Annotated in this window: 56 protein-coding genes and 1 tRNA gene (2 of these 57 only partly in view); 34 read left to right on the forward strand and 23 right to left on the reverse strand. The window is 60.8% G+C overall.

What is annotated here, in order from left to right; all coding sequences use genetic code 11:
• Positions 1 to 317, forward strand: the 3' portion of a protein-coding gene (locus ELH03_RS21200) for a DUF1993 domain-containing protein (protein ID WP_026230978.1). 181 nt of this gene lie to the left of the window's left edge; the window shows 317 of its 498 coding nt (coding positions 182–498); its start codon lies beyond the left edge, outside the window; its stop codon occupies positions 315 to 317.
• Positions 318 to 449: 132 nt separating this feature from the next.
• On the opposite strand, the gene ELH03_RS21205 is transcribed toward ELH03_RS21200, so the two are convergent.
• Positions 450 to 2009: an alkaline phosphatase family protein gene (locus ELH03_RS21205; protein ID WP_128410392.1), complete on the reverse strand. Its 1560-nt coding sequence runs from the start codon at positions 2007 to 2009 to the stop codon at positions 450 to 452.
• Positions 1987 to 2970 (reverse strand): UDP-glucose 4-epimerase GalE, encoded by a 984-nt coding sequence (gene galE / locus ELH03_RS21210; protein WP_018448352.1) that lies wholly within the window; start codon positions 2968 to 2970, stop codon positions 1987 to 1989. The genes ELH03_RS21205 and galE overlap by 23 nt, the downstream gene beginning before the upstream one ends.
• 264 nt (positions 2971 to 3234) lie before the next feature.
• Here galE and ELH03_RS21215 point away from each other — a divergent pair, with 264 nt between their 5' ends.
• Positions 3235 to 3879 carry a ThuA domain-containing protein gene (locus tag ELH03_RS21215; protein WP_018448353.1) on the forward strand — a complete coding sequence of 215 codons (645 nt, stop codon included), beginning with the start codon at positions 3235 to 3237 and terminating at the stop codon, positions 3877 to 3879.
• 161 nt (positions 3880 to 4040) lie between these two features.
• Entirely contained in the window at positions 4041 to 4610 is a 570-nt protein-coding gene (locus ELH03_RS21220) for a GNAT family N-acetyltransferase (RefSeq protein WP_018448354.1), read from the forward strand.
• Between the two features lie 33 nt (positions 4611 to 4643).
• Here ELH03_RS21220 and ELH03_RS21225 read toward each other — a convergent pair whose 3' ends face one another.
• Positions 4644 to 4898, reverse strand: a complete 255-nt coding sequence (locus ELH03_RS21225) for a DUF2934 domain-containing protein (protein ID WP_018448355.1) — start codon at positions 4896 to 4898, stop codon at positions 4644 to 4646.
• Between the two features lie 199 nt (positions 4899 to 5097).
• Between ELH03_RS21225 and ELH03_RS21230 the strand changes: the two genes are divergently transcribed.
• The 3 genes from ELH03_RS21230 to ELH03_RS21240 all read left to right on the forward strand — a co-directional run bounded on the left by ELH03_RS21230 (position 5098) and on the right by ELH03_RS21240 (position 8038).
• Positions 5098 to 6534 carry a DUF6880 family protein gene (locus ELH03_RS21230; RefSeq protein WP_018448356.1) on the forward strand — a complete coding sequence of 479 codons (1437 nt, stop codon included), beginning with the start codon at positions 5098 to 5100 and terminating at the stop codon, positions 6532 to 6534.
• Between the two features lie 34 nt (positions 6535 to 6568).
• Positions 6569 to 7129, forward strand: coding sequence for a DsbA family protein (locus ELH03_RS21235; protein WP_018448357.1), 561 nt, complete (start codon positions 6569 to 6571; stop codon positions 7127 to 7129).
• A 156-nt stretch (positions 7130 to 7285) separates the two neighbouring features.
• The gene (locus ELH03_RS21240) at positions 7286 to 8038 is read left to right on the forward strand and encodes an NYN domain-containing protein (protein ID WP_018448358.1); all 753 of its coding nucleotides are present in this window, start codon (positions 7286 to 7288) and stop codon (positions 8036 to 8038) included.
• 33 nt (positions 8039 to 8071) lie between these two features.
• Here the strand turns inward: ELH03_RS21240 and ELH03_RS21245 are convergent.
• A tRNA-Ser gene (locus tag ELH03_RS21245) sits at positions 8072 to 8161 on the reverse strand.
• 304 nt (positions 8162 to 8465) lie between these two features.
• On the opposite strand from ELH03_RS21245, the gene rplU reads away from it, so the two are divergent.
• From rplU to ELH03_RS21265, 4 genes are all read left to right on the forward strand, one after another.
• Positions 8466 to 8783 carry a 50S ribosomal protein L21 gene (gene rplU / locus ELH03_RS21250; RefSeq protein ID WP_003543907.1) on the forward strand — a complete coding sequence of 106 codons (318 nt, stop codon included), beginning with the start codon at positions 8466 to 8468 and terminating at the stop codon, positions 8781 to 8783.
• A 34-nt stretch (positions 8784 to 8817) separates the two neighbouring features.
• Complete coding sequence (gene rpmA / locus ELH03_RS21255) at positions 8818 to 9087, forward strand: 50S ribosomal protein L27 (protein WP_003543909.1); 270 nt, start codon at positions 8818 to 8820, stop codon at positions 9085 to 9087.
• Positions 9088 to 9213: 126 nt separating this feature from the next.
• Positions 9214 to 9870, forward strand: coding sequence for a GNAT family N-acetyltransferase (locus tag ELH03_RS21260; protein WP_026230979.1), 657 nt, complete (start codon positions 9214 to 9216; stop codon positions 9868 to 9870).
• On the forward strand, positions 9867 to 10454 hold the full coding sequence (locus tag ELH03_RS21265) for a GNAT family N-acetyltransferase (RefSeq protein WP_018448360.1): 588 nt from the start codon (positions 9867 to 9869) through the stop codon (positions 10452 to 10454). The genes ELH03_RS21260 and ELH03_RS21265 overlap by 4 nt, the downstream gene beginning before the upstream one ends.
• Before the next feature lie 37 nt (positions 10455 to 10491).
• Here ELH03_RS21265 and ELH03_RS21270 read toward each other — a convergent pair whose 3' ends face one another.
• Complete coding sequence (locus ELH03_RS21270; RefSeq protein ID WP_130766607.1) at positions 10492 to 11358, reverse strand: endonuclease/exonuclease/phosphatase family protein; 867 nt, start codon at positions 11356 to 11358, stop codon at positions 10492 to 10494.
• Positions 11359 to 11442: 84 nt separating this feature from the next.
• Between ELH03_RS21270 and obgE the strand changes: the two genes are divergently transcribed.
• From obgE to modC, 7 genes are all read left to right on the forward strand, one after another.
• On the forward strand, positions 11443 to 12525 hold the full coding sequence (gene obgE / locus ELH03_RS21275) for a GTPase ObgE (RefSeq protein ID WP_018448362.1): 1083 nt from the start codon (positions 11443 to 11445) through the stop codon (positions 12523 to 12525).
• The gene (proB, locus tag ELH03_RS21280; protein WP_018448363.1) at positions 12512 to 13681 is read left to right on the forward strand and encodes a glutamate 5-kinase; all 1170 of its coding nucleotides are present in this window, start codon (positions 12512 to 12514) and stop codon (positions 13679 to 13681) included. The genes obgE and proB overlap by 14 nt, the downstream gene beginning before the upstream one ends.
• Complete coding sequence (locus ELH03_RS21285; RefSeq protein ID WP_128400642.1) at positions 13674 to 14957, forward strand: glutamate-5-semialdehyde dehydrogenase; 1284 nt, start codon at positions 13674 to 13676, stop codon at positions 14955 to 14957. The genes proB and ELH03_RS21285 overlap by 8 nt, the downstream gene beginning before the upstream one ends.
• Positions 14958 to 14994: 37 nt before the next feature.
• The gene (locus ELH03_RS21290; RefSeq protein ID WP_233942491.1) at positions 14995 to 15594 is read left to right on the forward strand and encodes a nicotinate-nucleotide adenylyltransferase; all 600 of its coding nucleotides are present in this window, start codon (positions 14995 to 14997) and stop codon (positions 15592 to 15594) included.
• Positions 15595 to 16121: 527 nt separating this feature from the next.
• On the forward strand, positions 16122 to 16913 hold the full coding sequence (gene modA / locus ELH03_RS21295; RefSeq protein WP_130766608.1) for a molybdate ABC transporter substrate-binding protein: 792 nt from the start codon (positions 16122 to 16124) through the stop codon (positions 16911 to 16913).
• 126 nt (positions 16914 to 17039) lie between these two features.
• A complete protein-coding gene (gene modB, locus ELH03_RS21300; RefSeq protein WP_130766609.1) occupies positions 17040 to 17741 on the forward strand; it encodes a molybdate ABC transporter permease subunit in 702 nt (233 codons plus the stop codon).
• Positions 17738 to 18805: a molybdenum ABC transporter ATP-binding protein gene (gene modC / locus ELH03_RS21305; protein WP_128400637.1), complete on the forward strand. Its 1068-nt coding sequence runs from the start codon at positions 17738 to 17740 to the stop codon at positions 18803 to 18805. Before modB ends, modC begins: the two co-directional genes overlap by 4 nt.
• Here modC and ELH03_RS21310 read toward each other — a convergent pair whose 3' ends face one another.
• Positions 18806 to 19183, reverse strand: a complete 378-nt coding sequence (locus ELH03_RS21310) for a winged helix-turn-helix domain-containing protein (RefSeq protein WP_130766610.1) — start codon at positions 19181 to 19183, stop codon at positions 18806 to 18808.
• 210 nt (positions 19184 to 19393) lie between these two features.
• Between ELH03_RS21310 and rsfS the strand changes: the two genes are divergently transcribed.
• The 6 genes from rsfS to ELH03_RS21340 all read left to right on the forward strand — a co-directional run bounded on the left by rsfS (position 19394) and on the right by ELH03_RS21340 (position 25187).
• Positions 19394 to 19837 (forward strand): ribosome silencing factor, encoded by a 444-nt coding sequence (gene rsfS / locus ELH03_RS21315; RefSeq protein WP_032984631.1) that lies wholly within the window; start codon positions 19394 to 19396, stop codon positions 19835 to 19837.
• 118 nt (positions 19838 to 19955) lie between these two features.
• Positions 19956 to 20438 (forward strand): 23S rRNA (pseudouridine(1915)-N(3))-methyltransferase RlmH, encoded by a 483-nt coding sequence (gene rlmH / locus ELH03_RS21320; RefSeq protein ID WP_128400635.1) that lies wholly within the window; start codon positions 19956 to 19958, stop codon positions 20436 to 20438.
• Between the two features lie 187 nt (positions 20439 to 20625).
• Positions 20626 to 22029, forward strand: a complete 1404-nt coding sequence (locus tag ELH03_RS21325) for a murein hydrolase activator EnvC family protein (RefSeq protein ID WP_128400634.1) — start codon at positions 20626 to 20628, stop codon at positions 22027 to 22029.
• Positions 22019 to 23341: a S41 family peptidase gene (locus ELH03_RS21330; RefSeq protein ID WP_017995549.1), complete on the forward strand. Its 1323-nt coding sequence runs from the start codon at positions 22019 to 22021 to the stop codon at positions 23339 to 23341. The genes ELH03_RS21325 and ELH03_RS21330 overlap by 11 nt, the downstream gene beginning before the upstream one ends.
• Before the next feature lie 77 nt (positions 23342 to 23418).
• Complete coding sequence (locus tag ELH03_RS21335; RefSeq protein ID WP_130766611.1) at positions 23419 to 24615, forward strand: divergent polysaccharide deacetylase family protein; 1197 nt, start codon at positions 23419 to 23421, stop codon at positions 24613 to 24615.
• A gap of 38 nt (positions 24616 to 24653) precedes the next feature.
• Positions 24654 to 25187, forward strand: coding sequence for an RNA pyrophosphohydrolase (locus ELH03_RS21340; protein WP_128400632.1), 534 nt, complete (start codon positions 24654 to 24656; stop codon positions 25185 to 25187).
• An 86-nt stretch (positions 25188 to 25273) separates the two neighbouring features.
• On the opposite strand, the gene bfr is transcribed toward ELH03_RS21340, so the two are convergent.
• From bfr to ELH03_RS38005, 5 genes are all read right to left on the reverse strand, one after another.
• A complete protein-coding gene (bfr, locus tag ELH03_RS21345; RefSeq protein ID WP_017966050.1) occupies positions 25274 to 25759 on the reverse strand; it encodes a bacterioferritin in 486 nt (161 codons plus the stop codon).
• Positions 25725 to 26123 carry a (2Fe-2S)-binding protein gene (locus tag ELH03_RS38000; RefSeq protein WP_128400631.1) on the reverse strand — a complete coding sequence of 133 codons (399 nt, stop codon included), beginning with the start codon at positions 26121 to 26123 and terminating at the stop codon, positions 25725 to 25727. The genes bfr and ELH03_RS38000 overlap by 35 nt, the downstream gene beginning before the upstream one ends.
• Before the next feature lie 121 nt (positions 26124 to 26244).
• The gene (locus tag ELH03_RS21355) at positions 26245 to 29709 is read right to left on the reverse strand and encodes an error-prone DNA polymerase (protein ID WP_128400630.1); all 3465 of its coding nucleotides are present in this window, start codon (positions 29707 to 29709) and stop codon (positions 26245 to 26247) included.
• Positions 29706 to 31121 carry a Y-family DNA polymerase gene (locus tag ELH03_RS21360; RefSeq protein ID WP_233942493.1) on the reverse strand — a complete coding sequence of 472 codons (1416 nt, stop codon included), beginning with the start codon at positions 31119 to 31121 and terminating at the stop codon, positions 29706 to 29708. Before ELH03_RS21360 ends, ELH03_RS21355 begins: the two co-directional genes overlap by 4 nt.
• 40 nt (positions 31122 to 31161) lie before the next feature.
• Positions 31162 to 32106, reverse strand: a complete 945-nt coding sequence (locus tag ELH03_RS38005; RefSeq protein WP_233941720.1) for an ImuA family protein — start codon at positions 32104 to 32106, stop codon at positions 31162 to 31164.
• A 161-nt stretch (positions 32107 to 32267) separates the two neighbouring features.
• Between ELH03_RS38005 and ELH03_RS21365 the strand changes: the two genes are divergently transcribed.
• The gene (locus ELH03_RS21365; protein WP_003589582.1) at positions 32268 to 32705 is read left to right on the forward strand and encodes a metallopeptidase family protein; all 438 of its coding nucleotides are present in this window, start codon (positions 32268 to 32270) and stop codon (positions 32703 to 32705) included.
• An 82-nt stretch (positions 32706 to 32787) separates the two neighbouring features.
• Here ELH03_RS21365 and ELH03_RS21370 read toward each other — a convergent pair whose 3' ends face one another.
• Together ELH03_RS21370 and ELH03_RS21375 are read right to left on the reverse strand one after the other, a co-directional pair.
• Positions 32788 to 32994: a DUF1737 domain-containing protein gene (locus ELH03_RS21370; RefSeq protein ID WP_130766726.1), complete on the reverse strand. Its 207-nt coding sequence runs from the start codon at positions 32992 to 32994 to the stop codon at positions 32788 to 32790.
• A complete protein-coding gene (locus tag ELH03_RS21375) occupies positions 32994 to 33914 on the reverse strand; it encodes an HpcH/HpaI aldolase/citrate lyase family protein (RefSeq protein ID WP_130766613.1) in 921 nt (306 codons plus the stop codon). Before ELH03_RS21375 ends, ELH03_RS21370 begins: the two co-directional genes overlap by 1 nt.
• A gap of 138 nt (positions 33915 to 34052) precedes the next feature.
• On the opposite strand from ELH03_RS21375, the gene ELH03_RS21380 reads away from it, so the two are divergent.
• The 3 genes from ELH03_RS21380 to leuD all read left to right on the forward strand — a co-directional run bounded on the left by ELH03_RS21380 (position 34053) and on the right by leuD (position 35563).
• Complete coding sequence (locus ELH03_RS21380; protein ID WP_128405004.1) at positions 34053 to 34286, forward strand: hypothetical protein; 234 nt, start codon at positions 34053 to 34055, stop codon at positions 34284 to 34286.
• A 112-nt stretch (positions 34287 to 34398) separates the two neighbouring features.
• Positions 34399 to 34821, forward strand: coding sequence for a VOC family protein (locus ELH03_RS21385; RefSeq protein WP_128405003.1), 423 nt, complete (start codon positions 34399 to 34401; stop codon positions 34819 to 34821).
• Positions 34822 to 34954: 133 nt separating this feature from the next.
• Positions 34955 to 35563, forward strand: a complete 609-nt coding sequence (gene leuD / locus ELH03_RS21390; protein WP_003543984.1) for a 3-isopropylmalate dehydratase small subunit — start codon at positions 34955 to 34957, stop codon at positions 35561 to 35563.
• Positions 35564 to 35625: 62 nt separating this feature from the next.
• Here leuD and ELH03_RS21395 read toward each other — a convergent pair whose 3' ends face one another.
• Positions 35626 to 36558: a pyridoxal-phosphate dependent enzyme gene (locus tag ELH03_RS21395; protein ID WP_128405002.1), complete on the reverse strand. Its 933-nt coding sequence runs from the start codon at positions 36556 to 36558 to the stop codon at positions 35626 to 35628.
• A 170-nt stretch (positions 36559 to 36728) separates the two neighbouring features.
• On the opposite strand from ELH03_RS21395, the gene leuB reads away from it, so the two are divergent.
• The gene (leuB, locus tag ELH03_RS21400) at positions 36729 to 37841 is read left to right on the forward strand and encodes a 3-isopropylmalate dehydrogenase (RefSeq protein WP_128405001.1); all 1113 of its coding nucleotides are present in this window, start codon (positions 36729 to 36731) and stop codon (positions 37839 to 37841) included.
• Positions 37842 to 38153: 312 nt separating this feature from the next.
• Here leuB and ELH03_RS38520 read toward each other — a convergent pair whose 3' ends face one another.
• Positions 38154 to 38285, reverse strand: a complete 132-nt coding sequence (locus tag ELH03_RS38520) for a hypothetical protein (RefSeq protein WP_261319430.1) — start codon at positions 38283 to 38285, stop codon at positions 38154 to 38156.
• On the opposite strand from ELH03_RS38520, the gene lpxE reads away from it, so the two are divergent.
• The gene (gene lpxE / locus ELH03_RS21410) at positions 38230 to 38964 is read left to right on the forward strand and encodes a lipid A 1-phosphatase LpxE (protein WP_128405000.1); all 735 of its coding nucleotides are present in this window, start codon (positions 38230 to 38232) and stop codon (positions 38962 to 38964) included. The genes ELH03_RS38520 and lpxE overlap by 56 nt on opposite strands.
• A gap of 166 nt (positions 38965 to 39130) precedes the next feature.
• Here lpxE and ELH03_RS21415 read toward each other — a convergent pair whose 3' ends face one another.
• From ELH03_RS21415 to ELH03_RS21435, 5 genes are all read right to left on the reverse strand, one after another.
• Positions 39131 to 41017 (reverse strand): MFS transporter, encoded by a 1887-nt coding sequence (locus tag ELH03_RS21415; protein WP_128410384.1) that lies wholly within the window; start codon positions 41015 to 41017, stop codon positions 39131 to 39133.
• 240 nt (positions 41018 to 41257) lie between these two features.
• On the reverse strand, positions 41258 to 42565 hold the full coding sequence (locus ELH03_RS21420; RefSeq protein ID WP_128404998.1) for an ABC transporter permease: 1308 nt from the start codon (positions 42563 to 42565) through the stop codon (positions 41258 to 41260).
• Complete coding sequence (locus tag ELH03_RS21425) at positions 42562 to 43254, reverse strand: ABC transporter ATP-binding protein (RefSeq protein WP_128404997.1); 693 nt, start codon at positions 43252 to 43254, stop codon at positions 42562 to 42564. Before ELH03_RS21425 ends, ELH03_RS21420 begins: the two co-directional genes overlap by 4 nt.
• Positions 43255 to 43260: 6 nt before the next feature.
• Positions 43261 to 43728, reverse strand: coding sequence for a hypothetical protein (locus tag ELH03_RS21430; protein WP_130766614.1), 468 nt, complete (start codon positions 43726 to 43728; stop codon positions 43261 to 43263).
• A gap of 199 nt (positions 43729 to 43927) precedes the next feature.
• Positions 43928 to 45682 carry an alkaline phosphatase gene (locus ELH03_RS21435; RefSeq protein WP_128410382.1) on the reverse strand — a complete coding sequence of 585 codons (1755 nt, stop codon included), beginning with the start codon at positions 45680 to 45682 and terminating at the stop codon, positions 43928 to 43930.
• 87 nt (positions 45683 to 45769) lie between these two features.
• Between ELH03_RS21435 and ELH03_RS38670 the strand changes: the two genes are divergently transcribed.
• From ELH03_RS38670 to ELH03_RS21450, 3 genes are all read left to right on the forward strand, one after another.
• Positions 45770 to 45982, forward strand: a complete 213-nt coding sequence (locus ELH03_RS38670) for a hypothetical protein (RefSeq protein WP_128404995.1) — start codon at positions 45770 to 45772, stop codon at positions 45980 to 45982.
• A gap of 111 nt (positions 45983 to 46093) precedes the next feature.
• Positions 46094 to 47128: an aspartate-semialdehyde dehydrogenase gene (locus tag ELH03_RS21445; RefSeq protein ID WP_012759513.1), complete on the forward strand. Its 1035-nt coding sequence runs from the start codon at positions 46094 to 46096 to the stop codon at positions 47126 to 47128.
• Between the two features lie 272 nt (positions 47129 to 47400).
• A complete protein-coding gene (locus tag ELH03_RS21450) occupies positions 47401 to 48222 on the forward strand; it encodes a lytic murein transglycosylase (protein WP_128405005.1) in 822 nt (273 codons plus the stop codon).
• A gap of 51 nt (positions 48223 to 48273) precedes the next feature.
• On the opposite strand, the gene ELH03_RS21455 is transcribed toward ELH03_RS21450, so the two are convergent.
• From ELH03_RS21455 to pdxY, 3 genes are all read right to left on the reverse strand, one after another.
• Positions 48274 to 49893 carry a GGDEF domain-containing protein gene (locus ELH03_RS21455; RefSeq protein ID WP_130766615.1) on the reverse strand — a complete coding sequence of 540 codons (1620 nt, stop codon included), beginning with the start codon at positions 49891 to 49893 and terminating at the stop codon, positions 48274 to 48276.
• Positions 49894 to 49989: 96 nt separating this feature from the next.
• The gene (locus ELH03_RS21460) at positions 49990 to 50631 is read right to left on the reverse strand and encodes a carbonic anhydrase (protein ID WP_018244137.1); all 642 of its coding nucleotides are present in this window, start codon (positions 50629 to 50631) and stop codon (positions 49990 to 49992) included.
• A 71-nt stretch (positions 50632 to 50702) separates the two neighbouring features.
• Positions 50703 to 51578: a pyridoxal kinase PdxY gene (pdxY, locus tag ELH03_RS21465; RefSeq protein WP_128404993.1), complete on the reverse strand. Its 876-nt coding sequence runs from the start codon at positions 51576 to 51578 to the stop codon at positions 50703 to 50705.
• On the opposite strand from pdxY, the gene ELH03_RS21470 reads away from it, so the two are divergent.
• Together ELH03_RS21470 and ELH03_RS21475 are read left to right on the forward strand one after the other, a co-directional pair.
• Positions 51550 to 51792 (forward strand): hypothetical protein, encoded by a 243-nt coding sequence (locus tag ELH03_RS21470; protein WP_233941726.1) that lies wholly within the window; start codon positions 51550 to 51552, stop codon positions 51790 to 51792. The genes pdxY and ELH03_RS21470 overlap by 29 nt on opposite strands.
• A 61-nt stretch (positions 51793 to 51853) precedes the next feature.
• A protein-coding gene (locus ELH03_RS21475) for an NAD-glutamate dehydrogenase (protein WP_130766616.1) crosses the window boundary here: on the forward strand, positions 51854 to 55831 show its 5' portion. The gene runs 798 nt beyond the window's last position; 3978 of the gene's 4776 nt are visible here — the first part of the coding sequence; its start codon is at positions 51854 to 51856; the stop codon falls past the right edge of the window.

Consider the following 55831-nt stretch of genomic DNA (forward strand, 5'->3'; position numbering starts at 1 on the left):
GCGACACCGCCAAATTTGCGCTCGCCCGCCTGACGGCGACCGACGCCCCGAAATTCGAGGATAACGAAACGACGTTCGACGACCTGCGTGAGCGCCTGGCAAAGACCGAAGCCTATCTCGCCGGTTTCTCCACGCAAGCACTGGAAGGCACAGAAACCCGCCAGATCACCCTGCCGGGAAAGAGTGGTATCGTGCTGCCGGGTGACGAATATATCGCCACCTTCGCCCTGCCGAACTTCTATTTCCACGTCGCGACGGCCCACGCCATCCTGCGTAGCCAGGGTGCTCCGATCGGCAAGCGCGATTATCTCGGCTGAACCCTAGTTCGGCTCGGCTAGACCACTGCATAATTCCTTAAATCGGAATCGATTTAAGGATAAAATTATGCAGCGATTCAAAGTGTTACAGCGTCCTTTGCGCGTCTGAAAGAGACGCGCGGCGCTGTAATATCAGGGCCGGTGCGTCACCGGCCCTCTTTCCGTCAGTTCGGTATAGGCGAGTGTCTGATCGAGATGCCGTGCTCGGAGCGACAGCAGCTTCTCGGCATAGTCGAGCCGTATCGCCGCATAGGCCGGATCCGCCGCGACATTGTCGAGCTCCATCGGATCATCGGCAAGATTGAAGAGCAGCGGCGGCAATGCGGTAAAATGCACATATTTGAACCGCGCGTCGCGGATCACCGCGAGATTGCATTCGTTGGACCGCAGCCGGAAATGCCGCTCGGCCTCGCCATACGCAATGTCTCGGAAATCGAATTCCCAGAATGCCGCGTCCCGCCAGCCCTGTCCGCTCCCACCCCTGACAAACGGCATGAGCGACCGGCCGTCGAGCCCGTTCTTCGCGTCGATGCCGAGCCTTTGGCAAAGTGTCGGAAAAATATCAGCAGCACTGGTGAATTTGTCGACGACCCCACCCGCAGCACTGCTTGCGGGATCGCGAATGACAAGCGGAATATGGTAGCTGCCGTCGAAGAAGCCGCCCTTGCCGAGCGTCCAGTGATCGCCCGCCATCTCGGCGTGGTCGGAGGTGAAGACAACAAGCGTATCGTCCCAGGCGCCCGCATCCTTGAGGGCCTGCCAGATACGGCCGAGCTGCGCATCGACCTCTGATATCATGCCGTAATAGATCGCCCGGATGGCAGCAAAGTCCTCACCGTTCCAGCCGCTGAGCCGCCCCGCTGCACCGTGGATGAAGTTGCCTTTGTCGGAGCGTGGCATGGCATAGGCGAGGTAGGGATGACTGTCCTGTTCGGCTTCGCAGTTTGCCGCGCGTGCAAAAACCGGTCCGTCCCCCGGCTTGAACATTCGGTTGAACGGCTCCGGCACGGAGAATGGCGGATGCGGACGCAAGAAGGAGACATGCGCGAACCACGGCCTGTCCTGTTCGCCCACCCAGCGAATGAACTCGCCGGCCAGGAAAGCCGTCTGGGTCTCGTCGCGCGCATAGGCTGGCGCCGCATTTGAAATTTCTCCTGCTTCCATGCCGACAGGAATATGGATATCACGGCTGACGGCATCGGCATGGCCGCGAGACCTGAGCCAGGAGAGCCACTGCCTTTCGTGCTCGGGCAGAAGCTGGCGGGCCGTAAAACCCGGCAGCACGCCTTCGTAGGTCGTCAGATGCGGATCGCCGGCATCCATCCCGCGCGGATCGGGCGCCGTATCCGTGTAGCCGAACAGCGTCGGGTCGTATCCCACCCGCCGGGCCGCCAGCGCCAGATTGTCGAAGCGAGCATCGAGCGGCGAACCGTTGCGGCAGACCCGGTGGTTCATTTGATAGAGACCGGTATAGAGCGTGGTCCGCGCCGGTGAGCAGGGTGCCGCGCCGGCATAGTGCCGCCGGAAGAGCGTGCCTTCCCGCGCCAGCGCATCGACACCCGGCGTCTTTACACAGGCATGACCGACAGCCGACAGGCAATCGCCGCGCCACTGATCCGCCGTGATCAGCAGGATGTTCGGCCGACGCGCTTTCTCGATGCTGGTTGGCTCAATGCTGGTTGGATTTTGCATGCCAGTCCCAGGCGGAGCGGATGATCTCAGACAGATCATACTGCGGTACCCAGCCGAGCACGTCGCGCGCCTTGTCGTTATTGGCGACCAGCGTATGCGAATCGCCTTCGCGCCGGCCGATATATTCGACCGGGAAAGGCAGGTTCGACACCTCCTCGATGGCGCCGAGCAATTCCTTGACCGTCGTGCCGGTGCCGGTTCCGAGGTTGAGCGCGACGGAATCACCGCCCTTCAGCAGATATTCGACGGCGCGTACATGCGCATCGGCAAGATCCAGCACGTGGATATAGTCGCGCACACAGGTGCCGTCGCGTGTCTCGTAATCGCTGCCGAACACCTTGAAACCCTGGCGGCGGCCGAGTGCCGCGTCGATCGCCAGGGGTATCGCATGCGTTTCCGGCTGGTGCCATTCGCCGATCCGGCCCTCGAAATCAGCGCCGGCCGCATTGAAATAGCGCAGCACCACCGAGCGCAGGCTCCTGTACTGATCGTAATCGGCAAGCGCCTGTTCGACGATATATTTCGTTCGCCCGTAGGGATTGATCGGCACCTGCCGATGCGTCTCGTCGAGCGGCACGCTCTGCGGCAGGCCGTAAGTGGCGCAGGTGGAGGAAAAGACGAAGGCGTTGATGCCGGCCGCTTGCGCCGCCGAAAGCAGCGTCAAAGTGCCGATCACATTGTTCTCGTAGAAGGAAACCGGATCCTTGACCGATTCGCCGACTTCGATCAGCGCCGCGAAATGCAGGATCGCCGCCGGCTTGTGCTTGGCCAGCACTTCATCCAGCCGGGCGCGATCGCGAATATCGCCTTCCTCGGCCGGCCCCCATTTGACGAACTCGCGATGACCGTTCGAAAAATTATCGAAGACGACAGGCGTATAGCCCTTGTTCGCCAGGTCGAGGCACGTATGCGAGCCGATATAGCCGGCGCCGCCGACGACAAGAACCGTTTCACCTGCCATGCACCACCCTTATTGTTCACGAGAGATGAGAGAAACCTAGACGAGATACACGTCAATAAAAAGAAGGAACTGCGATCGGCGTCAACAGACAATACGTCAAATGCCGATCCCCGCTCGACCGGGCGCGATCCGCCACCCGTGCATTTGTGCCGGATCAGGAAGAAACATGAATTATTCGCGTGATTTGCATAACGGCCCGATCTAAGGGGCTTGCACCACATGTGATGATCAACGGTCTGCAGCCATCAGGCAGGGAGAGCGCGAATGAGGAAGGCATTGGTCGTTTGGGGCGGCTGGCAAGGTCACGAACCGGAGCAATGTGCCGATATCGTCGCCGACCTCCTGCGCGAGGACGACTTTACCGTCGAGGTAACCGGCGATCTCGGCGTGTTCGGATCTCCGACGCTGGCGAAGGCCGATCTGCTGGTGCCAATCATTACCGGCGAAACGCTGGAAAAGCCTCATGCCGCTGCCCTGGTCGAAGCGGTGCGCGGCGGGCTAGGGCTTGCTGGCCATCACGGCGCACTCGCCACGTCCTTCAAGGAAAGCGCCCCTTTCCGTTATGTCTCCGGCGTCACCTGGGTCGCTCATCCCGGCAACATCATCGACTTCCGCGTCGCCGTCACCCGCCAGGACGATCCCGTCATGGAGGGCATTCCGGACTTCGACTATCGTTCGGAGCAATATTACCTCCATTATGATCCCACAGTCGAAATCCTTGCGACCACCACCTTCACCGGCGCCTACGATCCGGCAGCCCGCAATGTCGTGATGCCCGTCGTCTTCAAGCGCCATTTCGGTGCCGGTCGCATCTTCTATTCCGCCCTCGGCCATGTCGCAGCCGAATTCGACCATCCCTATATGCCGCTCATCCTGCGGCGGGGCCTGAGCTGGGCCGCTCGCCAGTAGCGTCAGGACGAGCCGCCTGGAGGGGAATGCCGACCGGCGGCGACAGCCGGGCGACGTCGGCCGCTAAAGAATGAGCATTTCAAGCTGGAGGGCAGCCTCGCCTGATCGGCCGACATGGGCCACCGCTTGCCGGCTGTCCGCCTGCGCCATAATTTGCCCGGATGCAGGATGGCTTCTCTTTCTTCCCCGCCACCGCCGACCGCCAGGCCGATATAGAAGCGGTCTTCGACGATTGCGCCGACGGCCGGAATTGTCGCTGCGCCTACTGGTATCTTCCCAATGCCGACTACAAGGCAGGATGGGGCGAGGGAAATCGCAATTGGTTCCGAAGCCTCGTCGCCGAACCGCGCCCGCCCGGCATTCTCGGCTATCACGAGAATGAACCGGCCGGATGGTGCGGTGTCGCGCCACGCGCCGTATTCGATCGGCTGCGCCGTTCAAAACCCTTTGCGCCGGTCGATGACAGGCCGGTCTGGTCGATCAATTGCTTCATCGTCCGCAAGCCGTTCCGGCGGCAGGGCCTGTCGCGATTGTTATTGAAACACGCCGTTGAATTCGCAAGCGCGAACGGCGCCGAATGTCTCGAAGCCTACCCTGTCGATCAGGCAGCCCGTGCTTCGAACGGAGCCGAGCTCTATCCGGGAACGCTATCGATGTTTCTGGATGCCGGTTTTGTCGAAGTGGCAAGACGCCTGCCGGCAAGACCTGTGGTCCGTCTGGAATGCCGCTGAATATTTCGGCACTCGGGGGAGTGGCCACACGGTCTAACGAGCCGCTTTGATCTGCCGGTCGTTCTCGACGGCGGGCGCCGCCTCGTCATAGATCCGCATCAGCCGCCCGGCTGCCTTCAGCTTCTCGATGAGATCGTTTCCATCTGGCGAGGCCTTCGTCAGCTCCAGCTGTTCGAACTCCCTCAGCGCCTGCGCCCAATGGCTTTCCCCACGCCCATCCGGCCTGCCTTCCGATTCCCATAGTGAATAAGCGCGCTGGCTGACCCAGGCGTCTTTATTATGACTCATAATCAACCCCAGCGAGAAATTTGGAAGCAATATTCGACAAGCAACAAGGTGCCAAAACCGACTTTAGGAGTCGTTACGAGGCAGCGTTAGTTTTTAGCTAATAGGGAGGCGCAGAGGATTATCCCGTGCACACATTACCGGACCTTGGCCTCGTACCGCCTGCAGGGTAGGGTCATCGCAGAAACGACAGCGATGACCGATGGCAGCCAAGACAACACTCAATGCGAAGAATCTTGAATCCCTTGGTGCGCAGCGCCTTGCCGAGCTGCTGGTCGAGATCAGCATGGGCAGTGCTGCCCACAAGCGACGGCTTCGAATGGAGCTTGCCGGCAATCACGGCAGCGCCGAGGTGGCGCGCGAGGTGCGAAAGCGGCTTGCCAGCATTGCCCGCGCTCGCACCCTCATCAACTGGCGCAAAGTGAAAACGCTGAAGAGCGACCTGGAAACGCAGCGCAAGACGATCACAGAGACGGTTGCCGCCGATGATCCCCAGGAGGCTTTCGAACTGATATGGCAGTTCCTCGCCCTGGCGAATTCGATCTTTGAGAGATCCAAGGAGAGCAGCGGTTCTGTCATCCAAAGTTTTCATCAGGCTTGCGCGGATGCTGCCGCAATCGCCGCGTCCGCCAGGATCGACTCCAATGTCCTGGCCGAGAAGGTGTTCAAAGCTGTGCAAGACGATGGTTACGGCCAGTATGACAAGCTGATTGCGGCGATGGCGCCAGCTCTCGGCAAGGATGGTCTCGATTGCTTGAAGACCCTCTTCGTCGAATGGTCCAAGGAGCCGAAAGACAAGCCGGCGGAGGACAAGCGCGAGATCATCGGCTGGGGCAGCGCAGGCCCCCTTTACGAAGATGAGATCTATGGCACTCAGCGCGATCTGACGGTGCGCATAGCCTTGCAGGAAATTGCCGACGCCCAGGGCGATGTTGATGCCTACATCGCTCAGCAATCCGAGAAAACGCGCAAGATGCCGATGATTGCGGCCGACATCGCCAATCGTCTGGTCTCGGGCGGCCGGGCGAAGGAAGCACTTGAAGTGCTGAGTAAGGTCGATTCGACAGGTCAGGCCGACATGCCATTCGAATGGCAGCTGGCGCGCGTCGAGACGCTCGAGGCCCTGGGGCGCGCAGAGGAGGCACAGACCTATAGATGGACATGTTTCGAACAGTCGCTGCATGGGGCGCACCTCAAGGCTTTCCTCAAGCGGCTGCCGGATTTCGACGATCTTGAGGCCGAGGAGAAGGCATTTGTCTATGTCCGGGCCTTTCCTGATATCCACCAGGCACTTGCGTTTTTTCTCAACTGGCCGGCGCTTACCGAGGCGGCAAAACTTGTAGTGAGCAGGAAGGCGGAACTGGATGGCAATCTCTATGAGCTGATGACGCTGGCGGCCGAAGCTCTGGCGGAGAAACATCCGCTCGCGGCAACCATTGTCTTGCGCTCCATGATCGATTTCGCGCTCGATAGCGGCCGGTCCGGCCGCTATAAGCATGCGGCGAGACATCTGGCGGACTGTGCATCCTTTGCGCCTCATATCGATGACTTTGGCAACACAAGCTCCCATGACGTCTATGTCGCGGAACTCCAACGTCGGCACGGCAAGAAGCATGGCTTCTGGAGCCTGGTGACCTAAGTCGCTTCAGATATCTCACCTTCGGAGGAATTCCATGACGACCACCGCCTGGCACGCCGATCCGCTGACCTGGGGCAAAGGAGCCCGCATCTTCGAAGCCTTTCTGGAGCCGACTTGCCCTTACTCGGTCAGAGCGTTCAACAAGCTCGACGAACTGCTTAACCAGGCGGGCGAAGACAAGATCACCGTGAAGATCCGCCTGCAGTCGCAACCTTGGCACATGTATTCCGGCGTCCTCGTCCGCTGCATCATCGCAGCCTCAACGCTGGAAGGCGGCAAGCAGACAGCAAGGAAAGTGATGGCTGCCATTGCCGCCCATCGCGAGGAGTTCGAGTTTGAACGCCATGCCGGCGGCCCAAATATGGATGTGACGCCGAACCAGATCATCGAGCGCCTGGAGGGCTACAGCGGCGTCAGGCTGAAGGAAGCCTTCGCCATCCCGGATCTCGACCGGGAGATCAAATGGCACTGCAAATATGCCCGGCAAAACGGCATCCACGTCTCGCCGACCTTCATGATCGACGGGCTGGTGCAGCCCGACATGAGCAGCGGCGACGAGGTTCGAGTCTGGGTGAAGAAGGCGCTGGGCAATTGACGCCAGTTAGGCCGGCGTCCAAAAATTACAAACGCTGATATGCCTCAGTTGTCCGACCTGGGAGATAGGAGACGTTTGTACCGGAGGCATGAGTAACACTTTCCGTTTTTGGCACTAATCTCTAGGCAATGAACCTTTGGGCGATTGGATAATGCGATGGCGCTACTACCGGCTGAACTGCGTTCCCCACGCCTTGCCGTCCTGATCGATGCCGACAACGCCTCTGCCAAGATCGCTGATGGTCTGTTCGAAGAGATCGCGAAGATTGGTGAGGCAAGCGTTCGCCGGATCTATGGCGACTTCGCAAGCGCGCGCTCGCAGGCCTGGACCAATGTGCTCGCAAAGCATGCGATCATTCCACAGCAGCAGTTTGCCTATACGACCGGCAAGAATGCCTCCGACATTACCCTCGTGATCGACGCGATGGATCTGCTGCACAGCGGACGCTTCGACGGCTTCTGCCTGGTTTCTTCGGACAGCGATTTCACGCGGCTTGCTGCGCGGATCCGCGAGCAGGGAGTCGATGTCTTTGGATTTGGTGAGCAAAAGACACCGGAAAGTTTTCGACAGGCCTGTCGTAGATTTATCTACACCGAAAACCTGCTGCCGACTGTCGCGTCAAATGGGGTCGAGCCCATCCAGGCGCCAACATCTCTCCGGCAACCGAGCGCCGCCACACCCATTATCAAGAAAGTTATCGCTCAGATGGAGAGTGAGGATGGATGGGTGCCGCTCGGTGCGGTTGGGGCACGGCTCGCAAATCTGGCGTCGGACTTTGATCCGAGAACATACGGTTTTCGCAAGCTTAGCGATCTGGTGCGGAAAACGAACGCTTTTGACGTCGATCAACTTGAGGGTAAACCATTGCGGATCCGGGTCAAACAGTCAGGCTCGAAGAAGAAGACCTAGCTCGTATGTCTTCGGTATGGGCAATGCAGCTTATGGCGGAGAGGGTGGGATTTGAACCCACGATACCCTTGCAGGTATGCCGCATTTCGAGTGCGGTGCATTCGACCACTCTGCCACCTCTCCGCGGTCTGGTCGGCGCTTGTTCGGCGCGGGCGTTCTCATAACGGGCAAATGACAGGCTGGCAAGCCGAAAAGTCGAAGCATTCCATCCTTTTGCCTTGACACCTTTTTGTCACTCGCGTATCTCGGCTGCGCAATAGGTTTGGAGAAATCCGCGCCTTGGCAATCCCGCGCTCGCGCGGGGCTTCACCGGCAGGAAGAGTTCGAGGATTAGACCTCTGAAATCCCTGCTTAACTTCGACTGATAAAAAGACAGCCACCTGCTGGATTAGCGGGGAGCGCTGGAACGAACATGAAAGGATAAAAAATGTTCGCAGTCATCAAGACCGGCGGTAAACAGTACCGTGTGGCGGCCAACGACGTGCTGACCATCGAAAAGCTGGAAGCCACCGCTGGCGACTCCATTGAATTCACCGAAGTGCTCGTGATCGGCGAAGGCGCCGACGCTGCGATCGGTGCGCCCTTCGTAACCGGCGCCTCTGTCAAGGCAGAAGTCGTCGAACAGAACCGCGGCAAGAAGGTCATCGCCTTCAAGAAGCGCCGTCGTCAGAATTCGAAGCGTTCGCGCGGCCATCGTCAGCATCACACGGTCGTCCGTATCACGGACATCGTGGCTGCCAAGTAAGATCAACGGGACAAGGTTTTAAAGGAGAACTCCAATGGCACACAAAAAAGCTGGCGGTTCATCGCGCAACGGTCGCGATTCTCAGTCCAAGCGCCTTGGCGTGAAGAAGTTCGGCGGCGAAGCCGTCATTGCAGGCAACATCATCGTGCGTCAGCGCGGTACTGAGTGGCATCCGGGTTCCAACGTCGGCCTCGGCAAGGATCACACGATTTTTGCGCTTACCGCCGGCAATGTGAACTACCGAACGAAGGCCAACGGTCGCGTCTACGTGTCTGTCATGCCGAAAGCGGAAGCAGCGGAATAAGCCGGTAGCGCTCAAAAACAGCCGGCGTCTCATCGACCCGGCTGGCCGTATCAGGTTCAGTCTAGAAAACAGGGGAGATGGGGCGCCATCTCCCCTTTTTCTTTACCCCTCAAGGAGGACTGAACCATGCAAGGCGAATTGTTAAGGGCAGACCAATCACGGTCTCCCCGGGAAGACCAGCGGTCTTCCGAAGAACGGCTGAGGCCGGAACGGTTAAGGACCGATTGCCCTGTCTTGTTATCGGAAAGGCTCGTCATGCGCGCGCCCCACGAAGAAGACATCGACGCCCTTGCCCATCTCGCCAACAACGCCAAAGTCGCCACCATGGTATCGCGTATGCCGCACCCTTATACCGCCAATGATGCTGCTGACTTCGTGCGTCGCACGAAAAATGGCGATATTGGCAAGTGCGTCTATGCGATCACCAAGGCCGAAAACGGCGCCTTTATCGGCTGCTGCGGCGTCGAGCCGCATGCGGACGGCAGAACCGTCGAGATCGGTTACTGGCTGGGCGAGCCCTATTGGAACAAGGGTTATACGACCGAGGCCTGCCATGCCCTGGTCGATATGGTGTTCAGAACCCGTCAGGACGTCGATCAGATCGATGCCCGTTGCCGGGTAATGAATGTCGCCTCGCGCCGCGTCATCCAGAAGTGCGGCTTCCAGTTCCAGGGATCGGGACTCGCCGCCTCGCTGGCGCTCGGCAGCAACGTGCCGGTCGAATGGTACAGGCTCGACCGCAAGACTTGGATGTCCCTCCGAAGCTGGGGGAACATCGCATGAGCACGACTGCGCTGCAAAGGCCTGAGGTCAAGCCGATGATGCCCGGCCCCGCGCCTGTCATCTCGACCGCCCGGCTGACGCTCCGCCCCCACAGGCTGAGCGATGCGCCTGCGATCGCGGAATCGCTCTCCGATTTCGCGGTCACGCGCATGCTGTCCCGCGTACCCGCGCCGTTCGACCGGCAGGATGCGCTGGACTGGCTGATCCCGGTCACCTCGGGCACCCTGCCCGACTGGCCGCTGGCGATCACCGATAAGGACGATGTCCATATCGGCAACGTCTCGATCGAGCTGCGCCACGGCCGCTGGCACCTCGGCTACTGGCTGAACCGCTATTACTGGCGGCGCGGCTATATGAGCGAGGCGGTGGCGGCCATCATCGAGCGCTTCTCGCGCCGCATGCCGGAGACGCCGATCCATTCTGGCGTCTTCGCCGACAACCCGGCTTCGCTGCGACTGCAGGAGAAGCTCGGTTTCCACATGACGGGTTGCGGCGAAATCTATTGTTTCGCCCGCAACACCATGGTGTCGCACATCGAAACCGTGCTGCAGCCGGGCATGCTGCAGCCGCGGAAGGTTGCCTGATCAAACTCGAGACGTCGCCGCACTGGCGGCGTCTCCATCAATCGCCGATCTCGACCCATAGAGGGAAATGGTCGGAACCGACGGACCGCGTGTCGATCCGGGCGGATTTCAATTGGCTCTGCAGGCCACAACTGACGAAACAATAATCGAGATGCATGCGTTTGCCGTGATCCTCAGGATCCATCCAGCTGTAGCTCCCCGGGCGATAGGCCTCGAGCGCCGCAAAGGCGTCCACCGGCGTGCCGATCCTCGCCACGCGGCCGTAGTATCCGCCGCCAGCCCCGGCAAGCGCGCAATATTCCGGCGATTCCCGCTCCAGGTTGAAATCGCCCATGATCACGTAATCCTCCGGCAGCGGCGGCTCCGGCAGATCGAATTCGCCACCCCCCGTCAGCGACCCACCCTCCTGGACGAAGGCATTGATACGCGCGTTCAAGAATTGCAGTTGGCGGATGCGCTCGTCGGCGGAGACATGGTCGAGATGTACGGAATAGACGCGGATCGCACCGCCGGGTGCGTCGATTACCGCCTCGGTTGCGGCGCGCTGCAGGTTGATCTTGCCGATCGTCCGGCTGCGCGGCAGAAGCAGCGTCCGGGTCGAGACGATCGGCCAGCGCGACAGCACCATGTTGCCGAACTGAAAACGGGTGCCCGGCACCGGCTGGAGCCCGCCTTTGGCCGCTTCGACATGCATGTCGCAGGCTGGCCCATACACCCAGAAATAGTCGGGAAAGAAGGCCGCAACATCGGCCACCATGTCGGCAAAACCGTTGCGGGAGAAGCCGCGAGTCACCTCCTGCAGCGCGATGACATCGGCTCCCTCGAGGCTCCGGGCAATGCGCGCCAGATCGTATCTGCCGTCGAGACCGAAGCCGTACTGTATGTTATAGCTCGCAAAATTCACGATAATCTTTGACCTCCGTCGGAACCGCCTATATCGAATGGGCCAAGACGGGCCGTCCAACTGCCACTGAATATTGGAAGTAAAATGAAATTTCTCGACGAAGCAAAGGTCTATATCAAGTCCGGGGACGGCGGCGGCGGCAGCGTTTCCTTCCGACGCGAGAAATTCATCGAGTTCGGCGGCCCGGATGGCGGTGATGGCGGACGCGGCGGCGACGTCTGGGTCGAGGCTGTCAACGGCCTGAACACGCTGATCGATTTCCGCTATCAGCAGCATTTCAAGGCGACGATCGGCACCCATGGCATGGGCAGGAACCGCACCGGCGCCAATGGAAGCGATGTGACGCTCAAGGTTCCCGTGGGCACCCAGATCTTCGAGGAAGATCAGGAAACGCTGATCTGCGACCTGACCGTCGAAGGCCAGCGTTACTGTCTCGCCCATGGCGGCAATGGCGGCTTCGGCAACGCCCATTTCAAGACTTCGGTCAATCAGGCGCCGGATTGGGCCAATCCCGGTCTGCCCGGCGAGGAAAAGACCATCTGGCTGCACCTGAAGCTGATTGCCGATGCCGGCCTCGTCGGCCTGCCCAATGCCGGCAAGTCGACCTTCCTGGCTGCCGTCACTCGCGCCCGGCCGAAGATCGCCAACTATCCCTTCACCACGCTGCATCCCAATCTCGGCGTCGCCACCATCGACGAACGCGAATTCATCCTCGCCGACATTCCGGGCCTGATCGAAGGCGCCCATGAAGGGGTCGGCATCGGCGACCGTTTCCTCGGCCATGTCGAGCGCACCCGCGTGCTGCTCCACCTCATCTCCGCCCAGGAGGAAAAGGTCGGCAAGGCGTATAAGACGGTGAAACACGAGCTCGAAGCCTACGGAAATGAGCTGACCGACAAGGCGGAGATCGTGGCGCTGTCGCAGATCGACGTGCTCGACGATGCCGAACTGAAGAAGAAGACCAAGGAATTGGCCAAGGCCTGCGGCAAGACGCCGTTCCAGATTTCGGCCGTCACCGGCAAGGGCATGACCGAGGTGCTGCGCGCACTCCGCGACATCATCGTCGAAGCCAATACCGAGGAGAAGCCGGCCAAGGTGCCGAAGCTTCGCCATCGCGACATGGTCGTCATCGATGAGGATAAGGGCGAGGACGATGACCAGCCGTAAGCCGCTTGGCCGCTACCGTCGCATCGTCATCAAGATCGGATCCGCGCTTCTGGTCGACCGCAAGGCCGGGCTGAAGAAGGCCTGGCTTGACGCCATGTGCGCCGATATCTCCGGCCTGAAGGCCAAGGGCATCGACGTGCTCGTCGTCTCCTCGGGCGCAATCGCGCTCGGCCGCTCGGTGCTCGACCTGCCCTCGGGGGCGCTGAAGCTGGAGGAAAGCCAGGCGGCGGCCGCCGTCGGCCAGATTGCGCTGGCACGCGCCTGGTCGGAAAGCCTGTCGCGCGACGAGATCGTCGCCGGGCAGATCCTGCTGACGCTCGGCGATACCGAGGAGCGCCGCCGCTATCTCAATGCGCGCGCCACCATCAATCAGCTCCTGAAGATCGGCGCCGTGCCGATCATCAACGAGAACGACACCGTCGCCACCAGCGAGATCCGTTATGGCGACAACGACCGCCTGGCCGCCCGTGTTGCGACGATGACCGGCGCCGATCTGCTCATCCTTCTCTCCGATATCGACGGCCTCTACACCGCGCCGCCGCATCTCGATGCGAACGCGACGTTCCTGGAAACGATTGCCGAAATCACCCCCGAGATCGAGGCGATGGCCGGAGGTGCGGCCTCCGAGCTTTCGCGCGGCGGCATGCGCACCAAGATCGATGCCGGCAAGATCGCGACGGCATCAGGCTGCGCCATGATCATCGCCTCCGGCAAGACCGACAATCCTCTGTCGGCGATCGAAAACGGCGCGCGTTCCTCCTGGTTCGCGCCATCGGGCACGCCCGTTACCGCCCGCAAAACCTGGATTGCCGGACAGCTGCAGCCGGCCGGCGAACTGCATGTCGATGACGGCGCCGTCGTTGCACTCGGGGCCGGCAAGAGCCTGCTTCCCGCCGGCGTACGCAGCATTTCCGGCCTCTTCAGCCGCGGCGATACGGTGGCGATCATCGGCCCGGCCGGCCGCGAGATCGCCCGCGGCCTGGTAAGCTACGATGCCGACGACGCCCGTCGGATTGCCGGCCGCAAGTCGGCGGAGATCGAGGCCATCCTCGGTTATGCCGGACGCGCCGCCATGGTCCATCGCGACGACATGGTGATGACCGCGCAGATCGGTTCGAAATCGGAAAGGCAGAAGAAGGACGCGAGCTATGCTTGATACCGTTGCGCCAAGCCCTGACATTGACGTGCTGATGAACGACATCGGCCGCAAGGCAAGGGCTGCCGCACGACCGCTGAGCTTTGCGTCCACTGAGGCCAAGAACAGCGCGCTGAACGCCATGGCCGATGCGATCCTGGCGAACAAGGCGCATATTCTTGCCGAGAACGCCAAGGACCTGAAGGACATCGAAGGCACCGAGATGCTCGCTTCCTTCGTCGACCGGCTGACGCTGAACGACAAGCGCGTCGCCGAAATGGCCGAGGGAATCCGCGCCATCGCCGCCCTTGCCGATCCGGTCGGCGAAGTCATCGCTGCCTGGGACCGGCCGAACGGGCTGAAGATCGAGCGCGTCCGCACACCGCTCGGCGTCATCGGCGTGATCTTCGAAAGCCGGCCGAACGTCACCGCGGATGCCGGCGCCCTCTGCCTCAAGGCGGGCAATGCCGTCATCCTGCGTTGCGGCTCGGATTCGCGCCGTTCATCGCAGGCTATCCATGCCTGCCTGGTCGAGGGCCTGAAGACGGCGGGACTTCCAGAGCATGCTATCCAGCTCGTGCCGGTCACCGACCGCGCCGCCGTTGGCGCCATGCTGCGTGGCCTTGACGGCGCGATCGACGTCATCGTGCCGCGCGGCGGCAAGAGCCTGGTTGCTCGCGTGCAGAGCGAGGCCCGCGTGCCGGTTTTTGCCCATCTCGAAGGCCTTTGCCACATCTATGTCGATGCCTCGGCCGATATCGAAATGGCGAAAAAGATCGTCGTCAACGCCAAGATGCGTCGCACCGGCATCTGCGGCGCGGCCGAAACCCTGCTCGTCGATGGTGCCGCGATCGGCACGCATCTGACGCCGCTGCTCGAGGTTCTGACGGAGGCCGGCTGCGAAATCCGTGCTTCGGCAACGGTGCTGAAGGTCGCACCCGGCATGAAGCCCGCGACCGAAGAGGACTGGTCGACCGAATATCTCGACGCGATCATTTCGGTCGCCGTCGTCGACGGCATATCGGGCGCCATCGCCCATATCCAGACATATTCCTCCAACCACACCGAGGCGGTCATCGCCGAGGACCCTGACGTCGTCGCGCGCTTCTTCACCGAAGTCGATTCGGCGATCCTGCTGCACAACGCCTCGACGCAGTTTGCCGATGGCGGCGAGTTCGGCATGGGTGCGGAAATCGGCATCGCCACCGGCAAGATGCATGCCCGTGGCCCCGTCGGTGTCGAACAGCTCACCTCTTTTAAATATCGGGTGCACGGTGCCGGACAGACGCGGCCCTGAGGTGACGACCGAGAATGTGGACCGGCATTATCTCCGCATGCCGCACAGCGAGCGCGGCATGGTCGTCGGTCTGTTCGGCGGTTCGTTCAATCCGCCGCATCAGGGCCATGCGCTCGTTGCTGAAATCGCCATCAAGCGGCTCGGCCTCGACCAACTCTGGTGGATGGTCACACCCGGCAATCCGCTGAAGAGCCGCAACCAGCTTGCCCCGCTTGCCGAGCGCATTGCCGAAAGCGAGCGTGTTGCCCCCGATCCCCGCATCAAGGTCACCGCCTTCGAACAGGCGTTCGGCGTCAGCTACACCGCCAACACGCTTGCCCGCGTCAAGGCGCGCAATCCGCATGTGCATTTCATCTGGATCATGGGCGCCGACAGCCTGCAGACCTTTCACAAATGGCAGAAATGGCAGGAGATTGCCCGCACTTTCCCGATCGCGGTGATCGATCGGCCGGGCGCGACGCTTTCTTTCCTGTCCTCAAAAATGGCCAGGACTTTCGATTTCGCCCGTGTCGATGAGGATGATGCCCGTGTTCTCTGGAAGAAGCGTGCGCCGGCCTGGACCTTCATCCACGGACCGCGCTCCGGCCTGAGTTCGACGGCAATCCGCAACGGCTCGTCGCACGGCGACGCCGAATAGAGCGCCGCGCGCCCAGCAAGACGCATGCGCCAGCCTGATTTCAGAATATCCCGAAAACGAGAAAGCCCGACGGGGGAGGAGATCCGTCGGGCTTATAAACTCGATCGACAACTGGGAGGAGGAGTGTTGTCGACCCTATCGAACGGCTATGGGAGGAGGAGAAGCCGTGTCGATGAGTATGTTTTATCATATTCGACAAAAAGGTGAATATCGATTGGTGCATTGCAGCAATGCATCGGATGCAAATCTCGAGGTGAATTTGGCTTCCCCATTGCCGTTTTTATTAGCAAAAATTAAGGAACCAGTTCCGGTCGCCGGGAGTCCTTGCGGTTTGCAAACTGACTCCCAGGTATTTTCGCCCTGCTGATCTCACTTTCGGCGGAAGCCATGCACCTCACGAATGCGCGAACATTGCGCCGCTGCGAACGCGAGCGCCCGATGCGGTTATATTTTCTTGGATATATCCCTAGCCAAAGCGTACGGCCCGTTATATTCGTCGCAATATTTCGAACTCTGGGGAACAAATCATGCAAAACCGCCGCCAATGGATGAAACTGGCAACCGCTGCGATCTCGGCCCTCTGGCTTGGCGCGACAGCGCTTTCGACGCCTGCCGGCGCAGCCGAAAAGCTCACCGTCTTTGCGGCGGCGAGCCTCAAGGATGCGCTCGACGCCGCCAATGCCGCCTGGACAAAGGAAAGCGGCAAGGACGCCGTCGTCTCCTATGCGGCGAGCGGCGCGCTGGCCAAGCAGATCGAAAACGCGGCACCTGCCGATATCTTCATCTCGGCCGACCTCGACTGGATGGACTATGTCGCCAAGAAGAACCTGATCAAGGCCGATACCCGTTCCAACCTGCTCGGCAACAAGATTGTGCTCGTGGCGGAAAAGGACAAGGCAAAACCCGTCGAGATCAAGCAAGGCTTCAATCTCGCCGGACTTCTGGGTGACGGCAAGCTTGCCATGGGTGAGCCAAAATCCGTTCCGGCCGGCAAATACGGTATGGCGGCGCTCGAAAAGCTCGGCGTCTGGAAATCGGTCGAAACCAAGGTCGCCGGCGCCGAAAGCGTGCGCGCCGCCCTTGCCCTCGTCGCGCGTGGCGAAGCGCCTTATGGCATCGTCTATCAGACGGATGCCGCGGCCGATAAGGGTGTCGCCATCGTCGGCACATTCCCCGCCGATTCCCACCCGCCGATCATCTATCCGATCGCAATCCTCGCCGAGAGCAAGAACCCGGATGCATCAGCCTATCTCGACTTCCTGAAATCCGACAAGGCCGCCGCCTTCTTCACGGCCCAGGGTTTCACCATCCTGAAATAATCGAGGCCTGAAATGATCTGGGCCTCAAGGGATTGAAGGGCTGAAATGATTGCGGAATCGTCGGCCGCAGCTTAGCGTGGAGGCACGCCTCGGCGAGCCTTCGATTTTCCAGGGAGACCGCTGCATTTGGATATGTTGGGCTTGAGCAATGAGGAATGGACGGCGATCCTGCTCAGCCTGCGCGTCTCGATTGTCGCCATGCTGGCGAGCCTGCCCTTCGGCATCCTCGTCGCCCTCCTACTTGCCCGCGGCCGCTTCTGGGGCAAATCGGTGCTGAATGGCGTCGTTCATCTGCCATTGATCCTGCCTCCGGTCGTCACCGGTTTTCTTCTCCTCATCCTGTTCGGCCGCCGCGGTCCGATCGGCAGCCTGCTCGACCAGTATTTCGGCATTGTTCTCTCCTTCCGCTGGACGGGTGCTGCGCTGGCTGGCGCCGTCATGGCCTTTCCGCTGATGGTGCGTAGCATCCGCCTGTCGCTCGAGGCGGTCGACCGCAAGCTGGAAGAGGCGGCCGGAACGCTCGGCGCCGGCCCTGTCTGGGTCTTCCTGACGATCACCCTGCCGCTGACCCTGCCCGGCATCATCGCCGGCATGATCCTTTCTTTTGCCAAGGCGATGGGCGAATTCGGCGCGACGATCACGTTCGTTTCCAACATTCCCGGCGAAACCCAGACGCTGTCGTCGGCGATCTACACCTTCACCCAGGTGCCGGGCGGCGATGCCGGTGCGCTCCGCCTGACGCTCGTCGCCGTCGTCATTTCCATGACCGCCCTGCTCGCCTCCGAATTCCTCGCCCGTCTCGCCGGCCGGAGGATCGACCTGGAATGACGCTGATCGTCGAGGCAAAACAGAGGCTCGGCGCCTTTTCGCTCGATGCCGCCTTCACCTCCGAGCGCGGCGTTACCGCGCTGTTCGGCCGCTCCGGCTCCGGCAAGACCTCGATGATCCGCATCATCGCCGGCCTCGCCCACCCGGACGAAGGCCGCGTCGTTCTCGACGGCGAGCCCCTGACCGAAACCGAAACCGGCATCTTCGTCCCGAAACATCGCCGCCGCTTCGGTTATGTCTTCCAGGAGGCCCGGCTTTTCCCGCATCTCAGCATTCGCGCCAATCTCTCCTATGGCCGCTGGTTCGCGGCGAAAACGGAACACGGCGAGAGCTTCGACCGCATCGTCGACCTGCTCGGCATCGAGACGCTGCTGGAGCGCAGCCCCTCGAAACTCTCAGGCGGCGAGAAGCAGCGCGTCGCCATCGGCCGCGCGCTTCTCTCCTCGCCCCGCCTGCTGTTGATGGACGAGCCGCTCGCCGCCCTCGATGATGCGCGCAAGGCCGAGATCCTGCCTTATCTCCAGCGATTGCGCGACGAAACCGACATCCCGATCGTCTATGTCAGCCATTCGATCGCCGAGGTGGCGCGGCTGGCAAACCAGGTCGTCGTCATGCGCGACGGCAAGGTGGAAGCGACAGGCCCCGCTATCGACATATTGAGCCGCCCCTCCGCTGCCTCCGACCGGCGCGAGGCGGGCGCACTGCTGGAAGGCACGGTGGAAAGCTTCGATGCGCGTCACCGTCTATCGACAGTCGCGCTGAAATCCTGTCGGCTCCATATTCCGGGCGCGGCCCTTGCGCCCGGCAAATCGGTCCGCATCCGCATTCCCTCCCGCGATGTCATGCTGGCGACCGCAAGGCCCGAGGGGCTTAGCGCGCTGAATATCCTGGAAGCAAGGATAGAAGCGATGTCGTCGACCGAGGACGGAACGGTGGAAATCCGGCTCGATTGCGGCGGCGATATCATTCTTTCCCGGATCACGACACTGTCCTGCGAGCGTCTGGATCTTCGACCGGGAAGAGCGGTCTTCGCCGTCATCAAGACAGTTGCCCTGGAGGCTTGATCAGCTGCGCTCGCCCTGCTGCAGGTTGCGCTTGCCCTCGAGCCAGGCGAGATCTTCGGCAAGGCTCGTGCGCATCGTCCTTTCCATCCGGCGGAAACGCGCGAGCAATTCCTCACCGAACGGCGTCAGCGCCGCACCGCCGCCCTTCTGCCCGCCGCGCTGCGATTCCACCACCTGTTCGTTAAACATCCGGTTCATCTCGCTGACCAGCAACCATGCCCGCCGATAGGACATGTCCATCGCCCGCCCCGCCGCCGAGATCGATCCAGTCTGGCGGATATGCTCCAGCAGTTCCATCTTGCCATGGCCGAGGCGATCCTCATCCGGGAAGCTGATTCGCAGGACGGGCACGAGTGTTTTTGCGGCTGAGTCGGTCATTCAATCCAGAGATCGTGGAATTTGCCGCACTTTACGCTGCGGCATGGAAACTGTACACCGCCCGCACGAGGCCGCCCCGAGCAGTCAAATACTTCAATTCGAACGGCAGATCGGATTTTCGACCGTTCCGTACCTTAGCATGTCTTGAAACATTAATGGTTTGATGCCTATCTTAACCATGATCCGGTCTCGATCGGATCTGTGTTGTGCATAGTTTGTCATTCCAGGAAAGGGAAAGCACTGACAACAGTACACGCCAAGGGAAAAACGCTCGCCGTTATCCCGAAGAGTGCGGAACGTGGCGCCGATGCCGCCGCCCGTGCCCTAGAAACCGTCCTCGCCAGCCTCGAGGACTCCAAAGCTGAAGATATCGTCACTATCGACATTGCCGGAAAATCGGCGCTGGGAGACTACATGATCGTCGTCTCCGGCCGTTCGAACAGGCATGTCATGGCGATCTCCGATCATCTGCTCACCGATCTTAAGGACGACGGCCTCGGTACGGCCCGCGTCGAAGGTCAGGAAGGCGGCGATTGGGTCCTGATCGACACCGGTGACATTATCGTGCACGTGTTCCGTCCCGAAATCCGCGAGTTCTACAACATCGAAAAGATGTGGGCGGCTCCGGATATGGATGAAGAAACACGGCACTGACAGGCGTGCCGGCATCTTGTCCGGCGCCTGAGACGTGGCATTGGCTGGCCGGAAAACATCACAAGCCGGCCGGTGGCGTAGTGCGCGCCCGATGTGCCGCATGAGCGGGAGCGGATGAATGCGAATAGGTCTTTTTGCGGTGGGACGGCTGAAGTCCGGCCCCGAAAAGGATCTTGCCGCCCGTTATTTCGACCGTTTCGCCAAGGCCGGCCCTGCCGTCGGCCTCGAATTGACCCGCATTGCCGAAGTTGCCGAAAGCCGTGCCTCCAATGCGGAGACCCGCAAGCGCGAAGAGGCGGCGATGCTTCTGAAATCACTTGCCGATGGCAGCATCCTCATTCTTCTCGATGAACGCGGCAAGGCGCTTGACAGCGAAGCCTTCGCTAACCTGCTCGGCTCCTATCGCGACCAGGGCAAACGCGAGCTGACCATCGCGATCGGCGGTGCCGACGGCCTTGATCCCTCGCTTTACGACCGTGCCGACGCCACGCTGTGCCTGGGCAAGATGACCTGGCCGCACCAGCTCGTGCGCACGCTGATCGCCGAGCAGCTCTATCGTGCCGTCACCATCCTGTCCGGCCACCCTTATCACCGCGTCTGATGCCGCGTCGGCCTGATGTGTCGGCAATGCGTCGGCCAATGCGTCGCAATGTCACGCAGCCGTGTTTGCCTGACGCTCCGTTCTCCTGCAAACGTTATGGCAAAGCGCATCAAATCAGCTTAGTCTCCGCGCGATTTGAGAAAGTGCCCCAACACGCATGACGAGAGCATCCACGAGGCAACACCGCATGATCCTCCCGGCTATCGCGGCCGGCGTCGGTGTGGCGGTGATTGTCGTCTCGACAAATCCGTTCATCGTCCTGGCGCAGGATGCCGCGCCCGAGGCGGCACAATCTGCACCGCAGCCGGCAGCCGAGCCGGCGCCGCCGCCCGATCCGGCCGCAGAACTCGCCGCCAAGCGTGATCAGACGCGTGCCGAACTCGAAACCCTGTCGAAGACGATCAGCCTCTCCACTGACAAGGTGAGCGCGCTTCAGCAGAGCATCGCCGATCTCGAAAAGAGCACCGAAAGCATCCGCCAGGCGCTGATCGACTCCGCCGCCCGCCGCAAGGCGCTCGAAAAACAGATCCTCGAAAGCGAGAAGAAGCTTGCCGATCTCGGCGTCAAGGAGGATGGCATCCGCCGCTCCCTGCACGAGCGCCGCGGCCTGCTGGCCGAGGTGCTGGCAGCGCTCCAGCGCATGGGCCGCAACCCGCCGCCCGCTTTGCTCGTCACCCCCGATGATGCGCTCGCCTCCGTACGCAGCGCCATTCTGCTCGGCGCCGTCGTGCCCGGCATCCGCAAAGAGACAGACAAGCTTGCCGCAGACCTCGCAAGCCTCGCTGCATTGCAGACTGCAAGCGCAGCCGAGAAGGCCTCCCTGACCGGGACGATGACTGATGGCATCGAGGAAGAGCGGCGCATGGACCTGCTGCTTTCCGAAAACGACAAGCTCAGCCGCAGCAACACCGCCGAACTGGGGGCCGAAAGGAAACGTTCCGAGGAATTGGCAGGCAAGGCGACCAGTCTTGAAGGCCTCGTCGCCTCGATGGAATCCGAGATCGCTTCGGTGCGGGATGCTGCCGCTGCCGCCCGCCAGGCGGAGGAGAACCGCAAGCTTATGACGGACGAGCAGCGCGCCCAGGCCAAGGCGCTCGCCGACAGCGGCGTGCCCGATAAAAACCGCATTGCGCCCGCATATCCCTTCGGAGAATTGAAGGCGAAATTGGAGGTGCCCGTTGCGGGCGATATCCTGCGCCAGTTCGGCGATGCCGACGGCACCGGGCACGAGGCCATGGGAATGACGGTCGCCACTAATCCAGAGACAGTGGTGACGGCGCCTGCGGATGGCCTGGTGGTTTTCGCCGGCGCATTTCGCAGTTACGGCCAGATGATCATCCTCGACGCGGGCGATGGATACCACCTGGTTCTCTCGGGAATGGATACGATTAATACCCGTCAGGGAAAATTCGTTTTCTCCGGCGAACCACTTGCCGTGATGGGCGCGAAAAGAGTGGCAAGCGCAACTGCATTGGCGCTGGAAACGAACCGGCCAACGCTTTACATTGAATTTCGAAAGGACGGTAAACCGGTCGATTCCCGGCCGTGGTGGACCGCCAAAGACACTGGAAAGGCACGCAATGATTCGTAGGGCTTCTCTTGTTCTGGTCGGCGCATTGATGGGTGCGACCGCAATGAGCGTCATTTACTCGGCGGGTGTGCCGGCAGAAGCGGCCGGATCCTCGACATACAAGGAACTTTCGGTTTTCGGAGATGTCTTCGAGCGCGTGCGTGCGCAATATGTGACGCCGCCTGCTGAAGACAAGCTGATCGAGAACGCCATCAACGGCATGCTCTCCTCGCTCGATCCGCATTCGAGCTACATGAATGCGAAGGACGCCGAGGACATGCGCACCCAGACCAAGGGTGAGTTCGGCGGCCTCGGCATCGAAGTCACGATGGAAGACGAACTCGTCAAGGTCATTACCCCGATCGACGATACGCCCGCCGCCAAGGCCGGCGTTCTCGCCGGCGACTACATCTCCGAGATCGACGGCCAGTCCGTGCGCGGCCTGAAGCTGGAAGATGCCGTCGAGAAGATGCGTGGCGCCGTCAACACGCCGATCAAGCTGACGCTGATCCGCAAGGGTGCGGACAAGCCGATCGAGCTGACGATCGTCCGTGACGTCGTCGCCGTCCAGGCAGTCAAGTCGCGTGTCGAGGACGATGTCGGTTATCTCCGCATCATCTCCTTCACCGAGAAGACCTATCCTGACATGGAAAAGGCGATCAAGAAGATCAAGGACACCGTTCCGGCCGACAAGCTGAAGGGTTATGTTCTCGACCTGCGCCTCAATCCGGGCGGTCTGCTCGACCAGGCGATCAACGTCTCCGATGCCCTGCTGCAGCGCGGCGAAGTCGTTTCGACCCGCGGCCGCAATCCAGATGAAACCCGCCGCTTCAATGCCGGCCCGGGCGACCTGACGGATGGCAAGCCGGTGATCGTGCTGATCAACGGCGGCTCGGCTTCCGCATCGGAAATCGTTGCCGGCGCTCTTCAGGATCTACGCCGTGCCACCGTTCTCGGCACGCGCTCCTTCGGCAAGGGTTCTGTCCAGACGATCATCCCGCTCGGCGAAAACGGTGCGCTGCGCCTGACCACGGCGCTCTATTACACGCCGTCGGGCCGCTCGATCCAGGGTACCGGCATCACCCCGGACATCAAGGTCGAGGAGCCGCTGCCGCAGGAACTGCAGGGCAAGATGGTGACCGAAGGCGAGTCCAGCCTGCGCGGCCACATCAAGGGCCAGAGCGAAACCGACGAAGGTTCGGGCTCCGTTGCCTACGTCCCGCCGGACCCGAAGGACGACGTTCAGCTGAACTACGCGCTCGACCTTCTGCGCGGCAAGAAGACCGATCCGGCCTTCCCGCCCAACCCAGATAAGGCCGTCGTCGCCAAGTAATCGATCACGTCAAGGCCGGGCACCTCGCCCGGCCTTGACCCTTTCTGCTGTTTCCCGGTTTTGGAGCGGGCGAAAAATTGGGAACGGACCTGCATGCGCCTTTGGGCCGCAACCGCAAAACCGGCAGCCGGCGTCCGGGTATTCTGCGCCTGGGCCGCATCGCCGCCAGTCTTTGCCTTTTCGCGATAGGCGGCTTTTCCCTCTATACGGCATTTCGCGGCGATGAGCTCGAACGCACCAAACCGCCGGCGGCCGAACAGGCCGCAACACCCCCTGCCAATGGCCCTCAACCACCGACGGCCACCGCGGGCCAAGCGGCCGACGGCATGCCACGCGCCGACCCGCGCTCGGGCGCCAATGTCGAGCAGATGCTCACCGGCGACGGCTCGGTCGTCACCAAATACAGCCCCCGCCCGCGCGACGGCGGCGGGCCGGTACTGGTCGACGCCATGCAGATCGGCCAGGATCCGCGCATGGCAGCCCAGCCCAATGATGCGCTGCTCGAAGAGACGCCTTTTGGCAGGCTGCCGATCGTCGGCCCCGATGGCCGTCGACCGATGGATCAATATGCGCGTCCCTCGTCCGGCGCGCGTGGCGTCCGTATCGCCATCGTCGTCAGCGGCCTCGGGCTCAGCCAGACCGGAACGCAGCGCGCCATCGCCGAACTGCCGGAGGAAATTACCTTCGCTTTCGCCGCAAGCGGCAACAGCCTGCAGCGCTGGATGCAGGAAGCTCGCCGCGGCGGTCACGAGATCCTCCTGCAAGTGCCGCTTGAACCTTTTGATTATCCGGCGAACGATCCAGGCCCCGAAACGCTTTTGACCACCAAGTCGGCCGCCCGCAACATCGAGAACCTGCACAAGGCGATGGGCGAGATCACCAACTATACTGGCGTCATGAATTATCTCGGTGGCCGTTTCCTGTCTGATCCCGCCGCCATGGAGCCTGTCATGCGCGACATCGGCAAGCGCGGGTTGCTGTTTCTCGACGATGGTACATCAGCGCAGTCGAAGACGGCGGCGATCGCCAAGGGAACCGAACTGCCCTATGCCTTCGCCGACCTGCAGCTCGACGGCCAGCTTGATATCAATGCCGTCCTGAAGAAGCTCGACGAACTCGAGCGCATTGCCCGCAAGAACGGACAGGCGATCGGCGTCGCCTCGGCTTTTGATGAGAGCGTTGACGCCATCGCCAAATGGAGCGAGGAGGCTGCGATGCGCGGCATCGAGATTGTCGGCGTTGCCGCCCTTTCCAACGACCCCAGGAATCCTTGAGAGGAATTCCTGAGAATAGTTCCTGAACGGAGAAGAAGATGAGCCAGGCGACCGTGAAAGCCGAGGATCTGCCCTACCGCCCCTGCGTCGGCGTGATGATCCTGAACCGCGATGGCCTCGTCTGGGCCGGGCGGCGCATCTCTGACGGCAATTCCGAATATGACGGCTCGCCGCAGCTGTGGCAGATGCCGCAGGGGGGCGTCGACAAGGGCGAGGATCCATTGGACGCCGCCTACCGCGAGCTTTACGAGGAGACCGGCATCAAGACAGTGACCCTGCTTGCCGAAGCGAGAGACTGGATCAACTATGATCTGCCGCCGGCACTGATCGGCATCGGGCTGAGAGGAAAATTCCGCGGCCAGACACAGCGCTGGTTCGCCTTCCGCTTCGACGGCGACGACAGCGAGATCGCCATCAATCCGCCGCCTGGCGGCCACGAGCCGGAATTCGATGCCTGGGAATGGAAGCCGATGCAGCAACTGCCGGAGCTGATCGTCCCCTTCAAGCGCGCCGTCTATGACCAGGTGGTAGCCGAGTTCCAGCACTTGGAAACACTTCAATCGGAAGACTGATCACGGCAGGATGACGGCCTCCGTTTGCCTCGGCGGCGGGAATAGGATCACCGGCCGCCATGGGCGGCCGGTATCTCGTTCGAATCTTATTCGGCTTCGTTGGCGGAATCGGCGTTGAGCTGGCCGTATTTGCTCTCGCCGATTTTCTCGAGCAGGTCGATCTGTGTTTCGAGGAAGTCGATATGACCTTCCTCGTCCGCCAGCAGCTCCTCGAAAAGTTTCATGGAAACGTAGTCGCCGGCGTCATGACAGATATCGCGCGACTTTTTGTAGGCCGTGCGGGCGTCGTACTCGCCGGCAAGATCGGCTTCCAGAACTTCCTTGACGTTCTGGCCGATGCGTAGAGGTGCAAGGGTCTGCAGATTGGGATGACCTTCGAGGAAGATGATGCGTGCAACAAGCCGGTCGGCATGATGCATCTCTTCAATGGATTCGGCGCGCTCCTTCTTGGCGAGCTTGGTGTAGCCCCAGTCCTCAAGAAGACGATAGTGAACCCAATATTGGTTGACCGCACCGAGTTCGAGGAACAACGCCTCGTTAAGCCGCTCGATGACCTTTTTGTCGCCTTTCAATGTCCGCTCTCCTGTTTTCCTCGTGGAATTGTTTCAAGCGGGACATGAAATCAAATATTTCGGTGTCCGTCGAGTGGCGACGGGCGTGATATTCCTCGGTCGTCTGGATAATGATGTCGACGACGTTGGGGAAACAACCGCAGCAGCGGCCGCGTTTTTCCATGGCGTGGTAGACCTTCGCAGGCACGATAAGCTGCCAACAGTCTTCATCGAGAAGGTTGGTGATAACCTCCCGGATTTCCTTATCGGTTATATAATTGCAGCTGCAGACGAGCACGTCTTCATTCCAAACATGACACTGACTATCGTGTTTTCTGCTAAAGAAGATGGTGGCTGTCAAGAAAAAATTCGAGTCCCGCATCATTGAACAATGATGTGTGAATGAGGCCTCATGCATATCGTCCGGGATTATGCAGCGGTTTCAGGGGGATGACGCTATAAGGCCATGAAGGCGCGCTGCATGGTCCTGATCGCTGCGACGCACTTCAATGGAAGTTGCGTCCGCGCGGCATCACCTCAGCGGTTTCCGCCGCGCCGGCATGGCGGCCTGTGGCAACCATCCGTTTTTCCAGCTCCGCCCTCTCCTGCGCATTCGCGAGTTTTTTCTGCCGCTGATCGACACCCGGCCTCAGCACCTCGTCTGCCCGCTCGCAGACGCCGAAACGCCGGGCCTCACGTTGCAGGATACCGAGCGCCGGCGTCATGTCTTCGATATGCTCCACGACGGTATGGATCACTCCGCTCTGGCTTTGCAGCCTGCCGCGGATTTTCACCAGCCGGGCGCCCATCACAACCGAGCGGTATTTGTCGAACATTTTCGACCAGACAATCGCATTGGCCACGCCGGTCTCGTCTTCCAGCGTCATGAAAATCACACCTTTGGCCGAACCCGGTCGCTGGCGCACCAGCACGAGGCCCGCGATCGTCACCCTCTGCCCGTTCGCGACCTTCAACAGATCGACATTGCGCGTCACGCCAGCCTTGCGCAATTCCTCGCGCAGGAAGGAGACAGGGTGCGCCTTCAGCGACAGTGAGAGATAACGATAGTCCTCGATAACCTGCTCTCCCGGCAGCATTTCCGGCAGCTTCGCTGCAGGCTCGATCTGGAGGTCGACATGACGGACCTGCTCGAAAAGCGGCAGCTCCTCGGCCGCGCTCTTCACATCCAGTGCCCGCACCGCCCAGAGCGCGTCGCGTCGTGACAGTTTGAGGGACTGGAACGCATCGGCATCCGCCAGTCGCTCGATGACGGATTTCTGCAGACCGGACCGCAGCCAGAGATCACGCACCGAACTGTAGCCTTCGCCTCGATTGTCGACGAGCCGTTCCATATCGTCTGTCGAGAGACCCTTGATCTGCCGGAAACCCAACCGCACCGCATGCCGGGTCTTGATGATCTCGCGCATCTTGTCATGCCGGAAATCGATGGCATTCCGATCGAAGGCAGCTTCTTCCAGACCGCAATCCCAGTTCGATTCATTGATGTCGACCGGCAGGATCTTTACGCCATGCTCGCGTGCGTCCCGCACCAGCTGCGCCGGCGCATAAAACCCCATCGGCTGGGAATTCAGCATCGCTGCGCAGAAAACGTCGGGATAATAGGCCTTGAGCCATGAGGAGGCATAGACGAGCAGCGCGAAGGAGGCGGCATGGCTTTCCGGGAAACCGTATTCACCGAAACCCTTGATCTGGTTGAAACACTGCTGCGCGAATTCCTGGGCATAACCCTTTGAGACCATTCCCTCGATAAACCGCTTTTCGAAGTTACCGATCGTACCCGTTCTCTTGAATGTCGCCATCGCTCTGCGAAGCTTGTCGGCTTCCGCCGGTTTGAAGCCTGCGGCGGTAATGGCGATCTGCATGGCCTGTTCCTGGAACAAGGGTACGCCGAGGGTTCTTTCCAGAACCGTTTCCAGCTCCTTGCTCGGATATTTAATCGGAATGTTCTTGGCCCGCTGCTCCCGGCGCTTCAGATAGGGATGCACCATATCGCCCTGGATCGGTCCTGGCCGCACGATCGCCACCTCGATGACGAGGTCGTAAAACACCTTCGGCTTAAGACGCGGCAGCATGCTCATCTGCGCCCGGCTTTCGATCTGGAAGACGCCGAGCGTATCGGCCCGGCCCATCATCTCGTAAACCGGCTCGCCTTCGTCCCCATGCTCCTTGTTGCCGAGGTCTGCGAGCGTCTTCTTCACGTCGTAATGCAATTCAAGCAGCGAGAAGGCCTTCCGCAGGCAGGTCAACATGCCGAGCGCCAGCACATCCACCTTGAGGATCTTGACGTTATCGAGGTCGTCCTTGTCCCACTCGATCATGTAGCGATCCGGCATCGCCGTCTTCATGATCGGCACCACCTCGTCGAGCCTATCGCGTGTGATGACGAAGCCGCCGACATGCTGGGTGAGGTGGCGCGGGAACCCGAGAAGTTCGGACGCATACTGAAGAACGTTTCGGGTCACCGGATCCTTGATGTCGAGACCCGCCGCCTTCGCGTCCCGCTCCGAGAGATTATCCTCCGACCAGCCCCAGACGAGGCTGCTGATCGCCGACTGGACATCCTCCGACAGCCCAAAGGCCTTGGAGACCTCGCGGCCGGCCGAGCGCGTACGGTAGGTCGTCACCCCCGCCGTCAACCCAGCATGTTCTATGCCGTATCTTTTATAGATGAACTGGATGACCTCTTCGCGTCGATCATGCTCGAAATCAACGTCGATATCCGGCGGTTCGTCGCGATCCATCGAAATGAAGCGGTCGAAGAGCAGTGTGCTTTTTTGAGGATCGACTTCCGTTATCTCGAGGCAATAGCAGATGACCGAATTTGCCGCCGATCCGCGCCCCTGGCACAAGACCTTAAGTACATAGCGGGCGTGCTGGATAATCCTGTGAACCGTCAGGAAATAAGAGGCATATTTCTTTTTTTTAATGAGATCGAGTTCGTACTCGATCTGTGGCGCCACCTTGGGCGGGATACCTTTGGGATAGCGTCTTGCCGCTCCCGCTCTCGTCAGCCTTTCGAGAGTCTCCTGCGGCGTTTCACCAGGATCGTTTTCGGGCGGATAATTGTGCTCCAGTTCCTTCAGCGAAAAGGTCAGCCTGTCGAAGAATGTCTGCGTATTCTCGATCGCATTAGGATACTCCCGGAAGATCCGGACCATTTCACGTGAATCTTTGAGGTAACGTTCAGCATTCGGCGCCAGAAGGAACCCGGCTTGCGATATCTGCACATGCTCCCGGATCGCGATCACGATATCCGAAAGCGGCCGGCGTTCAGGATGATGGTAAAGCGGCTGGTTGGTTGCAATCAGCGGCACACGGTTTCGAGCGGCAAGCATGGCAAGCACCGCAAAGACCTGCCTGTCGCGGCCATCATAGGCTGGCGCCAGCGCCATATAAAAAGCCTTGCGGAAGCGTCTGCGAAACCGCTCCAGATAATCTTCCAGCGTCAGCTGACCCGCCTGACGATCGACAAGGGTGCGATCGGGAACGAGAGCAAGCATCATCTCGTCCCCCCATTCCATGAGTTCCGCTTCCGTCAGAATGCAGCTTCCCTTGACCGCTTCCTCCTTCAGATTGCCGGCGCTCAGAAGACGGCAAAGGTTCGCCCAGCCCCGCCGGTTACGGGGATAGGCGAGGATATCAGGCGTTCCGTCGGAAAAGACGAGACGGGCGCCCGGCTGAATCCGAATAGGATCGAGGATCTCCTCCTCTTTTCCTTCCTTCTTCGCTTGGGCCAGAATCTCATCCCTGTTCTTATATCTCTCCTCAAGTTGCTCCGCCTGCGCATGCGCCCGCACGACGCCGGCAACCGAATTCCGATCCGCAATGCCGAGACCGCCGAGCCGTAGACGAGCAGCCTGCACGACCATCTCCTCCGGGCCAGAGGCGCCTTCAAGAAACGAGAAATTCGTTCTTGTGCCGATCTCGAAGAATGCGCGCGCGGTTGTCATGCGAACACGCCATGCATGAACCAGCGAGGATCAAGCGCCTGACCATAAAAGCCCCGCCGATAGATCCAGAAGCGATGTCCGGTCTCATCCTCGATGCGGAAATAGTCACGCGCCTCGGCGTCATTTCCATCGATCCACCACTCCATCGCAATCCGTTCCGGCCCTTCACTTCTTGCCACCTGATGCTGCATGCGCCGCCAGCGAAAGATCTGCGGCGGACCATCGGGCACTTCGGCAAGTATGGTCTCGACGGGCTCCGGCGTTGCAAAGAGCCGCAGCGGGCGCTCTTCGCGGAAAGGAAGCTGGATGTCCTGCGCTGCCTTCCGCCTGGGAAGGCTGTCCATCACAGGAACCGTGATGACGGCGCGTTCCGGAACATGGCTCTCGCGGAGCTGGAAGCTTTGCAGGCAATCCGCACCAAGTCGGGCCGAGACCCGGTCAACGAAGGCCGAAAGCGAGATCTCTCCCTGACGGTCGCCCTCGAAATCACCCTGCGCCTCGTTGAAGGGATCGTGCCGCAACACATTCAACCGCAGGATCTCGAAACCATAACCGGCATCGAGATCGTCATAGACCGCCTGCAATCGCTCGGAAAAAAGCCCGGCAATGAACTTTGGTTCGCGAAGCGGCTGCGAAGCACCGACGGAGATGCGAAAGACCCTGCCGTCGACGCGGAACAGGACCAGTTCGAACACCCGCCCACCAGCCCCCCGCGCCTCCAGCGACGGCTGCAGCGATAAGGCGACCTGCCTGGTGACGGCAAGGATCTGCTCTTCCGTCCCGATGGGCTCGATCAGACGGCTTTCGGCCGAGAGGCTGGCAACAGGACGCCGAGGCGAGACCGGCTCCTCTTCACGTCCCAGCGCCTGGTCGAGACGCAGAAGCAGCTCCGGGCCGAACCGGCGGGTCAGCGGCGCGCGCGGTGCATCGATGACGTCGCCGATATATTTCAGACCGAGCTTCTTCAGGGCAGCGACGGTTTGTCCTTCCAGCCGCAGGGCTGCGACCGGCAAGGACATCAGCACATGTTCCGTCTCTTCGTCCTCGATCACGCCGCCCTGCCCGAAGCGGGACGCGGCCCAGGAAAGGCCGGGCGACGATGAGACCGCGCCTCGCGCATCGAACCCCATATGGAAAAGCCGCGACAGAACATCCCGAAGAAGCGCCTTTTCACCGCCGAAGAGATGGGCGCAGCCGCTAATGTCGAGAAACAGGCCGTCCTTACCGTCGAACGCCACCAGCGGCGTATAACGGTCGCACCAGTCGGCAATTGCCTCCAGCAACCGCCGGTCGGCCGCCGGATCTTCTTCCGCGACCTCGAGCATTGGGTACATGGCGCGCGCTTCGGCAACGCCCAGCTCTTTCCTCAACCCCAGCCTCTCGGCCAACTCGTCCAGTGCCGTCAGCCGCATGGCATTATTGAGCTTGCCGGAACAGACGATAGGCGGCGTCTCAAGACGCCCTTTCGAACGCCAGGAGAGCCCCCATCGCTTGCGGGCGATGCGGTCCGTTGGCAGATGCGGGAAGCTGAGCGCCAGAATGCGCTGACTGTTCGCCTGGAGGACGAACGAGGTTTGGTTCGGCGATAGGGAGAAATTCGCGTTCATGGGGGTTCCACTCCAGAAGAAAGGAGAGCGGGGCCGGATTGCGGCTCTTCTCCAGTGTGAGACGGAAAATCGGATTGCCGATGCTGCCGGAAAGTTTCGATCCATCCGGCAACGGCCGCAGACCGGACGGGGCCGGTTCGACATGCAGGCGGAAGGCCGCGCTGCTTGCCTCCTCCGCTCCGGCCTGACGGACAAGAAAGATCGGACGGCGGGCAGCATGCGCCCTGAGACTAAGCCTGCGGCTTTCGGTCAGGCCGAAATGGGCGGGATTGCCTCGCACTTCGAAGATGACGGCCGAGAAGGCAGCGCTTTCCACTGCCACCTCCGCCAGCCAGAGCGCCTCGTCCAGCTTGCGCGGCGCCGCATGGAGAAACCGCTCCGGGCTCAACCCGAAATCCCGAAGCCCGGGGGCATAGGGACGACCGGCCTCCAGCGTCCCGACGGCATCGCCGATCCAGAGCAACGGCATAAGCCTGCCGGCATCCACTTCCTGTTTTTGCAGTCGCGCGGCAACAGCCATCGCCAGCCCGCTTGCAGCACCTGCATCACGAGACAGAGCCGAGCGGAATTCGGTGATCGCATCGAGCGGCAAGCCGCCTTCCAGCGCCCCGTCGAGAAATTCCACCCCAAACGGCAGGGGCGGCAGAATGCGCTCCTGGCGGGTCTTACGTCCTTCTGCCAGGGCTTCCTGCTCCGCTGCGGCAAGCGCCGGCGCGGGCCTTCCCTCCAGTCGGGCAATGGTTTCGCGGAGCGCAAAAAGCCGCTCGCGCGCCAAGGCGTGCTGCGCCATGGCGTTCTCCGATCCGTTTTGTTCCTGTTATGTTCTTATAGATTCCAGAGAGCTAATGAAGAGTCAACGGCCATTTTTTATGAATTTATTCCTGCCTTTGATTCCGCACTCGAAAATCGGCGATAAAGGTTCTATATGGGCCCGCAAAGGAAGGAATATTCATGGCCCGCATAGACCAGAGCGATGATTGGCGGGACCGCCATGCGCCGACGATCAGCACCTTCGAGTCGCTGGCCATGGAGGCCTATAGCCATCTGCCGGATGAATTTCGCCAGCTGACGACCAACCTCACGATCGAGATCGAAGATTTCCCCGATGACGACGTTTTCGAGGACATGGCGCTGGAAACCCCTTTCGATCTGCTCGGCCTTTTCGAGGGCAGGGGCATTTCCGAACGTTTCACGCTGGAAACCGGCGAGATGCCGAACCGCATCCGCCTCTACCGTCGCCCCATCCTCGATTACTGGGCTGAGAACGACGAGACGCTCGGCGATATCATCACCCACGTCCTGATCCACGAGATTGGCCACCATTTCGGGCTGAGCGACGATGACATGGAGCGGATCGAGGCAAGCGCCGAGGAAGCCGCCGAGCGCTAGCGCTAAGGACGCTCTATCACTTTCAATCACGCATAATCCTTTCCGAAAATCGATTACGATTTTCGGGGTTATGCGCTGAGCCTCACTGCTCTGAGAGCTTCATCTCAGGATCATAATCCTTGCCTTCGACATGCTTGACGACGGCCTGGCCGCACTGCATCGCGCCGGTTGCGGCGTTGAAGCCATAGGTCGGCGAGCCCTCCAGCAACCAGCCCTTGTTAAGGGCGGCAGTGACCTTGTGGCAGAAGGAAGCATCGTCGGGACCGGTCAGGAAGCGGTAGAGTTTCATCACATCGTCTTTCGTGCTGCAGCCTGGCGGGCTGCGATCAGGCAGGCTTTATGGACCAGACTTTCCGCCTGGACAAGATGCAGTCGCTCGACCATCCGCCCGCCTGCATTGATGACGTTCAGCCCATCGGAGGCAGGATCGGCAAAGGCTGATATGATCGCCTCCGCTTCCGTAATCGCTGCCTGATCCGGGCCGAAATGGCGGTTGGCGGGCTCGATCTGCGCCGGATGGATCAGCATCTTGCCGGCAAAGCCCATCGCCCGGCCCTGCAGGCATTCGGCATCAAAACCCTGTTCGTCCCTGAAATCGTTGAAGACGCTGTCGATCGCATCGAGCCCGTAGGCGCTGACTGCAAGGACGACCTGCATCAGCCACGGCACGAGATAGCTCCGCCCCGGCTCCGGCAGCACGCCGGTTTCCTTGCGCAGGTCGTTGAGCCCGACAACGAGGCAATCGAGCCGCGAGCCCGGCGTGCGCCCGGCTTCGGCGATAACAGCCGCATTCAGGATGCCACGCGGTGTCTCGATCATCGCCCAGATGCGCAGATCTTCCGGTGCATCCGCCTCGGAGAGAAGATCGCCGACCGCCATGACATCCTGCGGTTCGTCGACCTTCGGCAGCAGCACGGCGTCGGGATTGAGTGCGATTACCAGTTCCATGTCCGCCAGGCCGAAATTGGTCGACAGGTCATTGATGCGGATGATCCGTTCCTTGCCTTCGAGCGGCCGAGCCGAAAAGAAATTCCTCAGATTTTCCCGCGCTTCCGCCTTCCTTTCCGGCGCCACGGAATCCTCGAGATCGAAGATCACCGCATCGCAATCAACCGCATGGGTTTTTTCGAGGGCGCGGGGATTGATGGCAGGCACGCTCAGCACCGAACGGCGCAGGCGGACGGAGCGGGTCGCGGGGTTTCGGCTCATGGCGAATTAGTGCCAAGCTTTGACAGTCGAAGCAAGCATCCCACCCCAGAACATCCAGCAGAACAACAAAAAGCCACGCTTGCCTTGCAGAGAGGAAAGAGAAGGACCACATTCCTTTCCGAAGAAAGGTCTCTAACCATGCAGAACATTCGCTCCATCTTCCTCATGCTTGCCGGCGCCACCATTTTCGTGGCCATGCTGCTTCTCACCTTTTCGGTGACGCTCGCCGTCGGCGGCATCCTGACCGTGCTCATGGTCGGACGCGCGCTTTCGATGAAGATGAAGCCCGCTCCGGTCCGCGCCAAGGCGAACAATGGTAAGCCGGAGATGCGCGTGTGGAACGACGGCCGCGGTACGATCATCGATCTCTGATCACCGGATTTTCCAAAAATTTTGACCGACACTGTCGGCGTGAGATTCCATCATGCGTCCTTGAAACAGCCAGGCATTCTGCCGGCTCGTGAAAAACGTATGGAGGACGAGCATGGATACGACGACAGAGAGCAACCCGACCAAGATGCCACCGGTCAAGAATGGCCTGCTGCCCTATCTGACGGTCGACGGCGCGGTGAAAGCTGCGGAATTCTACAAGAAGGCTTTCGGCGCCGAAGAGGCATATCTCGTGCCGGTCGACGAGAGCGGCCGAACGATGCATGTGCATCTCTACATCAACGGCAGCTCCCTGATGCTGTCGGATGCCTATCCCGAATACGGTCATCCCTTCAAAGGCCATGAAGGCTTCGCGATCCAGCTGGTTATCGACGATATCGATTTCTGGTGGGATCGTGCCCTGACTGCCGGCGCCGAAGTCGTCATGCCGGTCGAACTGATGTTCTGGGGCGATCGCTACGGCCAACTTCGTGATCCGTTCGGCGTCCTCTGGGGCCTGAACGCACCGTCCAAATAGGGGACATGCTCAATCGGCGGATCGCGCGAAACGTCGCGTGACCGCCGTCTGTGAAAGATTCTCCTTCATTTCGGCGAAAAACTGGACTAGATGCAAATTCGGAAAGTAGATTTGCTGAAATGGAGCATGGATCATGGATAAATTCGTGAAGCTCACGGGCGTTGCAGCGCCGCTGCCGGTCGTCAACGTCGACACCGACATGATCATTCCGAAGGATTATCTGAAGACGATCAAGCGCACCGGCCTCGGCACCGGCCTCTTCGCGGAAGCCCGCTACAATGAGGACGGCTCAGAAAACCCCGATTTCGTGCTGAACAAGCCAGCCTATCGCGACGCCAAGATCCTCGTTGCCGGCGACAATTTCGGCTGCGGCTCCTCGCGCGAGCACGCCCCCTGGGCGCTTCTCGATTTCGGCATCCGCTGCGTGATCTCGACCAGCTTCGCCGATATTTTCTACAACAACTGCTTCAAGAACGGCATCCTGCCGATCAAGGTCAGCCAGGAAGATCTCGACAAGCTGATGGACGACGCCTCGCGCGGCTCCAACGCCATCCTGACCGTCGATCTTGAGAACCTCGAGATCACCGGCCCCGATGGTGGCTTGATCAAGTTCGATCTCGACGAATTCAAGCGCCACTGCCTGCTGAACGGTCTCGACGATATCGGCCTGACGCTGGAAAAGGGCAAGGCGATCGACAGCTTCGAAAAGAAGAACGCCGCTTCGCACCCCTGGGCAGCCTGAGCCCTCTCCAATCGGTTACCGATCAAGCCGGGTTTTTGCCCGGCTTTTTCTTTTGCGGCACATCAGAGAAATTTCTCTTTCCAGGCCTCAAGCTTTTCGAGCGATACGCCGATGCCGCCGCAGACTTCGATAAGCGGATTGTCGAAGCGCTGAAGCAGTCCGGCATGCACATCGCCAACGGCAAGGGCCGCGCCACAAGCCGGCTCGACCAGAATGCGCTGCGCATCGGCAAATTTCAGGCAGGCGGCAACGGCATCGGCATCGCTGACGACAACACTTTCGATCGGATGCTGTTTCGGCAGGTCGAAGACATGCTGCGCCACCTGCCGCGCCCCGAGCGAATTGGCAATCGAGGTAATGGCGGGAAGGGTGATGCGCTCATTCGCCTTGAGGCTGGCATTCAGCGAGGCCGCCCCTTCCGTTTCAACGGCAATAACAGGCACATCGGAAAGCCCGTTGCGCTTCAACCCCTCGACAATGCCGGCAAGCAGCCCGCCGCCGCCGACGCTAGTGACAACGCAATCGAATTTTGCCCCCTTCGCCACCACCTCGTCGATCAGCGTGGCATGGCCATCCCACAGAAGCGGATGGTCGAAAGGGTGCACATAAGTCGCCTTGCGGCTCCGGGCGAGTTCGACTGCATGGGCATTGGCCTCATCGAAAACCGAACCATGAACGAGGACATTCGCGCCCGTTGCGGCAATCGTCTGCCGGACATCGGCCGCCGTCGTCTCCGGCACGACGATCGTGACCGGCACCCCGAGCGCCCGGCCGGCATAAGCCGCCGCAATGCCGGCATTGCCGCCGGAAGCACAGAAGATCGCGCGCGCCCCATTTTCCACCTCGTGCTGGCAAAGCCGGCCGACGCCGCGCAGCTTGAAGCTGCCGGAAGGCTGCAGCGCATCGAGCTTCAGCCAGAGCGGTTTGCCGCTGGCGCTGTAGCCAGGTGCCGTCTGGGCCAAGGGCGTATCGAGATGGAGAGGCGCAAAGGGCATGGGGACCATCCAGGGAAATAAAGGTCGGGGCTGCCGTTCTAATCCGTTTGCGGGCGCAGGAGCAATCATCGCGGCTCAGAGCGAAGCGTACCGATTCACCCCTTCTGTCGCTTGAAATGCCCATTTCCGGGGTCTAAGAAGCCGCAACTAGTTTTTCCCAGGAGGGCTTCATGACAGCACGCAATCTTTTCCTGCTGCCGGGTGACGGCATCGGTCCCGAGGCCATGGGTGAGGTCCGCAAGATCATCGCCTATATGAACGAGGCGATGAATGCCGGTTTCGTCACCGACGAAGGCCTTGTCGGTGGTTGCGCCTATGATGCGCATGGTGCGGCGATCTCGGAAGCCGACATGCAGAAGGCGCTTGCCGCCGATGCCGTTCTCTTCGGCGCCGTCGGCGGTCCGAAATGGGATAGCGTGCCTTACGAAGTACGCCCGGAAGCCGGTCTGCTGCGCCTGCGCAAGGATCTGCAGCTCTTTGCTAACCTGCGCCCCGCCATCTGCTATCCGGCCCTTGCTGCGGCCTCGTCGCTGAAGCCGGAGCTGGTTGAAGGCCTCGATATCCTCATCATCCGCGAGCTGACGGGCGGCGTCTATTTCGGCGAACCGAAGGAGATCATCGACCTCGGCAATGGCCAGAAACGCGGCATCGACACGCAGGTCTACGATACTTACGAGATCGAGCGCATCGCCGGCGTCGCCTTCGAAATGGCCCGCACGCGGCAGAACCGCGTCTGCTCCATGGAAAAGCGCAACGTCATGAAGTCGGGCGTGCTTTGGAACCAGGTGGTAACCGAGACGCACAAGGCGAAATATTCCGACGTCCAGCTCGAACACATGCTGGCCGATGCCGGCGGCATGCAGCTGGTGCGCCAGCCCAAGCAGTTCGACGTCATCGTCACCGACAATCTCTTCGGCGATATGCTCTCCGACGTCGCCGCCATGCTGACCGGCTCACTCGGCATGCTGCCGTCGGCCTCGCTCGGCGCGCCTGATGGCAAGACCGGCAAGCGCAAGGCGCTCTACGAACCGGTGCACGGCTCGGCCCCCGATATCGCCGGCAAGGGCATCGCCAATCCGATCGCCATGATCGCCTCCTTTGCCATGTGCCTGCGTTACTCCTTCAATTTGGTGAAGGAAGCCGACGATCTGGAAAAGGCGATCGCCAACGTGCTCGACAAGGGCATCCGCACCGGTGATATCATGGCCGATGGCGCAAGGCAGGTCGGCACCGTCGAGATGGGCGATGCGATCCTCGCCGAGTTCAAGACGCTTTCCGTCTGATATTTCACGTGAAACAGTTCCGGCCCTTCGCATCATGCATGCGGAGGGCTTTTTTCTCCGGAGCGCGAGCCGCATCGGCTTGGTCGAATTATCCCAAACGGACTATTCTCGGCCACAATCTCGTGTATTTTTGCGCCGGATTTTAACCAGCGTATAACCCCGAAATCGGAATCGATGTTCGGAAAGCATTGTGCGCCAATTCAAAGTGATAGAGCGTCCTTAGCGCATCCTATTGGATACGGCGGCGCTCTAGAACAGGATGATTTTAGGCCGGGTCGGCCTAAAATCTGAATCCTGTTCTAAATTATATAGTTAGAGCATGACGCCGTCCGAAAACCGCTCACACTTTTCGGCATCATGCTCTAGCAAAATTCGAACGGACGACGGAATGCGGGCATTTTGGGCTTCCTTGAACAGGCGCTGGCGCCGGAGCAGCGCCAGCATGCCGCCTTTGCGTTGGCAGGCCTGCCTATTCATCACGCTCAATGCCGTGATCCTCTCCATGCTGCTCTTCGACGCGCCGATCGGCGCCAGCGAAGCTCCCGCGCCGGTAAAGCACCTCGGCGAGATGCTGACCGGTTTCGGCGATTCCGCCTGGCTGATCTACACCAGCATCCTGCTGTTCTTTCAGGGCCGGGCAGGCTACAAGCTTGTGAAGACGGCGCGTTCCAAGGCGCAAGCGCTTTATGTCAGCTGGATCGGCGCTTATCTCTTCATCACGGTTGTCTTCTCCGGGCTTCTCGCCAATCTGCTGAAGCGGGCGATCGGCAGGGCGCGTCCCGACCATTTTCATGACTACGGCATGTTTTCCTTCACGCCCTTTTCAGGCCATGCCGCTTTCGAAAGTTTTCCGTCCGGCCATTCCACCACGGTCGGCGCTTTCTTCGCCGCCTTCGCCCTGCTGTTTCCACGCTACCGCGTTGCCTTCATCGCCTGCGCCATCTGGCTCGGCATGACGCGTGTCATGGTCGGCGCCCATTATCCGAGCGACGTGATCGCCGGCCTTGCCTTCGGCGGCTGGTTCTCACTGCTGACGGCGATCGTCTTTGCCCGCTGCGGCTTGCTCTTCAAGCTGGCGCCGGATGGCTGGCCACTCTCGAAGCGCCTGTTTCGCACTGCATAATTCCTTAAATCGGAATCGATTTAAGGATAAAATTATGCAGAAATTCAAAATGTTACAGCGTCCTTTGCGCGTCCGAAAAGACGCGCGGCGCTTTAATATGGAAAAGCCCGGCGCCTTGTGAGCGCCGGGCCTTTTTCTCAAGCGCGGATTGTCCTCAATCCGCCGCTCAATCCATGGCGTGGATATCCCTGTTCTTCGTTTCCGGCAGGAAGATCAGGCCGATCACCAGCGTGATCGACGCAAAGACGATCGGGTACCAGAGACCGTAATAGATATCACCCGCGGCAGCGCTCATCGCGAAGGCTGTCGCCGGCAGCAGGCCGCCGAACCAACCGTTGCCGATGTGATAGGGCAGCGACATGCCGGTATAGCGGATGCGGGTCGGGAAAAGCTCGACCAGCAATGCCGCAATCGGGCCGTAGACCATCGTCACATAGAGGACGAGGACGAACAGCACGGCGATCGTGCCGATCCAGTTGACCCGGGCCGGATCGGCAACCATGGCGAAAGTGCCGCCATTGGCGATGTTGTAGACCACCATGTCGGTGACGCCATTGGCCTCATCCGCCGTCAGCAGCTTGGTCTCGACCAGCTTGGCCGCTGGTACGGTTTCCTTCTCGCCGGCGCGCACGGCATCGGCATTGAGCGACAGTTCCGGATTGGCTGCGATGAAAGCATCGAGCTTGGCATCCGGCACCTTGACGGCGCCACGGTTCAGCGGGTAGCCGGCATCATGGAGCGCGATGTTGACGCCCTTTTCGAAGGCGGCGGTCATGCCCTTGGCCTTGTCGCCGGCAGCGACGACGTCGAAGCTTGGGATCGTCGCATTGCCGACCTTCACCGTTGCCGGCTGTCCGGCGGTACCGGGCACGACGTCGTAAGGCACCGAGTTCCTGGTCAGGAACGCCGTTGCCACGTCGCAAGAGCTGGTGAACTTGGCCGTGCCGGTCGGGTTGAACTGGAACCTGCAATCCGCCGGATCAGCCGTCACCGTTGCCCGGATCGAAGCCTGCGCTTCGGCCAGCGCCGGGTTTGCCGTCCAGGTCATCGCCTTGAACAGCGGATTATAGGTCACCGCCGCAATGAGAAGGCCTGCCATGATGATCGGCTTGCGGCCGATCTTGTCGGAGAGACCGCCGAAGATGACGAAGAACGGCGTGCCGAGGAGAAGTGCGATGGCGACCATGACATTGGCCGAGAACAAGTCCACCTTCAGCACGTTCTGCAGGAAGAACAGCGCATAGAACTGGCCGCCGTACCAGACGACCGCCTGGCCCATGGTAGCGCCGAGAAGCGCAATGATCGCGATCTTGGCATTTTTCCATGTCCCGAAGGCCTCAGTCAGCGGCGCCTTGGAGCCTTTGCCTTCCGCCTTCATGCGCTGGAACGCCGGCGATTCGTTCATCTTCAGGCGGATCCAAACGGAAATGCCGAGCAAGACGACCGAGACCAGGAACGGAATGCGCCAGCCCCAGGCGGCGAACTGAGCCGCACCCATCAGATATTGAACCAGGACGATGACGATCAGCGACAGGAACAGGCCGAGTGTCGCCGTCGTCTGGATCCACGAGGTGAAGTAGCCGCGGCGCCCGTTCGGCGCATGTTCGGCGACATAGGTTGCCGCACCGCCATATTCACCGCCCAGCGCCAGACCCTGGAGCAGGCGCAGCCCGATCAGGATGATCGGGGCTGCGATGCCGATGGTGGCGGCACCCGGCAGGACGCCGACGAGGAAGGTCGATAGACCCATGATCATGATCGTCATCAGGAAGGTGTATTTACGGCCGACGAGATCGCCGAGACGACCGAACACCAGCGCACCGAAGGGGCGCACCAGGAAGCCGGCCGCAAAGGCGAGCAACGTGAAGATGTTGCGCGTTGCCTCGGGATATTGGGTGAAATAGGTCGCGCCGATATAGGTGGCAAGCGAACCATAGAGATAGAAATCGTACCATTCGAAAACGGTGCCGAGCGAAGAGGCGAAGATGACCTTCTTCTCCTCGCCGGTCATCGGACCGGCCTTAGCGCCGTCGATGCTTGCGACATTTGCCATTGTTTGTCCTCCACAGAGTGATGATCACGCGCGCGACCTACTCTCCTCAAAGCATACCCCTGGCCGCGACACGCCTGACGAGAGTGTGCCAGAAACGACAGATCAAAAAGAGAGATGCTTTGGGATTATGACTTTAGTCTAAGAGTGGCGCGGTTCTCACGCACATCAGGCCGTCCGCCCGTGCCGATTGAGCTGCCGGAGGTTTGGAGCAGGTTTCACTGCGGTTGCGACGTGGACCCATTATGCTCTCAGCGCCTGCGCCGGCGATTGCCGATAGGCGAGCACTGCCGGCAGCGCGGCGAGAATTGTGGCAAAGGCAAGCAGCACTGCCGCAAGCCCGGCGTCTTCACGCGTGAAGACGACCGGCATGGCGACCCCGCTCGTTTGCGAGAACATGCCGGACAAGGTGAGGGCCGCGGCATAACCGAGCGCGAATCCGAGTGCGACGCCAACCGCTACCAGGAAGAAGAATTCCAGCCAGACGATGCCGAAAATCGCGCCACGTGGGGCGCCGAAGGCCCTGAGTGCGCCGATCTGGCGGCGGCGCTGGCCGATATGGATGACCGTGACCAGCACCAGCGAGGCTGCGACGAGAAGCTGGGCGCCGGAGGCGACCGCGACGAGGATCTGCTTGGCATCGCCGAGCGTGGCGTAGAGATTGGTCAGCACCTCGCCGGGAAAGACAGCGACGGTATTGCCGCTGCGATATTCCTGCCGCAGCTTGTAGGCATCGGCGATCGTCTTCGGCTTAACGAGAATGGCGGGAAGGCCGGGAGCGCCCGCAGTCCAGGTCTCATCAAGCGCGGCATCCGGATCGGCTTTCCCGTGATGCCCATGCCCATCGTGATCAGCGCCGGCTTTCTCATGCTCGTGGCCATGTTCAACGCTATCCGTTCCGGACGCCTCTTCATTCTCGTGCTCACCGTCCTCCGCATGTTCCTCCGCTTCCATGCCATGGATGTGCCAGACGGCCTGGATGGGAACGAGAATGGCCCGGTCCCAGGCGGTGCCGGTCGGCCGCAAGCGGCCGGCGATATGATAGACGAGCTCGGTATGAGTCTCGCCGCCCTCTTCCAGCGACCCGTGCATCGGCTTGATCTCGCCGCCGAGCGACAGCTTGACAGCGGCGCCGATCACCGCCTCGCCCTCGCGCGCGAAAATCTTGCCTTCGGATAAACCGCCGGACAGGTTCTGCGTCAGCATGGTCGTTGTGCCGATGATCGGATAGCCGGAGAAGGAATCGCCGAAGCCGATCGGGGCTGCCCAATCGACCCGCGGATCTGCGGCAAGCTTGCCCAGCACTTCGCCCGGCATCAGCGGCAAGGGCGAGGGCTGCAGGAAGACGGAGGACAGCACGAGCTGCGTCTCGCTGCCGCCGGCGCCGATGACAAGATCGAACTTGTCAGCGGCGCGCGCGCTGCCGAGACGAAGCGCCCGCTCCTGTAGGACCACGCAAACGCCGAGCGCGGTCGCAAGCGCCACCAGCAGCACGACCACCAGCGACCCCGCCCAGAGGCGACGAAGATCGGAAAGGATGAAGCGGATCATGCAGCCTCTCCCGCCGTTGCCGCGGAATCGTCGCTGATCCGGCCGGAGCCGAAGGTGATGCGCCGGTCGAGGCGGCCCGCCAAGCGCTGGTCGTGTGAAACGACAATCAGCGTGCTGCCTTCGGCAATGGCAAGATCGAGGAGGAGATCGCCGACCGCCTCGCCGCTTTCGGCATCAAGGCTTGCGGTCGGCTCGTCGGCGATGATGACGCCGGGCTTGCGCAGCAGCGCCCGGCCGATCGCCACGCGCTGCATCTCGCCGCGCGACATGGTTTCGATTTTCTGGCCGGCGCGGGAAAGACCGACGGTGCCCAAAAGCGCATGACCCCGCTCGATGACATCAGCTGTGGCAGCGCCGGCAAGCCGCGCCGGCAGGAGTACGTTCTCCAGCGCCGACAGACCGGGGAAGAGATGGAACTCCTGCATGACCAGGCCGATATTGGCGGCACGGAACCGATCACGCCGGCTTTCTGAAAAACTCGCGATATCCTCACCGTTCCAGCGGATGCGGCCTTGCCGCGTCCGCTCCAGCCCGGCAACGATATTGACGAAGGTGCTCTTGCCGGAGCCGGACGCCCCTGTAATGGCGACCCTGCTGCCTGCATCGATAGACAGCCGGGCGATCGCCAGTGCCGGCGAGGACAGCCCCGGGAAGGCAACGGTCAGGTTTTCGATATCGAGAGAGAGCATATCGGTTCAGACGGCGGAGTATTCGCCCTGGCGGATCCGCAGCAGGCTGACGAAGCCAGTGTCCGGATCCGTCCACGAACCGTATTCCAACGTGCCGCGCACTTCGATCGTCTGGCGCGGCTGCACGAAGGTCTGCTTCTCGCCGAGATAGACGACGACGATATTGTCCGGCCAGTCCGTATCCGAGGAGCAGAAGGGGCAGAGCGACATCGGCACCTCGGTGAGCACGAAGAACTGGGCCTCAGCCTTCAATGGCGGCGCCATGAAACCTTTCATGCTGACGCCTTTGCCGGCAAGGCGCTTCACCTTGTCGGAGAATTCGAGGCCGAGCACGCCGAACTTGCCGTAAAGCTCATCGAAGCTGATCAAGGAATCCGCAGCAAAACTCGGGCGAGCAATAGCGGCGAAGGCCAGCGTACCGATGGCGCCGATCAGGCCGCGGCGGCTGAGATGCAGCGAAGGTAGCTTTTCCATGGCGATCTCCAAGAATGAAATCCCGGCCGCTGAACGGCCGGGACCATGATCGGTGAAAGAGGCAAGGCCGGCAAGCGGCCTAGCCGGATGGGCCAGAGCATGATGCCGAAAAGCGTCGCGGTTTTCGGACGACATCATGCTCTATTCTTTGATTTAGATGCGGATTCAGATTTTAGGCCGATCCATCCGCATCTAGAGATCAGTTCGTCTGCTTGGCGCCGAGAGCGAAGGTGTCGGCGAGCACGCGATAGACGTCGCTCTGCTCCATGTAACCATGGAAGCCTTCAGCGCCAGGACCTGCCGACTGCAGGACGACGTCGTCGACGGCGTGGACGCCACTATCGCCGCTCTTCGGAATATTGCCCTGAACGAAGACCGCGCCGGGAACATCCTTATACTGCTCGTTGGCGACATATTCCTTCTTTTCGTTCTGGACGGCCGGAACGAACGGACCATCGAGCTTCGGACGGAAGGTCTCGTAGTGATCGGGGCCGTTATTGGCGCTCAGGAACAGCCGGCGGCTGACGTCGATCTTATCAGGATAGCCGTCGCCGTTTTCGTCCTTGTAGTTCGGGAAGCCGGCCTCGGCATAGGTCCCGACCTTTTCGCGCATTTCCGTGCCGGGCTTTTCGTCATCGACAGTGCCAATGATGGATACACCATGCGTATGGTCGCCGGTGACGACGATCAGCGTGTCCGGATGGGCTTTCTGGAATTCGCGAGCAACGCCGATGGCCTGGTCGAATTCGATGGTTTCGATGACCGCACGATCCCAATCGAGCGGATGGGACATCTTGTCGATCGAGGAACCTTCGACCATCAGGAAGAAGCCATCAGGATTCTTGGAAAGGCGGTCGAGCGCAACCTTGGTCATGGCAACGAGACCCGGCTGGTTCGGGAATTTGTCGACGGTGCCCTTCTTCAGGAACTCGCGATCAAGCGTGACGTCCATATTGCCGGTGTGGAAGAGACCGAGGAGATTGCCTTCAGCCGATGCATTGGCTGCGAGCTCGTTCTTGTCGGTCGCAAGTTTGTAGCCGGCATCCTGGAACTGCTTGATGTAGTCCTGGTTGTCCTTACGCTTGGAGCCGGCGACTTCCTTGCCGAGGAAATAGGCCGAGCCACCGCCAAGGAGGACTTCCGGCTTGACGTCGAGCAGCATGCCGACGACGTCGGCCTTGTCGTTGCGGTTGCGGGTGTGAGAAACAACCGCCGCCGGCGTAGCGTCTTCAACCTCGGCTGTTGCAACGATGCCGACCGACTTCTTGGTCAGGCGGCGAACGGCTTCTGCGAAGGTTTCAACACGCGGATCATCGAGGGAGGCCGGGGTACGGTCCGCGTAAACGCCGATCGCGTTGACGGCCGTCTTGTGACCCGTCATGTAGGCCGACATGGTGTTGGCCGAGTCCGTATCGACGGCATTGGTCGCCGACGTGCCGATAAAAGCCATACGCTCGAGGTCGTCCATATTCAGGCGGCCATTCGCCTTCCCTTCAGTCATGCCCTTGGACATGATGCGGGCAGCGGTGCGATGCGCAACGGAAAGCCCGTCACCCAGCAGGAAAATGATGTTCTTGGCCTTTGGCTGTGCTGCTGTTTCGTAAACGTTCCAAGTGACGGACTTCGTTTCGTCTCCGGCCGCAACTTCGATCTTATAGTCGCCCGGAGCGGAAATCTTCAAGCCGCGTAGCAGGATAGCGGAGCCGAGAGCCTTGTCGTCCTTGCCTTTTTCCAGTTCGACGAACTGCGCCTCGCCCCCGAGGACGGTCTTGTAGTCCTGGCCATTGACGGTGATCTTCACGTCTTCAGGCTTGACCTGCTTGTTGAGCTCGACCTTGAAATCAAACGGTGAACCGGCAAGAATCGTCGCGCGATCAAGCGGATAGACCGTCGTCGCCTGAGCGGCGCCCGCAAGGATGGTGGTGGCCGCAAAGGCGGCAAGAAGCGTACGCATGGAAAACCCCCGTTTTCGTTGCAGACATTAACAACCGGGCCGGGATACCTCCCGAGGATGACAGCGGCATGACAAAACGTCGCAGCATTGCGGCGGCCGCTTTCGCCTGCGGGCTCTAAGCGCAAAAACCTTGACTCCTGTGGAAAACCTTCTAAGAGCAACATCGGAAAAGGAATCTCCATGGTTCGCGACGAACACGCCATTGCCGAATGCAATGACCGGGCACGGGTTGCCGGGGTGGACATTGCCGTTCCGGTTTCTGCCAAAACCAAGGCCAAAACGACGACGAAAACCGTCTGACGTCTCTGGCCTGCCGCTCTCTCCCCGGCTCGGCTGGGGACAGGAAGACGCGATTAATCGCGCCTTTCCCCTCACCGGACAAGAGGAGAGAAGAGAAAGAGAGCTTGAGAAATGGGTTTCAAAGTAGCAGTTGCGGGAGCGACCGGAAATGTTGGCCGGGAGATGCTCAACATCCTCTCCGAGCGAGGCTTCCCCGCCGATGAGGTCGTGGCACTCGCCTCCTCGCGTTCGCAGGGCACCGAGGTTTCCTACGGTGACCGGACGCTGAAGGTCTCCAATCTGGAGAATTACGATTTCTCCGATACCGACATCTGCCTGATGTCGGCCGGCGGCGAGGTCTCCAAGAAGTTCTCGCCGAAGATCGGCCAGCAGGGCTGCATCGTTATCGACAATTCCTCGGCCTGGCGCTACGACGCCGACGTGCCGCTGATCGTGCCGGAAGTGAACCCGGATGCCATCAGCCAGTTCACCAAGCGCAACATCATTGCCAATCCGAATTGCTCGACCGCCCAGCTGGTGGTGGCGCTGAAGCCGTTGCACGACTTCGCCAAGATCAAGCGTGTCGTTATCTCGACCTACCAGTCGGTCTCCGGCGCCGGCAAGGACGGCATGGACGAGCTGTTCAATCAGACGCGCGCCGTCTTCGTTGCCGATCCGATCGAGAACAAGAAGTTCACCAAGCGTATCGCCTTTAATGTCATCCCGCACATCGACGTCTTCATGGAGGACGGCTACACCAAGGAAGAATGGAAGGTGCTGGCCGAGACGAAGAAGATGCTCGACCCGAAGATCAAGGTGACCTGCACGGCGGTGCGTGTGCCGGTTTTCATCGGTCATTCGGAATCGGTCAACATCGAATTCGAAAACGAGATCACTGCCGACCAGGCCCGCGACATCCTGCGCGATGCACCGGGCTGCCTCGTCATCGACAAGCGCGAGGACGGCGGCTACATCACGCCATATGAATCCGCGGGCGAGGATGCGACTTACATCTCGCGCATCCGCGAGGATGCAACGGTCGAAAACGGCCTCAACATCTGGGTGGTCTCCGACAATCTGCGCAAGGGTGCTGCGTTGAACGCCATCCAGATCGCCGAGCTGCTCGTCAATCGCGGCCTTGTCAAGCCGCGCAAGCAGGCCGCCTGATACCATTTGTAAACCATAATATGCTAAAGCCCTGCTGATGAAGGCAGGGCTTTTTGCCGAGCCGTAGGCGCCCTCTATCCATAAGCGCTTACTAAAAGGTGATCGTGACAAAATCGCCTTCGGCTGGCATTCTGCCCGGCGTCAAGCCAAGCTATGCCGCCCGAGACCGTGTAGCGGTTTTGGAGCAACGACATGAACAGAACGAAGATTTAAGGCGCGTCGCATGGTCCCGATCGGCCGCGGCGCTTCAGCAGACCGGAGCGGGGTTCCTCATGCGCATGACAACATTCCTTCTGGCGGCGTTTACGGCAGCCGGCGTTCTCCACGCGCTGCCGGCAGCGGCCCAGGGCGCCCAATGTGGCAATAATAGCAGCGGTTTCACTGCCTGGGTCGCCGACTTCAAGCAGGAAGCGGCGGCAAATGGCGTCAGCCGCTCGGTCCTCGACCGCGCCTTCGCCAACGTCAATTACAACAAGCCGACGATAGCCGCCGACCGCGGCCAGAAGAGCTTCAAGCTCTCCTTCGACGCTTTCATGCAGAAACGCGGCGGTGCCACGGTCATCTCCCGCGGCCGCAGCATGAAGGCCGCCAACCAGGCGCTTTTTGCCTCGATCGAGCGCCGTTTCGGCGTTCCGGCCGGCCCGCTGATTGCGATCTGGGGCATGGAGACCGGTTTTGGCAGCTATATGGGCAACCAGCATACCCTGTCGGCTGTTTCAACCCTTGCCTATGACTGCCGTCGTTCGGAATATTTCACCGACCAGCTCTATGCCGCGCTCCAGCTCGTCTCCGAAGGTTATCTGAGCCCTCAGGCCAAGGGTGCCGCCCATGGTGAAATCGGCCAGACGCAGTTTCTGCCGCGCAATGTCGTGCGCTTCGGCGCCGACGGCGACGGCGACGGCCGCGTCGACATGGTCGGTTCCCGCGCTGATGCGCTGGCCTCGACAGCGAATTTCCTCAAGGGCCATGGCTGGCGCGCCGGCGCCGGCTATCAGCCTGGAGAGCCGAATTTCGTCGCCATCCAGGGCTGGAACGCCGCCAGCGTCTACCAGCAGGCGATAGCCTATATCGGCCAGCAGATCGACGGCAGATAAGCCTTTATCGACACCCATACCCGAAAACGCCGCTGCGATATGCGGCGTTTTTCATTTGCGGAAATCAAAGCCGCCGCCCGACGCCGCCTTGCGTCGCTCCTCCTGGGCCGGGGCCGGCAGGGTCGGTCCCGAGACGACGCAATTGCGGCCGGAGGCTTTGGCGGCATAAAGCGCCAGGTCGGCGCGCTTGACCAGATCCTCGAAGTTCCGGTTGGTGGCTTCATTCGCCCGTCCGGCACATCCGAAACTCGCCGTCACCTTGAGAACATCGCCGCTCGGCAGGGGGATTTCCGTCGCCTCGATTGCCAGCCGCACGCGCTCGGCAACGATTGCGGCATCGTCGGGCGTCGAATCCGGCAGAAGCGCCAGGAACTCCTCGCCGCCATGGCGCACCAACAGATCGAAGGAACGAAAATTCTCACGGGCAACGCCCGCGACCTGCCGGAGCACGGCATCGCCGGCGTCATGCCCGTGAACATCGTTGATCTTTTTGAAATGATCGAGGTCGAAGAGCACGACGGAAATCCAGCGCGACCCATGCTCGGCCTGTGTCAGAAGCGCCGATGCGGCGACCTCGAAGCCGCGCCTGTTGTAAAGGCCGGTCAGAAGATCGGTCTGGGCGGCGCTACGCAACTCGCCCACCAGCGTCTCCCGATCCTGCGTCAGCCGGTCGATCAGCCGCAGCCCCTTTGCCGCCAGTACCATCACCAATGTGGCGAGAATCAGCAAGCCGGCACACAGCGCCAGGATCCGCGTCAGGTGAATGTGCGAGCGCATCGAAAGATTTTCGCCGGTCTCATGAATATCTTTTGCGGCCTCGATCATCTTCTGCTGCAGGAAGGTCATGCGTTCGCTCTGCGCGGCGGCCCAGACGTCATGCACGGCCCATGTCGGCCGCGATCCGGCGAGGATGGCATCGGTGATCGCATTCGCCTTCACCTGGCCGCTGCGGCCGAGATAGGCAACGATGTCGCGCACGATCGGCGCCGAGGAATGGAAGACCATATGATCCATGCCCTCACCGAGCATGACCTTGCCCTGCACGAACAGCTCCACCGGCAATCTGGCGGAAACACCGTGATCGAGGTAGCGGGTGCCAACGCCGGTAATCAGCCTTTCGCCGTAATAGGTCAGCAGGATGCCCATCAGCTGGTTGGATTTCTCAAGCAGCACTGGATCGCTGATCAGCGGAGAAAGCGCATCGACGACAGCAAGCTGCTTGAGAGCCGCATACCAGTAGATGGAACCGGGATCGCTGCCGGTATAACGCCCCTGGTCGACGGCGCTGCGCGCAGCGATGATGCGGCTGTAGGCAAGGCTGAGAATCGATAATTCGCCGACGAGCCCCTCGTCGAGCGCATCGCGGGAGGGCAGGCTGGCATAAAAAGCGAGGCGTTCGCGATCGAGCGTCACCCTGCTTTGCTGCATGTCGGCGGCAGTCCCGCTGTTGGGACGCGCGAGGTAGCGGCGGGTGGCACCAATTTCACTCAGGATCTCCGTGGCGGCGATGGACCCGCCACGGGCAAGCACATCGGCAAACTGCCGGTCCTTTTCGAGATCCCGGTATTGTGTGACCGAAGCCCGAATGACGACGACGCCTTCAATGAGCATGAAGACGAAGGGCAGCATGATAGCGGCCAGGATAACCTTTTTGATGGTTTCGAACTTCATCGCCAATCGCCACGGTGATCAAAACCTCGGTCGTACCCGACCAATTGACGGCGAGCTTAACAACAATCCTTAAAAAACTGATAAACCGGCATGTCCCTAGATTTCGGGACGAATGAAGTCGCGTGTCTCGGCGTCCATGACCCAGAGTTCACCGGTCGAAATGTCGAACCAGGCGCCGTGGAGATGAAGGTTTCCCGCTTCCTCGAGAGCCTTGATGTCGGGGAAGCTTCTGAGATTGTTGATTGAATTGCGGATGGAGACACGCTCCAGCGCCGTTTGCCGCTCGGCGGCCGTCATCACGTCGTTGCTCTGGATCTGCTCGGCGGCAGGTTTGACCAGCGACATCCAGCGGCCGATGAAGTCGCCAGGCGACAATGGCTCGGCATTCGGATCGAGCGCAGCGCGGATGCCGCCGCAGCGGCCGTGACCCATCACGACGATATCCGAGACCTTCAGCACCTGCACGGCAAATTCGAGTGCGGCCGACGTCGAATGAAAATGGCCATCCGGCTCGTAGGGCGGGACCATGTTGGCAACGTTGCGAATGACGAAGAGCTCGCCCGGGCCGGCATCGAAGATCAGCTCCGGTGCCGCGCGAGAATCCGAACAGGCAATGACAAGCGTATGGGGACTTTGACCGTTTTCGGCAAGCTGCCGATACCTGTCGCGGGCGTCGGAATAGCGCCCGTTCATGAAGTTGCGATAGCCGTCCAGAAGAGGGTTTGGAAAACGCTGCATGCTTCTGGATTAGCGCGCGCGGACGACAAGATCAACTGCTGCACCGCAAAATGAACATATTGGCAGATGCGTCACTTTTTCCGCCGCTGCGCCGGGTGCAAAAGCCGGCGCATCTGCACCATGGCCATCGGCGTCGAAAGGCTGGAAGCATCACTTGCCAGCATCAACTCGTTGCTGCCGCGCTTGACGGCCCGCGCAAGCACCTCGAAGACGCTGGCGGTGGCAAGCTGCAGCGCCTTTTCGTCCTCGAGCCCGGAAAGCAGGCGCGACAGGAAGACGGCGGCGAGCAGGTCGCCGAGACCATTCGGCGGGTTTTCGACGACGCGGTGCTCGGCAAGAAGCGCATGGCGACCGGAAAGATAAAGATTGCCGGTACCCCCGGCCATCATCGGCACGGCTGAAGTGACGAGCATGCGCGATGGTCCGAGCGCGAGCGCCGCCTCCATGATCGTGTTGTTGTCTTCGAGGGCCGCCCCCGAAAGCCATGCGAGCTCGTACCGGTTCGGCGTCGCGAGCGAGGCGAGCGGAATGAGATGATCGCGAATAGCCTCTGCAGTTGCTTCCGGCACGTAAAGGCCGCCGAGATCGCCCATGACGGGATCGCAGACATAGAGCAGTTCGGGATTGTTTTGCCGGAGCGCACCGATCAGCCGGGCGACGGAGCGTGCCTGGGCGGCATTGCCGAAATAGCCCGAAAGCACCGCCTTGACTTCGCCGATCCAGGGCGCGCGGATCAGATCGTCGATCGCCGCGTCGAAATCCGTTTCCGCAAAAGTCAGTCGCGTCGAGCGGCCGTGGCCGGGATGCCAGGGCAGCACGATGGTCGGCATGGCCCAGACCGGATGACCGAGCGTCTCCAATGCAAAGACGGCAGCCCGGTTTCCGACCGAGCCACGCACCACATGGCTGGAAATGACGATGACTGCGCCCGCTGCATTTTCCGACATGATATCCAAGATCCGAATGATGACCGCGTTTGATGATCTTTTTGACGCCACGCTGTCAACCATTCTTCATGCGAGCGTGGAAATGTTCGCCGGAACGAAAAACTGGAAGACGGGACTTTCCCTTTCGTTTGGCGACGAGAGCGGAAAATCTCTTACAATTTCTCATTTCCAGCGCCAAAAAGCGCCAAAACAATCCTTCGGATCGCTCTTTTAGAGATTTTTTCGAAGAATCTTCTGCTAGCTTGCGAAAAATCAGACATTGAGGGAGGCGATCCATGGCTGCCAGAAACAATCCGAAACGGGAAAAGCAGATCGAAAGCGCGCGCAAGATCGCCAAGGCAACGGGTGAGGCGCATCTCGATCCGGAAATTCTCTTCGGCCGGGCAAGCAATGACGATCTTGAACTCTATACGCCGGAAATGCTGGCACTCTCCGCCGTGCATTCAGCAAAGGAACTCGACGCCTGGAACGGCAAGGCGCCTCGTGTCAGCATCGACACCATTGCCGATGTGACGCCTGACGGCATCGCGGTCTCGGTGCTTTCAGTCACCGATCAGAACATGCCTTTTCTTTTTGAATCAGCCATGGGCGAAGTGACGAGCACCTATCGCGACCTGTTCATGGCCGTGCATCCCATCCTGATCATGGAAAAGGGCAAGGCGCCGGCGCATTATTCCGCCGATCACCCAAGCGATCCGGCCAACCGCGTCAGCCATATCCAGCTTCATATCGCGCCGCTCAATTCTGCCCAGGCCGCCGATCTCGTCAAACGTATCGAAAAAGTGCTCGAACAGGTCCGCCTGTCGGTTTCCGACTGGAAGCCGATGGTTTCCAAGATCGACGGAGTGATCGCGGAGCTTGCGGCCAATGGCGCCAGCCGGAAAAAGGCCGATCGCGACGAAGCCGTCGCTTTCCTGACCTGGCTGCGCGATGAGAATTTCACGTTCCTCGGCATGCGGGAATATGTCTATTCCGGCAAGGGGAGCGATGCCAGGGTCGAGCGCGACAAGGGTGCTGGCCTCGGCATCCTCTCCAATCCCGATGTTCTGGTGCTGCGCACCGGCAAGGACGCCGTAACGACAACGCCTGAGATCCTTGCCTTCCTCGACGGCCCCGACTTCCTGATCGTCACCAAGGCGAATGTGAAATCGATCGTCCATCGCCGGGCCTATATGGATTATGTCGGCGTCAAGCGCTTCGACGCTGAGGGCAACGTCACCGGCGAGCTGCGCATCGTCGGCCTTTTCACCTCGACGGCCTATACGTCGCTCGCCTCCGAAATCCCGCTGCTGCGTTCCAAGATCGAGAAGGTGAAGGAACATTTCGGCTTCGACCCGATGAGCCATTCCGGCCGCATGCTCGACAACACGCTGGAATCCTATCCGCGCGACGACCTTTTCCAGATCGACACCACGCTGCTTGCAAGTTTTGCCGAACAGATCAACGACTTGGCCGATCGGCCGCGCGTGCGCGTCCTGCCGCGAATCGACCATTTCGACCGCTTCGTCTCGGTGATCATCTACGTGCCGCGCGAGGAATATGACTCGATCGTACGCGAACGGATCGGCACCTATCTGAAGACTGTCTATGACGGCCGTGTCTCTGCCTATTACCCGGCTTTCCCGGAAGGGGGCGTGGCGCGCGTGCATTTCATCATCGGCCGCTCGGGCGGCAAGACGCCGCGCATTCCGCAGGCAAAGCTCGAGCAGGCGATCCGCGAGATCACGGCCCGCTGGGACGGCCGTTTCGAGACGCTGGCCGGGGCCAAAGCGCCGAAGATATCCGTCGACCAAGCCTTCCAGGATTCCTTCACCCCGGAGGAAACCGTGGCCGACCTCGCCGATATCGGTGCCTGCGCCGCCGGCGAGCCGCTTCGCATCCAGTTCTACCATCGCCAGGAAGAGCACGGCCGCACCCTTTCCTTGAAGATCTTTCACGCCGGCGGCCAGCTGGCGCTGTCGCGCCGGGTGCCGCTTCTCGAGAATCTTGGCTTCAATGTCGTCAGCGAACGCACCTTCGACATCGGGGTACCTGCCGCTGATGGAGAAACCAAACTCGTCGTGCTGCACGACATGGAGCTCGAGGCCCGCAACGGCGGCGAAATCGATCTGCAGCGCTACGGCGCCGCCCTCGAGGAAGCCTTCGTCGCCGCCTTCGGCGGCACGATCGACAATGACAGCTTCAACCGGCTGATCCTTTCGGCCGGGCTCTCGGCGCGCGAGACGAACGTTCTGCGCGCCTATGCGCGTTATCTCCGGCAGGCCGGCATCGCCTATTCGCAGGATTATATCGCAACGACGCTCGACAAATATCCCGGTGTCGCCGCTGCCATCTTCCGTCTCTTCCATGACACGCTCGACACCAGGCTTGCGGAGAAGGCGCGCGTGAAGAAGCTTGCCGAATTGCATCAGGCGATCGAGACCGAGCTTGCCGACGTGCCGAGCCTTGACGACGACCGTATCCTGCGCCGCTACGTCAATATCGTCGATGCGACGCTGCGCACCAATTATTTCCAGAAGAACCCGGATGGCTCGCCGAAGCCGATGCTGGCCTTCAAGCTCGATCCCCATCTGGTGGACGGATTGCCGCAGCCGAAACCCTTCCGCGAGATGTTCGTCTATGGCGTCGAAGTCGAAGGCGTTCACCTGCGCTTCGGCAAGGTGGCGCGCGGCGGCCTTCGCTGGTCGGATCGCGCCGAGGATTACCGCACCGAGGTGCTCGGCCTCGTCAAGGCACAGCAGGTCAAGAACGCAGTCATCGTACCGGTCGGCGCCAAGGGTGGTTTCTATCCGAAGAAGCTTCCTGTCGGCGGCAGCCGCGACGAGATCTTCAATGCCGGCCGTGAAGCTTACAAGACCTATATCCGCACGCTGCTTTCGATCACCGATAATATATCGGGCGCCGATATCGTGCCGCCAAAGGATACGGTCAGGCTCGATGGCGATGACCCTTATTTCGTCGTCGCCGCTGACAAGGGCACTGCGACTTTCTCCGACACCGCCAATGCACTGGCGCAGGAAGCCGGCTTCTGGCTGGACGACGCCTTTGCCTCCGGCGGCTCGGCCGGTTACGACCACAAGAAGATGGGCATCACTGCCCGAGGCGCCTGGGAAACCGTGAAACGCCATTTCCGTGAAATGGACATCGATATCCAGACGACGCCCTTCACCGTCGCCGGCGTCGGCGACATGTCGGGCGACGTCTTCGGCAACGGCATGCTGCTCTCTCCCAAAATCCGGCTCATTGCAGCCTTCGATCACCGCGACATCATCATCGATCCCGACCCCGATATGGAAAAGACGCTGGCCGAACGCCAGCGGCTCTTCGACCTGCCGCGTTCAAGCTGGCAGGATTTCGACAAGGGCGTGCTGTCGAAGGGTGCAATGATCATTTCCCGTGCAGCGAAATCGGTCACGCTGACGCCGGAAGCGGTTGCCGCGATCGGCATCGATAAGGCCGTAGCCACGCCCTTCGAGATCATGATGGCGATCCTGAAGAGCCCGGTCGACTTGCTCTGGTTCGGCGGCATCGGCACCTATGTGAAAGCGCCGTCCGAAACTGACACCGAAGTCGGCGACCGCGCCAACGACCCGATCCGCATCACCGCGGTGGAGGTGCGCGCCAAGGTGATCGGCGAGGGCGCAAACCTCGGCGTCACCCAGAAGGGCCGCATCGCCTATGGGCTGAAGGGCGGGCGCTGCAACTCCGACGCCATAGACAACTCGGCCGGCGTCAACACCTCGGACGTCGAGGTCAACATCAAGATCGCGTTGGCAGCCGCCATGCATGACGGGCGCCTGACACGCGCAAAACGCGACCAGCTTCTTTCTTCGATGACCGGCGAAGTGGCGACCTTGGTGCTGCGCAACAACTACCTGCAGTCGCTGGCGATCTCACTGACGGAACGCAAGGGCACGGCAAACGGTCTGCAGCTTGGCCGCTTCATGACTGTGCTCGAGGGCGCCGGCCAGCTGAACCGCAAGGTCGAGACGCTGCCGGACGACCAGACCCTGGCCGAACGCTATACAGCCGGCAAGCCGCTGACGCGGCCGGAAATCGGCGTGCTGGTATCTTATGCCAAGATCGTGCTCTTCGACGCGCTGGCCGCAAGCGATCTGCCGGACGATCCATATTTCATCGCGACGCTTTTGAATTATTTCCCTGTGAAGATGCAGAAGTCGAATGCCGGCGATATCACCAGTCACCGCCTGAAGCGCGAAATCGTCGCGACCGTGCTTGCCAACGAAGCGATC

It is taken from the genome of Rhizobium beringeri, from assembly GCF_004306515.1.
Lineage (GTDB): Bacteria > Pseudomonadota > Alphaproteobacteria > Rhizobiales > Rhizobiaceae > Rhizobium > Rhizobium beringeri.

Excerpts from the sequence above, each read along its gene's own strand:
- ELH03_RS21285 (WP_128400642.1), top strand. The coding sequence starts at position 13,674 with ATGCTTGATACCGTTGCGCCAAGCCCTGACATTGACGTGCTGATGAAC.
- ELH03_RS21225 (WP_018448355.1), bottom strand. The coding sequence starts at position 4,898 with ATGAGTCATAATAAAGACGCCTGGGTCAGCCAGCGCGCTTATTCACTA.
- ELH03_RS21460 (WP_018244137.1), bottom strand. The coding sequence starts at position 50,631 with ATGCAGCGTTTTCCAAACCCTCTTCTGGACGGCTATCGCAACTTCATG.
- ELH03_RS21310 (WP_130766610.1), bottom strand. The coding sequence starts at position 19,183 with ATGACCGACTCAGCCGCAAAAACACTCGTGCCCGTCCTGCGAATCAGC.
- ELH03_RS21370 (WP_130766726.1), bottom strand. The coding sequence starts at position 32,994 with ATGAAACTCTACCGCTTCCTGACCGGTCCCGACGATGCTTCCTTCTGC.
- lpxE (WP_128405000.1), top strand. The coding sequence starts at position 38,230 with ATGCGGGCATTTTGGGCTTCCTTGAACAGGCGCTGGCGCCGGAGCAGC.
- ELH03_RS21290 (WP_233942491.1), top strand. The coding sequence starts at position 14,995 with ATGCCGCACAGCGAGCGCGGCATGGTCGTCGGTCTGTTCGGCGGTTCG.
- ELH03_RS21240 (WP_018448358.1), top strand. The coding sequence starts at position 7,286 with ATGGCGCTACTACCGGCTGAACTGCGTTCCCCACGCCTTGCCGTCCTG.
- pdxY (WP_128404993.1), bottom strand. The coding sequence starts at position 51,578 with ATGTCGGAAAATGCAGCGGGCGCAGTCATCGTCATTTCCAGCCATGTG.
- ELH03_RS38005 (WP_233941720.1), bottom strand. The coding sequence starts at position 32,106 with ATGGCGCAGCACGCCTTGGCGCGCGAGCGGCTTTTTGCGCTCCGCGAA.
- ELH03_RS21365 (WP_003589582.1), top strand. The coding sequence starts at position 32,268 with ATGGCCCGCATAGACCAGAGCGATGATTGGCGGGACCGCCATGCGCCG.
- ELH03_RS21380 (WP_128405004.1), top strand. The coding sequence starts at position 34,053 with ATGCAGAACATTCGCTCCATCTTCCTCATGCTTGCCGGCGCCACCATT.
- ELH03_RS21375 (WP_130766613.1), bottom strand. The coding sequence starts at position 33,914 with ATGAGCCGAAACCCCGCGACCCGCTCCGTCCGCCTGCGCCGTTCGGTG.
- ELH03_RS21205 (WP_128410392.1), bottom strand. The coding sequence starts at position 2,009 with ATGCAAAATCCAACCAGCATTGAGCCAACCAGCATCGAGAAAGCGCGT.
- ELH03_RS21430 (WP_130766614.1), bottom strand. The coding sequence starts at position 43,728 with ATGGAAAAGCTACCTTCGCTGCATCTCAGCCGCCGCGGCCTGATCGGC.
- ELH03_RS21360 (WP_233942493.1), bottom strand. The coding sequence starts at position 31,121 with ATGCGGCTGACGGCACTGGACGAGTTGGCCGAGAGGCTGGGGTTGAGG.
- rplU (WP_003543907.1), top strand. The coding sequence starts at position 8,466 with ATGTTCGCAGTCATCAAGACCGGCGGTAAACAGTACCGTGTGGCGGCC.
- ELH03_RS21220 (WP_018448354.1), top strand. The coding sequence starts at position 4,041 with ATGCAGGATGGCTTCTCTTTCTTCCCCGCCACCGCCGACCGCCAGGCC.
- ELH03_RS21450 (WP_128405005.1), top strand. The coding sequence starts at position 47,401 with ATGCGCATGACAACATTCCTTCTGGCGGCGTTTACGGCAGCCGGCGTT.
- obgE (WP_018448362.1), top strand. The coding sequence starts at position 11,443 with ATGAAATTTCTCGACGAAGCAAAGGTCTATATCAAGTCCGGGGACGGC.
- ELH03_RS21455 (WP_130766615.1), bottom strand. The coding sequence starts at position 49,893 with ATGAAGTTCGAAACCATCAAAAAGGTTATCCTGGCCGCTATCATGCTG.
- ELH03_RS21425 (WP_128404997.1), bottom strand. The coding sequence starts at position 43,254 with ATGCTCTCTCTCGATATCGAAAACCTGACCGTTGCCTTCCCGGGGCTG.
- ELH03_RS38000 (WP_128400631.1), bottom strand. The coding sequence starts at position 26,123 with ATGATGCGGGACTCGAATTTTTTCTTGACAGCCACCATCTTCTTTAGC.
- rlmH (WP_128400635.1), top strand. The coding sequence starts at position 19,956 with ATGCGAATAGGTCTTTTTGCGGTGGGACGGCTGAAGTCCGGCCCCGAA.
- ELH03_RS21260 (WP_026230979.1), top strand. The coding sequence starts at position 9,214 with ATGCAAGGCGAATTGTTAAGGGCAGACCAATCACGGTCTCCCCGGGAA.
- galE (WP_018448352.1), bottom strand. The coding sequence starts at position 2,970 with ATGGCAGGTGAAACGGTTCTTGTCGTCGGCGGCGCCGGCTATATCGGC.
- ELH03_RS21235 (WP_018448357.1), top strand. The coding sequence starts at position 6,569 with ATGACGACCACCGCCTGGCACGCCGATCCGCTGACCTGGGGCAAAGGA.
- proB (WP_018448363.1), top strand. The coding sequence starts at position 12,512 with ATGACCAGCCGTAAGCCGCTTGGCCGCTACCGTCGCATCGTCATCAAG.
- ELH03_RS21445 (WP_012759513.1), top strand. The coding sequence starts at position 46,094 with ATGGGTTTCAAAGTAGCAGTTGCGGGAGCGACCGGAAATGTTGGCCGG.
- ELH03_RS38520 (WP_261319430.1), bottom strand. The coding sequence starts at position 38,285 with ATGCTGGCGCTGCTCCGGCGCCAGCGCCTGTTCAAGGAAGCCCAAAAT.
- ELH03_RS21230 (WP_018448356.1), top strand. The coding sequence starts at position 5,098 with ATGGCAGCCAAGACAACACTCAATGCGAAGAATCTTGAATCCCTTGGT.
- ELH03_RS21470 (WP_233941726.1), top strand. The coding sequence starts at position 51,550 with ATGACTGCGCCCGCTGCATTTTCCGACATGATATCCAAGATCCGAATG.
- ELH03_RS21265 (WP_018448360.1), top strand. The coding sequence starts at position 9,867 with ATGAGCACGACTGCGCTGCAAAGGCCTGAGGTCAAGCCGATGATGCCC.
- leuD (WP_003543984.1), top strand. The coding sequence starts at position 34,955 with ATGGATAAATTCGTGAAGCTCACGGGCGTTGCAGCGCCGCTGCCGGTC.
- ELH03_RS21355 (WP_128400630.1), bottom strand. The coding sequence starts at position 29,709 with ATGACAACCGCGCGCGCATTCTTCGAGATCGGCACAAGAACGAATTTC.
- rpmA (WP_003543909.1), top strand. The coding sequence starts at position 8,818 with ATGGCACACAAAAAAGCTGGCGGTTCATCGCGCAACGGTCGCGATTCT.
- modA (WP_130766608.1), top strand. The coding sequence starts at position 16,122 with ATGCAAAACCGCCGCCAATGGATGAAACTGGCAACCGCTGCGATCTCG.
- ELH03_RS21415 (WP_128410384.1), bottom strand. The coding sequence starts at position 41,017 with ATGGCAAATGTCGCAAGCATCGACGGCGCTAAGGCCGGTCCGATGACC.
- ELH03_RS21325 (WP_128400634.1), top strand. The coding sequence starts at position 20,626 with ATGATCCTCCCGGCTATCGCGGCCGGCGTCGGTGTGGCGGTGATTGTC.
- modC (WP_128400637.1), top strand. The coding sequence starts at position 17,738 with ATGACGCTGATCGTCGAGGCAAAACAGAGGCTCGGCGCCTTTTCGCTC.
- ELH03_RS21395 (WP_128405002.1), bottom strand. The coding sequence starts at position 36,558 with ATGCCCTTTGCGCCTCTCCATCTCGATACGCCCTTGGCCCAGACGGCA.
- ELH03_RS21385 (WP_128405003.1), top strand. The coding sequence starts at position 34,399 with ATGGATACGACGACAGAGAGCAACCCGACCAAGATGCCACCGGTCAAG.
- ELH03_RS21330 (WP_017995549.1), top strand. The coding sequence starts at position 22,019 with ATGATTCGTAGGGCTTCTCTTGTTCTGGTCGGCGCATTGATGGGTGCG.
- ELH03_RS21435 (WP_128410382.1), bottom strand. The coding sequence starts at position 45,682 with ATGCGTACGCTTCTTGCCGCCTTTGCGGCCACCACCATCCTTGCGGGC.
- ELH03_RS21420 (WP_128404998.1), bottom strand. The coding sequence starts at position 42,565 with ATGATCCGCTTCATCCTTTCCGATCTTCGTCGCCTCTGGGCGGGGTCG.
- leuB (WP_128405001.1), top strand. The coding sequence starts at position 36,729 with ATGACAGCACGCAATCTTTTCCTGCTGCCGGGTGACGGCATCGGTCCC.
- ELH03_RS21215 (WP_018448353.1), top strand. The coding sequence starts at position 3,235 with ATGAGGAAGGCATTGGTCGTTTGGGGCGGCTGGCAAGGTCACGAACCG.
- ELH03_RS21340 (WP_128400632.1), top strand. The coding sequence starts at position 24,654 with ATGAGCCAGGCGACCGTGAAAGCCGAGGATCTGCCCTACCGCCCCTGC.